Origin of the sequence: Streptomyces kunmingensis, from assembly GCF_039533535.1 — a bacterium.
GTDB classification, from domain to species: domain Bacteria; phylum Actinomycetota; class Actinomycetes; order Streptomycetales; family Streptomycetaceae; genus Streptomyces; species Streptomyces kunmingensis.
Genome location: NZ_BAAATS010000022.1, coordinates 282078 through 338004 on the forward strand (window position 1 = coordinate 282078; position 55927 = coordinate 338004).

The 55927-nt window shown below is 69.6% G+C and carries 52 protein-coding genes and 8 pseudogenes (1 of these 60 running past the window's edge); 31 read left to right on the forward strand and 29 right to left on the reverse strand.

Annotated elements, in window-relative coordinates; genetic code table 11:
* Nucleotides 1-191: pseudogene (locus tag ABD366_RS27425) on the forward strand (transcriptional regulator) (its annotated part extends 155 nt beyond the left edge of the window); the annotation flags it as partial.
* A gap of 229 nt (nt 192-420) precedes the next feature.
* Here ABD366_RS27425 and ABD366_RS27430 read toward each other — a convergent pair.
* A complete protein-coding gene (locus ABD366_RS27430; protein ID WP_324765656.1) occupies nt 421-1158 on the reverse strand; it encodes a formylglycine-generating enzyme family protein in 738 nt (245 codons plus the stop codon).
* Between the two features lie 385 nt (nt 1159-1543).
* On the opposite strand from ABD366_RS27430, the gene ABD366_RS27435 reads away from it, so the two are divergent.
* Entirely contained in the window at nt 1544-1720 is a 177-nt protein-coding gene (locus ABD366_RS27435) for a hypothetical protein (RefSeq protein WP_324765655.1), read from the forward strand.
* A gap of 386 nt (nt 1721-2106) precedes the next feature.
* Here the strand turns inward: ABD366_RS27435 and ABD366_RS27440 are convergent, their stop codons facing one another.
* Together ABD366_RS27440 and ABD366_RS27445 are read right to left on the reverse strand one after the other, a co-directional pair.
* A complete protein-coding gene (locus tag ABD366_RS27440) occupies nt 2107-2829 on the reverse strand; it encodes a hypothetical protein (RefSeq protein WP_324765654.1) in 723 nt (240 codons plus the stop codon).
* Between the two features lie 431 nt (nt 2830-3260).
* Nucleotides 3261-3824 (reverse strand): helix-turn-helix domain-containing protein, encoded by a 564-nt coding sequence (locus tag ABD366_RS27445; protein ID WP_324765653.1) that lies wholly within the window; start codon nt 3822-3824, stop codon nt 3261-3263.
* 36 nt (nt 3825-3860) lie between these two features.
* Here ABD366_RS27445 and ABD366_RS27450 point away from each other — a divergent pair, with 36 nt between their 5' ends.
* From ABD366_RS27450 to ABD366_RS27460, 4 genes are all read left to right on the forward strand, one after another.
* Nucleotides 3861-5123: an alpha/beta hydrolase gene (locus tag ABD366_RS27450; protein ID WP_324765652.1), complete on the forward strand. Its 1263-nt coding sequence runs from the start codon at nt 3861-3863 to the stop codon at nt 5121-5123.
* A 333-nt stretch (nt 5124-5456) separates the two neighbouring features.
* Nucleotides 5457-6065, forward strand: a complete 609-nt coding sequence (locus tag ABD366_RS27455) for a maleylpyruvate isomerase family mycothiol-dependent enzyme (RefSeq protein WP_344442662.1) — start codon at nt 5457-5459, stop codon at nt 6063-6065.
* A gap of 737 nt (nt 6066-6802) precedes the next feature.
* Entirely contained in the window at nt 6803-7165 is a 363-nt protein-coding gene (locus ABD366_RS43520) for an ANTAR domain-containing protein (RefSeq protein WP_411293597.1), read from the forward strand.
* A complete protein-coding gene (locus tag ABD366_RS27460; protein ID WP_324765651.1) occupies nt 7162-7311 on the forward strand; it encodes a hypothetical protein in 150 nt (49 codons plus the stop codon). Before ABD366_RS43520 ends, ABD366_RS27460 begins: the two co-directional genes overlap by 4 nt.
* Nucleotides 7312-7455: 144 nt before the next feature.
* On the opposite strand, the gene ABD366_RS27465 is transcribed toward ABD366_RS27460, so the two are convergent.
* Complete coding sequence (locus ABD366_RS27465) at nt 7456-8190, reverse strand: hypothetical protein (RefSeq protein ID WP_324765650.1); 735 nt, start codon at nt 8188-8190, stop codon at nt 7456-7458.
* 361 nt (nt 8191-8551) lie between these two features.
* The gene (locus ABD366_RS27470) at nt 8552-8731 is read right to left on the reverse strand and encodes a hypothetical protein (protein ID WP_324765649.1); all 180 of its coding nucleotides are present in this window, start codon (nt 8729-8731) and stop codon (nt 8552-8554) included.
* Between the two features lie 562 nt (nt 8732-9293).
* Here ABD366_RS27470 and ABD366_RS27475 point away from each other — a divergent pair.
* Nucleotides 9294-10028: a GAF and ANTAR domain-containing protein gene (locus ABD366_RS27475; protein WP_324765648.1), complete on the forward strand. Its 735-nt coding sequence runs from the start codon at nt 9294-9296 to the stop codon at nt 10026-10028.
* Between the two features lie 49 nt (nt 10029-10077).
* A complete protein-coding gene (locus tag ABD366_RS27480; protein ID WP_324765647.1) occupies nt 10078-10764 on the forward strand; it encodes an ANTAR domain-containing protein in 687 nt (228 codons plus the stop codon).
* A gap of 482 nt (nt 10765-11246) precedes the next feature.
* Here ABD366_RS27480 and ABD366_RS27485 read toward each other — a convergent pair whose 3' ends face one another.
* Nucleotides 11247-11507: a hypothetical protein gene (locus ABD366_RS27485; RefSeq protein WP_324765646.1), complete on the reverse strand. Its 261-nt coding sequence runs from the start codon at nt 11505-11507 to the stop codon at nt 11247-11249.
* A gap of 393 nt (nt 11508-11900) precedes the next feature.
* Nucleotides 11901-12632, reverse strand: coding sequence for a dienelactone hydrolase family protein (locus ABD366_RS27490; protein WP_324765645.1), 732 nt, complete (start codon nt 12630-12632; stop codon nt 11901-11903).
* Between the two features lie 464 nt (nt 12633-13096).
* Between ABD366_RS27490 and ABD366_RS27495 the strand changes: the two genes are divergently transcribed.
* Nucleotides 13097-13387, forward strand: a complete 291-nt coding sequence (locus ABD366_RS27495; protein ID WP_324765644.1) for an ANTAR domain-containing protein — start codon at nt 13097-13099, stop codon at nt 13385-13387.
* A 133-nt stretch (nt 13388-13520) separates the two neighbouring features.
* Here the strand turns inward: ABD366_RS27495 and ABD366_RS27500 are convergent, their stop codons facing one another.
* Entirely contained in the window at nt 13521-13796 is a 276-nt protein-coding gene (locus ABD366_RS27500) for a hypothetical protein (protein WP_324765643.1), read from the reverse strand.
* Between the two features lie 479 nt (nt 13797-14275).
* On the opposite strand from ABD366_RS27500, the gene ABD366_RS27505 reads away from it, so the two are divergent.
* Complete coding sequence (locus tag ABD366_RS27505) at nt 14276-14905, forward strand: LysE family translocator (protein WP_324765642.1); 630 nt, start codon at nt 14276-14278, stop codon at nt 14903-14905.
* Between the two features lie 286 nt (nt 14906-15191).
* Here the strand turns inward: ABD366_RS27505 and ABD366_RS27510 are convergent, their stop codons facing one another.
* Complete coding sequence (locus ABD366_RS27510) at nt 15192-15470, reverse strand: helix-turn-helix domain-containing protein (RefSeq protein ID WP_324765641.1); 279 nt, start codon at nt 15468-15470, stop codon at nt 15192-15194.
* 199 nt (nt 15471-15669) lie between these two features.
* On the opposite strand from ABD366_RS27510, the gene ABD366_RS27515 reads away from it, so the two are divergent.
* Together ABD366_RS27515 and ABD366_RS27520 are read left to right on the forward strand one after the other, a co-directional pair.
* Complete coding sequence (locus ABD366_RS27515) at nt 15670-16011, forward strand: thiamine pyrophosphate-dependent enzyme (protein WP_324765640.1); 342 nt, start codon at nt 15670-15672, stop codon at nt 16009-16011.
* A gap of 32 nt (nt 16012-16043) precedes the next feature.
* Nucleotides 16044-17513: an aminotransferase class V-fold PLP-dependent enzyme gene (locus tag ABD366_RS27520; RefSeq protein WP_324765639.1), complete on the forward strand. Its 1470-nt coding sequence runs from the start codon at nt 16044-16046 to the stop codon at nt 17511-17513.
* Here ABD366_RS27520 and ABD366_RS27525 read toward each other — a convergent pair.
* From ABD366_RS27525 to ABD366_RS27545, 5 genes and pseudogenes are all read right to left on the reverse strand, one after another.
* Nucleotides 17491-18429: an ABC transporter permease gene (locus tag ABD366_RS27525; protein ID WP_344442645.1), complete on the reverse strand. Its 939-nt coding sequence runs from the start codon at nt 18427-18429 to the stop codon at nt 17491-17493. The two genes, ABD366_RS27520 and ABD366_RS27525, sit on opposite strands and share 23 nt — an antisense overlap.
* Before the next feature lie 241 nt (nt 18430-18670).
* A pseudogene (locus ABD366_RS27530) lies at nt 18671-19213 on the reverse strand (ATP-binding cassette domain-containing protein); the annotation flags it as partial.
* Between the two features lie 200 nt (nt 19214-19413).
* Nucleotides 19414-20196: an AraC-like ligand-binding domain-containing protein gene (locus ABD366_RS27535; protein ID WP_324771997.1), complete on the reverse strand. Its 783-nt coding sequence runs from the start codon at nt 20194-20196 to the stop codon at nt 19414-19416.
* A gap of 154 nt (nt 20197-20350) precedes the next feature.
* The gene (locus ABD366_RS27540) at nt 20351-20860 is read right to left on the reverse strand and encodes a hypothetical protein (protein ID WP_324771998.1); all 510 of its coding nucleotides are present in this window, start codon (nt 20858-20860) and stop codon (nt 20351-20353) included.
* A 92-nt stretch (nt 20861-20952) separates the two neighbouring features.
* Nucleotides 20953-21930, reverse strand: a complete 978-nt coding sequence (locus ABD366_RS27545) for an Lrp/AsnC family transcriptional regulator (RefSeq protein WP_324771999.1) — start codon at nt 21928-21930, stop codon at nt 20953-20955.
* Nucleotides 21931-22009: 79 nt separating this feature from the next.
* On the opposite strand from ABD366_RS27545, the pseudogene ABD366_RS27550 reads away from it, so the two are divergent.
* The 4 genes and pseudogenes from ABD366_RS27550 to ABD366_RS27565 all read left to right on the forward strand — a co-directional run.
* Nucleotides 22010-22255 (forward strand): annotated as a pseudogene (locus ABD366_RS27550) (VOC family protein); the annotation flags it as partial.
* Between the two features lie 194 nt (nt 22256-22449).
* On the forward strand, nt 22450-22821 hold the full coding sequence (locus ABD366_RS27555) for an antibiotic biosynthesis monooxygenase family protein (protein WP_324772000.1): 372 nt from the start codon (nt 22450-22452) through the stop codon (nt 22819-22821).
* A gap of 327 nt (nt 22822-23148) precedes the next feature.
* Nucleotides 23149-24351: a S1 family peptidase gene (locus ABD366_RS27560; RefSeq protein ID WP_324772001.1), complete on the forward strand. Its 1203-nt coding sequence runs from the start codon at nt 23149-23151 to the stop codon at nt 24349-24351.
* A gap of 169 nt (nt 24352-24520) precedes the next feature.
* Nucleotides 24521-25537 carry a hypothetical protein gene (locus tag ABD366_RS27565; protein WP_324772002.1) on the forward strand — a complete coding sequence of 339 codons (1017 nt, stop codon included), beginning with the start codon at nt 24521-24523 and terminating at the stop codon, nt 25535-25537.
* A gap of 40 nt (nt 25538-25577) precedes the next feature.
* Here ABD366_RS27565 and ABD366_RS43525 read toward each other — a convergent pair whose 3' ends face one another.
* From ABD366_RS43525 to ABD366_RS27590, 6 genes and pseudogenes are all read right to left on the reverse strand, one after another.
* Complete coding sequence (locus ABD366_RS43525; RefSeq protein WP_411293798.1) at nt 25578-25730, reverse strand: hypothetical protein; 153 nt, start codon at nt 25728-25730, stop codon at nt 25578-25580.
* Complete coding sequence (locus ABD366_RS43530) at nt 25727-26191, reverse strand: alpha/beta hydrolase (protein ID WP_411293799.1); 465 nt, start codon at nt 26189-26191, stop codon at nt 25727-25729. Before ABD366_RS43530 ends, ABD366_RS43525 begins: the two co-directional genes overlap by 4 nt.
* A 125-nt stretch (nt 26192-26316) precedes the next feature.
* Nucleotides 26317-27253, reverse strand: a pseudogene (locus ABD366_RS27575) (DNA polymerase III subunit alpha); the annotation flags it as partial.
* Between the two features lie 30 nt (nt 27254-27283).
* Complete coding sequence (locus ABD366_RS27580; RefSeq protein WP_324772004.1) at nt 27284-28315, reverse strand: hypothetical protein; 1032 nt, start codon at nt 28313-28315, stop codon at nt 27284-27286.
* A gap of 759 nt (nt 28316-29074) precedes the next feature.
* Nucleotides 29075-29932, reverse strand: coding sequence for a hypothetical protein (locus ABD366_RS27585; RefSeq protein WP_324772005.1), 858 nt, complete (start codon nt 29930-29932; stop codon nt 29075-29077).
* Nucleotides 29933-30128: 196 nt separating this feature from the next.
* Nucleotides 30129-30362, reverse strand: a pseudogene (locus ABD366_RS27590) (fic family toxin-antitoxin system, toxin component); the annotation flags it as partial.
* A 416-nt stretch (nt 30363-30778) separates the two neighbouring features.
* On the opposite strand from ABD366_RS27590, the gene ABD366_RS27595 reads away from it, so the two are divergent.
* Nucleotides 30779-32881, forward strand: a complete 2103-nt coding sequence (locus tag ABD366_RS27595) for an ATP-binding protein (RefSeq protein WP_324772006.1) — start codon at nt 30779-30781, stop codon at nt 32879-32881.
* An 845-nt stretch (nt 32882-33726) separates the two neighbouring features.
* Nucleotides 33727-34207 (forward strand): annotated as a pseudogene (locus ABD366_RS27600) (dienelactone hydrolase family protein); the annotation flags it as partial.
* A gap of 220 nt (nt 34208-34427) precedes the next feature.
* On the opposite strand, the gene ABD366_RS27605 reads toward ABD366_RS27600, so the two are convergent.
* The 4 genes from ABD366_RS27605 to ABD366_RS27620 all read right to left on the reverse strand — a co-directional run bounded on the left by ABD366_RS27605 (nt 34428) and on the right by ABD366_RS27620 (nt 37667).
* Entirely contained in the window at nt 34428-35033 is a 606-nt protein-coding gene (locus ABD366_RS27605) for a GNAT family N-acetyltransferase (protein WP_324772007.1), read from the reverse strand.
* Nucleotides 35030-36118 carry a ThiF family adenylyltransferase gene (locus ABD366_RS27610; RefSeq protein ID WP_324772008.1) on the reverse strand — a complete coding sequence of 363 codons (1089 nt, stop codon included), beginning with the start codon at nt 36116-36118 and terminating at the stop codon, nt 35030-35032. The genes ABD366_RS27605 and ABD366_RS27610 overlap by 4 nt, the downstream gene beginning before the upstream one ends.
* A 196-nt stretch (nt 36119-36314) precedes the next feature.
* A complete protein-coding gene (locus tag ABD366_RS27615; protein WP_324772009.1) occupies nt 36315-36833 on the reverse strand; it encodes a proline dehydrogenase in 519 nt (172 codons plus the stop codon).
* 297 nt (nt 36834-37130) lie between these two features.
* The gene (locus ABD366_RS27620; protein ID WP_324772010.1) at nt 37131-37667 is read right to left on the reverse strand and encodes a hypothetical protein; all 537 of its coding nucleotides are present in this window, start codon (nt 37665-37667) and stop codon (nt 37131-37133) included.
* 279 nt (nt 37668-37946) lie between these two features.
* On the opposite strand from ABD366_RS27620, the pseudogene ABD366_RS27625 reads away from it, so the two are divergent.
* The 7 genes and pseudogenes from ABD366_RS27625 to ABD366_RS27650 all read left to right on the forward strand — a co-directional run bounded on the left by ABD366_RS27625 (nt 37947) and on the right by ABD366_RS27650 (nt 42402).
* A pseudogene (locus tag ABD366_RS27625) lies at nt 37947-38347 on the forward strand (TraR/DksA family transcriptional regulator).
* A gap of 415 nt (nt 38348-38762) precedes the next feature.
* Complete coding sequence (locus tag ABD366_RS27630) at nt 38763-38957, forward strand: YlcI/YnfO family protein (RefSeq protein WP_324772011.1); 195 nt, start codon at nt 38763-38765, stop codon at nt 38955-38957.
* Nucleotides 38954-39262, forward strand: coding sequence for a hypothetical protein (locus ABD366_RS27635; RefSeq protein WP_324772012.1), 309 nt, complete (start codon nt 38954-38956; stop codon nt 39260-39262). Before ABD366_RS27630 ends, ABD366_RS27635 begins: the two co-directional genes overlap by 4 nt.
* 1082 nt (nt 39263-40344) lie before the next feature.
* On the forward strand, nt 40345-40773 hold the full coding sequence (locus tag ABD366_RS27640) for an acyl-CoA-like ligand-binding transcription factor (RefSeq protein WP_324772013.1): 429 nt from the start codon (nt 40345-40347) through the stop codon (nt 40771-40773).
* A gap of 117 nt (nt 40774-40890) precedes the next feature.
* Nucleotides 40891-41310 (forward strand): FAD-dependent monooxygenase, encoded by a 420-nt coding sequence (locus tag ABD366_RS43735; protein ID WP_458860722.1) that lies wholly within the window; start codon nt 40891-40893, stop codon nt 41308-41310.
* The gene (locus tag ABD366_RS27645) at nt 41196-42089 is read left to right on the forward strand and encodes an FAD-dependent monooxygenase (RefSeq protein WP_458860723.1); all 894 of its coding nucleotides are present in this window, start codon (nt 41196-41198) and stop codon (nt 42087-42089) included. Before ABD366_RS43735 ends, ABD366_RS27645 begins: the two co-directional genes overlap by 115 nt.
* Entirely contained in the window at nt 42064-42402 is a 339-nt protein-coding gene (locus ABD366_RS27650; RefSeq protein ID WP_324772014.1) for a hypothetical protein, read from the forward strand. Before ABD366_RS27645 ends, ABD366_RS27650 begins: the two co-directional genes overlap by 26 nt.
* Before the next feature lie 148 nt (nt 42403-42550).
* Here ABD366_RS27650 and ABD366_RS27655 read toward each other — a convergent pair whose 3' ends face one another.
* On the reverse strand, nt 42551-43456 hold the full coding sequence (locus ABD366_RS27655) for a helix-turn-helix transcriptional regulator (RefSeq protein ID WP_324772015.1): 906 nt from the start codon (nt 43454-43456) through the stop codon (nt 42551-42553).
* 158 nt (nt 43457-43614) lie between these two features.
* Between ABD366_RS27655 and ABD366_RS27660 the strand changes: the two genes are divergently transcribed.
* The 4 genes and pseudogenes from ABD366_RS27660 to ABD366_RS27670 all read left to right on the forward strand — a co-directional run bounded on the left by ABD366_RS27660 (nt 43615) and on the right by ABD366_RS27670 (nt 45351).
* Complete coding sequence (locus tag ABD366_RS27660) at nt 43615-44397, forward strand: SDR family oxidoreductase (protein WP_324772016.1); 783 nt, start codon at nt 43615-43617, stop codon at nt 44395-44397.
* Between the two features lie 110 nt (nt 44398-44507).
* Nucleotides 44508-44624 (forward strand): annotated as a pseudogene (locus tag ABD366_RS43535) (SDR family NAD(P)-dependent oxidoreductase); the annotation flags it as partial.
* A 94-nt stretch (nt 44625-44718) separates the two neighbouring features.
* On the forward strand, nt 44719-45090 hold the full coding sequence (locus ABD366_RS43540; RefSeq protein ID WP_411293803.1) for a hypothetical protein: 372 nt from the start codon (nt 44719-44721) through the stop codon (nt 45088-45090).
* A 30-nt stretch (nt 45091-45120) separates the two neighbouring features.
* Nucleotides 45121-45351, forward strand: a complete 231-nt coding sequence (locus tag ABD366_RS27670) for a 4-oxalocrotonate tautomerase family protein (protein ID WP_324772017.1) — start codon at nt 45121-45123, stop codon at nt 45349-45351.
* 1085 nt (nt 45352-46436) lie between these two features.
* Here ABD366_RS27670 and ABD366_RS27675 read toward each other — a convergent pair.
* The 3 genes from ABD366_RS27675 to ABD366_RS27685 form a co-directional block, all read right to left on the reverse strand.
* Nucleotides 46437-48770: a beta-L-arabinofuranosidase domain-containing protein gene (locus tag ABD366_RS27675; RefSeq protein WP_324772018.1), complete on the reverse strand. Its 2334-nt coding sequence runs from the start codon at nt 48768-48770 to the stop codon at nt 46437-46439.
* A gap of 80 nt (nt 48771-48850) precedes the next feature.
* A complete protein-coding gene (locus ABD366_RS27680) occupies nt 48851-50491 on the reverse strand; it encodes a glycoside hydrolase family 43 protein (RefSeq protein ID WP_324772020.1) in 1641 nt (546 codons plus the stop codon).
* Nucleotides 50492-50807: 316 nt separating this feature from the next.
* A complete protein-coding gene (locus ABD366_RS27685; protein ID WP_324772041.1) occupies nt 50808-51092 on the reverse strand; it encodes a glycoside hydrolase family 3 N-terminal domain-containing protein in 285 nt (94 codons plus the stop codon).
* A 760-nt stretch (nt 51093-51852) separates the two neighbouring features.
* On the opposite strand from ABD366_RS27685, the gene ABD366_RS27690 reads away from it, so the two are divergent.
* On the forward strand, nt 51853-53526 hold the full coding sequence (locus ABD366_RS27690) for a glycoside hydrolase family 27 protein (RefSeq protein WP_411293800.1): 1674 nt from the start codon (nt 51853-51855) through the stop codon (nt 53524-53526).
* Between the two features lie 354 nt (nt 53527-53880).
* Entirely contained in the window at nt 53881-54492 is a 612-nt protein-coding gene (locus ABD366_RS43545) for a 2-oxoglutarate and iron-dependent oxygenase domain-containing protein (protein ID WP_411293801.1), read from the forward strand.
* Here ABD366_RS43545 and ABD366_RS27700 read toward each other — a convergent pair.
* Nucleotides 54464-55792: an extracellular catalytic domain type 1 short-chain-length polyhydroxyalkanoate depolymerase gene (locus ABD366_RS27700; protein WP_324772021.1), complete on the reverse strand. Its 1329-nt coding sequence runs from the start codon at nt 55790-55792 to the stop codon at nt 54464-54466. The genes ABD366_RS43545 and ABD366_RS27700 overlap by 29 nt on opposite strands.
* Nucleotides 55793-55927: the final 135 nt, after the last annotated feature.

Sequence of the window (55927 nt, forward strand, 5' to 3'; positions counted from 1 at the left end):
GCCTACCTGGCGGTGCGCCGCCAGAACGTCGCCCGGCACCTGAACGTGCGCCGTGGGACCGGATCGTAGGCGCCTGGGCGGCCGGGGACCTGGCGCGCCTGGATGCTGCCTGGAAGGCCGATGTCCTGCCGGATCTCGGATCACAGTGGGGCCAGTACGAGTACGTCGCGAACGTCGGCTTCGCCGCGTGACGGGACGCGTTGGACCGCCGTATCGCGCACCGTCGCACCCGGCAGGGTGCGTGAGGCGGAGAGCCGCAGATTCCGGATGCCCGGCCATGGCCCCGAACCTGGGTGCGAGTGACCCGATCAGTACCCCGGGCGGCGTACACCGGAATGTGTGCATAGGATCAGTACAGCCCGAAGTGCACAGTCTTGAGGAGATGTCGCCCGCCATGTGATGCCGGCACGGTGTCCGGTTCTACGCGGCCGGCGCCGCCAGGCGGAAGCCCACGCCGATCGCTTCAAGATCGGGCTCGTAGGCGCCGTGCCGGCGGGCGCACCGGGCCAGGTCCCGGTCGTGGCGGAACGCGCCGCCTCGGGTGATGTGCCGGTCGAAAGCCCAGTCCTCGGTGCTCGGCACCTCGGCGGGCGCGCCAGGGTAGGGGGCGTAGAGGCTAGAGGTCCACTCGTCGGCGTTACCCGCCATGTCCAGCACCCCGAAAGGGCTGGCGCCCTTGGGGAACGAGCCGACCGGCGTCGTGGTGCCGATACCGAGGTCCACCAGATTGGCCAGGCCGGTGCGGTACTCCTCACCCCAAGGGAACTCGCGGCCGTCGTCGCCCCGCGCGGCCCGCTCCCACTCGTCCTCCGTGGGTAGCCGCACCTCGTGGCCGCCGAGCCGTTCCCCGAGCCACCGGCAGTAGGCCGTTGCCGCCTCCCAGGCGACCCCGATGACCGGGTGGTCCGCCGGCGCCTGTGGGACCGGTCGGCCGGTGGCCGCCGCGAAGCTTGTCCACTGGCCGACCGTGACCGGTGTACGGGCGATCCGGAACGCCTGCACGTGGATCTCCGCACGCGGGGCCTCCTTCATGTACCACTCCACCGGCACCCCGGTGTCCGCATAGTGGCGGGCCACTGCCGCCACCTCGTGGACCGGCGTACCTCGATGCAGCAACCCGGCCGGGACCTCGACCCAGTTCACCTGCTCCACCCGCACGGCTCCTCCTCGGCTCGCAGCGGACAACCCTCATGATCGTCTCGGTGGTCGGGGCGGGCATCGGCCGATGTACCCATCTCTACAGCGACCTTGGAACCAGGCTGTGCTCCGAAATGGCAAGCGGGGCACGTTCGCGTGTACCGGGTGACCATCTTCATGGCCCTGGCAAGCGGATGCTGTTGCTGATTTCGCTTGCCTCAACCTGCGGCTGGGGGCTCGACCGAGGTTGCGAAGGTCGGGAGCATCACATGCAAGCAGTACAACGAGTTGGTGGTCCGGGCTCCTTCAGAAGCTCGTTCTGACATCATGCTGCATGCGGATCGCACACGTAGACGGCCTGTTCAGCTGAAGGACGCTTTCCACCGCCCACTCTCAGGGGACTCTCGTGAAGAAGAGCATCATGACGGCCGGCACGCCCCTCATCAGCGGCACCGTAATTGCCGCCGCCAGTATCACGCAGGGCAACTATGTCGGCGGCGGCTTCGCCCTCGTCACGTGTGCGGTCATCTCGTCGGTCCTGCACTTCAAATCCCGTCGGCGACGTCGCCCAGCCGGAGCGTGAAACGGTGCTGCTGAGGGCCCATGGGTCCGTTTCTCCTGCTCTCCATACCGCTTTCACCGCTTCGCCCAGCGGGCGGCGGGGCGAACGGCGCAGCGGGTGAGGCGCCGTGACATCAGCCGGACTGCGGCCCGGTTGCGCATCGCTTCGGAACTCTCGGGTAGCCGACTGCGCCTGCCTTCGCCGAACTGCCGAGCGGGCCGCAGCCGGCCTCGGTGAACGCCTGAACGAGACCTGCGGGCCACGGCAGAGAACCTGGCGTACCAGTCGTCGAACAACGGACGCGCGAGGGACGGCGTGGCCCTGGCCGAGGCCGCACCGCACGGAGCACGATCCGCAGCGCCCGCAGTCGCCCGCGCCCTCTTCGGACGACGTCGCCGCTTTGTCGGTCAGGGGATGAGGGGCACGGTCTCGGCGCTGTTGGTCGACCAGTTGGTGACGATGGGCTTGTCGACGACTGCGGGCTCGGGCAGCGTCAGCTCGGCGGGGTTGGAGTCGTCCTCGGTAAGAGCGACGATGACGCTCTCGAACTCGGTGCCGCCGTCGGTGCCGGTGGTCTTGGGGCTGATACCGGTATAGGCGACCGTCGAGCCGGAGAGCTTGATGGGGTCCTCACCGCCCTGCCCCACGGGGGACGCCACACCGTCCGCACCCGAACCGAAGGACACACTGGGGGTGTTGACGTCCAGATAGCACGTGATGCCGGACTTGGCCTTCGCCGTGACCAGGTAGTAGCCCCCGGCCTGGGATTCCCAAGTGAGCGTGAAGCTCACATCGTTGGTGCCGCAGGACTGCCCGTAACCGCTCTTGTCGCCGCCACCGTTCGCGGCCTCCTCTGCCGTGCTGCCCTCACCCGAGCCGGCCTTGGCATTACTGGCCTGTGCGCCACCGGAGGCGGAGCCGCCGTCCGCCGTCGAGCCATTGCCTGAGGACGGGGACGGGGACACCGAAGACGTCGAGGACGAGGAGACGCTGGAGGCCTTCGCGCCGCTCGCCGCGTCGGTGTCCGAGCCGGAGCAGGCCGTCAGAGACAGCCCCGCGACCGCCGTCAGAGTTGCGGCGGCGATCCGCAGTTTGCGGCGCCTGGCGATACGAGCAGTGGTGGAGCGCATGGCGGGTCCCCTTGAAGCGGTCGGCGTTGTTGTTTCCCGGTGACGACTACGACTCTGCCCGCAGCCGCTACCGTCTGGTCGCCGAGCGCTAACGCCTCACTAACGCCCCAGAGCTGCGCGGCTGTCGTACACAGCACCAGGGGTACAAAACTCCGCACCATGCCGGGCTGAAACCTGGTCACCCAGCCGCACCACAGCACGCGCCGCAGCCCCGGGCCCTCCCCGGCCCGGTCAGCTTGTTCCTTGTCCTCGGCGGTCACGCACCGCGCCGGGCGCACAGAGCACCGCGTCCGCCAGCACGACCTTTGTCTCGTTCAGCGCACCTTGATCGAGGCACATATTGGTGGCCAGTTCAGATTCCCCGCTCACGGCCAGTCAGCCGGGAGTCATCTGGCCGCGAAAGTCACAACGCGTAGTCGTCAACAAGGTGGCTACCCGGCCTCGGTCGTCGGCTCCCCGGTTTGCCGCGGGGTTTCCACCGGGAAGTGGATCGGACTGAGCAGGTATTGCGCCCGCTCGGGGCCGGGCGAGTTGGACAGCCGCGGCACGATGGCCGCGCGCAGCTCGCCGCTCAGCTCCACGAGTTCCGCTCGGCTGAGCCAGAGGGCGTGTTGCCGGTAGCCCACTTGGTCGGCCACGGGGTCTGCGTCCTCTCGGTCGAGATAGGCGTTGAACTCGGCCAGCAGGGCGGTCATCGCGGTGGCGAACGCCTGCCGGTGGTCCTCGGTGGTGAGCGTGCGGACCGTCTCGGCGCCGATGACGGCCTGGTCCGGGCGCAGTCGGTAGTGCCGTTCCACCGCCCCGCGCACCCTGTGCTCCTCTGCCACCTCGAGGATTCCGCCGCTCACCAGCAGGTTGATGTTCCGGTAGACGGTGGCCTTGGAGGCGTCGGGGATGCGCGCGCACAGCTGGGCGGTGGTCCGGAGTCTGCCGCCGCCCATCGCGTGCACGATCCGCAGGCGGATGGGGTGGGCGAGCAGCTGCAGGGAGTCCATGCCTGAACCTTCTCACGGCTGCTACCTTTCTCAATCATGCGAACGAATGGGGTTGGGGCACTGGAGGTGGCGCGCGGTTTCGCCGCGTTGCTGCGGGCGGAACATTTCGACCGGGCCACGGAACTCTTCGCGGCCCCGCTGCGGGCCGCGGTCTCTGCCGAGGCACTGCAACTGGCCTGGGCGGCAGAGGCAGTTGGCCAGGGCGGGATCCGGGAGATCCAGGAGCCGGAGATCGAGGCCGGCGAAGCCGACCCGGTCCGGGTGCGCATCGCGGTCAGTGGCGCCGACGGAAGCTTCACCGTGGTCACGTCGGTCGGCAGCGACGGCCTGCTGCACGGACTACGCCTCGATCCGTACGGTGACGCCGAGTGGCAGCCACCGTGCTACGCACAGCAGCACCGGTTCAGCGAACGGGAAGTTCTACTCGAAACCGGGCCGCTCGCCGTGCCCGGCACACTCACCCTGCCCGACGGTGATGGACCATGGTCCGCCGTGGTCCTGCTCGCCGGCGGCGGGCCGTTCGACCGGGACGGGGCCAGCGGTCCGAACAAGCCGCTGAAGGACCTCGCTTGGGGGCTCGCCTCCCGCCAGGTGGCCGTACTGCGTTTCGACAAGCCGACTTTCGCCCACCCGGGCCGGCTGCCCTCCGGGTTCACTATGGCCGATGAATACCTGCCGCCCGCCCTCGCTGCCGTCCAACTGCTCCGCCGGCAACCCGAAGTGGACCCGGACCGGATCTACCTGCTCGGCCACAGCATGGGCGGCAAAGCGGCGCCGCGGATCGCAGCCGCCGACCCGTCGATCGCTGGCCTGGTGCTGCTTGCCGCGGACGCGCAGCCGATGCACCGGGCGGCTGTTCGGGTGGCCCGCCACCTCGCGGCCCTCGCCGCCTACCCGGGCGCTGACGAGGCGGTGGCCGCGCTTGCCAGGAAGGCCGAGTTGGTGGCAAGCCCCGAACTCACCTCCGAGACACCGCCGGAGCTCCTGCCCCTGGGGTTCTCCGCCTCCTACTGGCTCGATCTGCGCGCTTATGACCCGGTAGCCACTGCGGCCGCACTGGCCTGTCCGATGCTGATCCTGCAGGGCGGGCGGGATTACCAGGTGACCGTCGCCGACGACCTGGCACTGTGGCAGCGCGCGCTGGAGAACCAGCCCGGCGTGGCGATCCGGATCCACCAGGATGCCAACCATCTCTTCCTGTCCGGCAGCGGCCGCCCCTCCCCGGCCGAGTACGCCAGGCCGGGACACGTCCTCCCGGCGGTGGTGGACGAGATCGCGGCCTGGCTGGCACGACCGTAGGGGAAAACAGGGCCCACCCAGGTTGAAGCCGCCACGCGCCCACAATGGTCACCGTCGGTTACACCGTTACTGGCCGTACGTGGGGAATTCCTGGTGGCCGCTGTCAGGTACATGATGCTCAGGCGAAGGCCACCTCAGCGTCAGGAGAATGCCGAGGTGAGCGGCTTAGTTCGAGACTGTTTCGATACGGGAAGGTCGAACAGACCGCGCTACGCGGGTGAAGTCGATGAGTTTGGGTGGCGATAGGAGTCTGATGCAGGACACCCGATCTCTGGAGGCTGCCGTATGGCTGAACCACACATTTTGTAAACTCGGAAAGCTCTGGAACGGGCGATCCACGTCGAGCGGTTGGCGCTCGCACAAGACCTCGCTGAGCTCAGTGAGGCCCAATGGGCGAAAGCATCACTGTGTGAACGCTGGACCGTGGAGCAGGTCGTAGCCCACCTGACGGCAGGTGCCAGCACGAAGATGTGGCGCTGGCTGCTGAGCATGCTGGCCGCACGGTTCGACCCCGATCTGCACAACGACCGACGGCTCGCAAAGCACCGTGGTGCTACACCTGAAGAGACCTTGCGGCGATTTCGCGCAGTTGTCGCTGGGCCCGCCGGGCCGACAGGACATACTGCGGCCTGGCTGGGGGAGATAGTCGTCCACAGCGAGGACATCCGTCGGCCGTTGGGTCTTGTGCGGACGCCCCCGGTAGCCACCACGACTGCCGTAGCCCGGTTCTTCGCCGGCCGCGATTTCACCGTGGCGAGCAAAACTGCAACCGCGGGCTTGCGGCTCGAGGCCGCAGACGGACCGTTCACCACCGGCTCGGGAGATCTGCTCCGGGGGCCGACCCTCTCGCTGGTGATGGGGATGGCAGGCCGCGCAGTGGCCTGCGAGGACCTTGAAGGGGACGGTGCGGCAGTCCTGCGTGCCCGACTGCGCTCAGGTTGAAGAACAAGCTAAGAACCTGTTCGTGCACCCGCAGGAGCCGGGGCCACCGGTACAAATCTGCGCTCACGCGCCTTTGCTTCCGGCTGAATCGCCGGGAAAAGGGGACGCACGGCCGGTCAGTCTGCTGAGGGAATGTTCGCGTTCGAGTCTGCTGCGGGAATGTTCGCGTCGTAGTACACGTACCACGCCTCATCGTTCGTGCTCTGCGGCCGGGGCGGCCAAGGACAGGGCAACGGCGGCAAGTACCACGAAAGTGGTCGTCTTCATGCGGGATCGATTTGCGCAAGGCGGGTGTTGCGGTGGGGCCGGCACGGAGCGGTCCCGGCTCCTGGAGCGAAACGGTAGGGCTTGGAGTCTTCCGAGACCGGCTGGGGCCGCTTCGGCGACTGTGCGGCTCCAGCCACCGCCTTCCGGGGCGGTTGCCGGGCTGTCTCGGATCGTCGTCAGCACAGTGTGGGGCGCGACGCGCGACGTACGCTCCCCGGCCGATGACTACATCCATGGACGGCGTTGACGGACCGGACGCCACCGCGAGGCGCTTTGGACCCCGCCCGCCCACGGGTTGCCGGCCATGTGCGGGGGAACCGGGCCGGTGGCGGGCTTGCCGGTGTCCCGGCGGGAGGGGGACGGTGGTGGGAAACTGACGCCGATACCCCCCAGGACCCCGGAGGCAAGGGTTGACGTTCGACGTATCGCAGCAGGCCACCACCCCCGAACGGGAGACCACCGCCGCGCGGGTGGAGGCGCTGGAGAGGGAAGCCGTCCAGCTGAGGGAAGCCGTTGCCGCGCATGCTGAGGTCGGGCAGGCGATCGGCATCGTCGTGGCCGCCGCCCACATCCCGCCCGCCCGGGCCTGGACCGTGTTGCGGAAGATCTCCCAGCGCCAACACCAAACTCCGGCGCGTGGCCGGCCTGCTCACCCACTGGGCCTGCACCGGCGAACTTTCCGCTCCGGTGGGCACCGGGTTCTACCGCCGGCTCCGCGCCTGCCGGGCCTGCCCGCCGGCGGAATCGTCCGGTACGCGCGCCCCAGGCGTGCGCTCACGTCATCCTTGAGGCCGGTCGGGTATCCGACCAGTGGCAGAGGGGTGGTGGGGTGAGGCAACAGGCTGACGTGGTCGAGACGCTGACGCGTGCCGAGGCCGCGATGAGCAAGTCCCGTGCGCTGCGGTCACAGGCCCGGCGGCTGGTCGAGGCGAGCCGCGCACTCCTGCGCAGCCGGGAGCAGAAACGGCGAGCCCGGTGAGGGCGGCGGGCCTGGGAGTGACCACGCGGTTCGCGCGGCGGCCTGGGCGATCAGCCGTCGTCCTTCCTGAGGAGCCCTCTGGGTGGCGCTCAGGGCGCCCGGCGCAGTGTGCCGGTGGTCGGTGTCTGCTTGAGGGGTGGGTGGCTATGTGTCGGGGTCGGTGAGTGCGGGGTCCGGTGGCGGGGCGGTGCGCAGGCGTAAGGCGGTGAGGCGGGCGTGTTCGGAGCGGCGGCGCAGGTCGGTGGCGTGTTCGGGCTGTTGGAGGGCCAGGCGGTCGTATTCGTCGGCGAGTGTGTCCTGGGCGGCGGCCAGGGCGGCTGTGACGGTCATGAGTTGTTCGTGCAGGTGCCGCACGCTGGCTTCTGCTGCCTGCCGTGGTGAGGTGCCGTCCTGCTGCCGTGCGCCGGGGGTGGTCATCTGGCGGATGACGGCGAGTTGTTCCCACGCGTCGCGTGTGTCCGCCCGCTGCAGGGCGGCTTCGCTGCGGGCCAGTCGGTCCTGGCTGGCGTGCATCAGTCGGCGGGAGCGCTGGATCGCTTCGTAGGAGCGCTGTCGGTGGCTGGGGACCGTATCGTGCAGCGCGCGGCTGCGGACGTCCAGCCTGCTCTCCCATGCCGCCATCTGTGCCTCGCGTGCATCGTCGGCGACCTCGCGTGCATCCGCGGCGTGTTCGCGCTGGTCGGCGACGTCCTCGCGGGCGTCGGCGAGCAGGTCGCGTTGGTCGGCGGCGTCCTCGCGTGCATCGGCAAGATGCTCGCGTCGCCCGGCGAGCAGGTCGCGTCGGTCGGCCGCGGCCTCGCGCGCATCGGCCTGGCGGATGCGTGGTGTGACAGGAGCTGTGGCTGCGTACGGTTCCGTGTCTGTCCGGTCTGGCTCCATGCTGACAGTCTCCTGCGGAACGGCACGGCGGTCGTGGGCTTGGACCGTCAACAACCCATGTGCAGCGGGGGGCTTCCGTCAGGGCTGGGGTCGGCGTGGCCGCCCGGGGTCTCGGACCGTCTTCGCACTTTCGGGGACCACGGCTTACGGCTGCTGGGGCCGAACGGCTCTATGGCCGGGCGGGGTTGACCGGCGATTGTGTGCATGGGTGAGCCGCTCGGCGGGCGGCGGTGGTCTGCTTCGGCAGTGAGGCGGACCACCGCCGCCTGCGGCGAGCCCCAGGGGCGGGTGCTGGCGCCGGCCCGGGCGGGCAGGGCCGCGCGGATAGGGCACGGCGAGGCGGGAGCCCCGGGCAGGTCTCCTACCCGGCGCGGATGGTCTCGCCGGGCACGGGTTGTGGTGGCTGCGGGGTGCGGCCGCGCGTGGCCCATGCCTGGCTTTCGGTGATCTGTTGTTCGCTTTTTTGGCGCAGTGCTTGCGCGGTGGCGCGGGCCGCGGCGGTGCGCGCACGCAGCTGTACCCAGTCCTGTGCGCTCGCCATACCTGTCACTCCTCCACCCGTGCACCGCTGGACACCTTGTTGAGAGTGGGTGACGGTGTCGTGCGGCCGCAGCACCGGCGGCGAACACGGCGCCATGGTCGCTGTCCGGCAAACGAACTTGCGGCGCTCGACGCCCGCATGCCGGAGCTCGGCCGGCACCGCGGCGTTTTGGCCGATCAGCTCGGTCTGCGCGGGAGTGTGCGTGATGGTGATGTCCAGCCTGCCGGTGTGACCGTTACGGGAAGGAAAAGAGCGCTCATCGGCGCTGGGCCGATGGCGGGAGGACAGTGCCTCATCTGCTGTGTTGGCGGTGTTCCCGGCGGGTGGCCGCGATCCCGGGGGCGGCTGTGACCGCCGGCGGCTGGCGGCTGTGGCCGTGCCGGGGACCGGTCGTGTCGTGGCAGGGTCCCGCGGCCTGCTGGGGGAGTAGCGTGGGCCTACGGCGTGAACCTGTCTTGCTCCGGCGCGTGTTGAGCCAGGCTGGACCGTTCGGCCGCATTCCGCCCTGACCCTGCGCTATGAGCAACGACGCAGAGATCTGCTCTGGGGCAGGGGACAGGCCATGACGGTCACCACGCGTGAACTGGACATGTCCAGGGCGGTACTTGATCTGGTGAGCCGTCCTGCGGATCTGGATGTGCTGGAACTGCTGTACGACCTGACCGCGTATGCGGCCGCGTTCCTGCCGGTGCGGGCGGGGATCACGGTGCTGGACGACGGCGGGGATGTCGCCTATCTGACCGCCTCGGACGAGCTCTGCCGCCGCTTCGAGCAGGACCAGCTCGATCTGGACGAGGGGCCGTGTCTGGACAGCGCCCGCACCCATGAACCGCTGCCGGTAGCGTTGCTGGACAGCGAGCAGGCCACGGCCCGCTGGCCGCGTTTCGCGCCCCGCGCGGTGGCCGCCTCCATCACCGCGGTGGCCGCGATTCCCCTGCACACCCCCGACCTGATGCTGGGCGCCCTCAACCTGATCAGCACGGGCCCGCCGCTGCCCTCAGGGCGCGACCTGCACCTGGTCCAGGTCCTGGCCGATGCCGCCGCCCTCGCGCTCACCCACCGCCGCGACATCGTGGGCCGGGAGGAGACGATCCGTCAGTTGCAGACCGCCCTGGACAGCCGGATCGTCATCGAACAGGCCAAGGGCGTCCTCGCCGCCCGCCTGCAGGTGACCATGGACGCATCGTTCACCCTGCTGCGCGGCCACGCCCGCGCCACCCAGCAACCCTTGACCGTGCTGGCCACCCGGATCGCCCACCGCGACATCCCGGACGCCCTGCTCGAGAAGACCCGCTGATGTGGCCGGCCGCACCCGCCCGCCGCCCCCCACCCTGGGGGGCCGGGCCGTGGACGCACGTGACCTTCCCGCGCTGCTGACCGGGATGCGCCGGGCCGCCCGTACCGGGCAGGACCTGTCCGCGTTCTCCGCCCGCACGCTGGCCCACCACACCCAGGCGGACTGCCTGACCCTCACCCTCATCTCCGCCCAGGGCGCCCTCGAGGTGCTGTGGGCCGACCCCGCCGACCACGTCGGCCTGCCGCTGGAGGATCTGCAGTACACCCTCGGCGAAGGCCCCACCGTGGACGCCGCCCACACCCACCACCTCATCACCGTCCCCGACCTGCACACCGCCACCCGCTGGCCCGCCCTGGCCGACGCCGCCCCCGCCGCCCGCGCCATCGCCGCACTCCCGGTACGCCTGGGCGTCATCGTCCCCGCCGTACTGACCGCCTGCCGCACCACACCCACCCCCTTCACCCCCGACCAGCTCACCACCCTCACCACCGTCACCCACGCCCTGATCCACCCCCTCCTGCACACCACCATCCACCCCACCGACACCGGCCCCGGCACCCCGGACCTGCTGCGCGCCGAGGTCCACCAGGCCGCCGGCATCACTGCCGCCGACCTCGACATCCCCATCGAACAGGCCTTGCTGCGGCTACGCTCCCACGCCTTTGCAGGCGGCCGCCCACTGCGCGAGATCGCGCACGACGTGGTCACCGGCCGCCTCCACCTCGACCCCACCTGACCACCCCTGGACGCGGACGGACGAGGGGCTTTCCGGCGACGCCATCAAGCATCAGAGGACCGCCACACAAAGCCCCGCCCCAAAAAGGGCCCCGGCACGCCCGCCAGCGGGGGCGTGCCCTGGGGGCGTGCACGGGCGCCCTCTGCTTCCACTCGGGACTATCGGCCTGGCCGTTGCGGGAGTAGCGTCGGTGGCAGTCCGTGAATATGCCTCGCCGTCAGCGCGGCGGGCGACTGTATCGGCACTCTCTCGGGCCCGTGGACGGGTCCCCACGCCAGCGGCTGCTTCAGCGGGACACTGCTCCCGCCTCATAAGCACCGCACGTCTGCGTGGACGAGGCTTCCCCCAAGCGGATTCGTTGCCCGTTGGCGATTGCGGTGCACGGCCCCTTGCGGCCCGTTGGTGATCGCGGTGCACGGCCTTTTGCGGGGAATCCTGTGATGCGTGACTACTTCGTCGATGACCGCCTACTGATCACCCCCCTACGCCACGAGGAGGGGGTACGACCGTGTGGCGACGTCGTCGGCACGCACCAAGTCCCCCTCGTCACAGCAGTTGCCGAATGCGCACAGCGGGCCGATGAGATCACGGTCGATCTCACCCGCGTCGACCACCTCTCCAACAGCGGTCTGGCGGCCTTGGTCGGCTTCGCCCGCACCCTGCGCCCCCCGCAGTACCTGCGCGTAACAGCCGGCCACGAACTCCGCCTGGCCCAGCGGCTCACCGAGCGCGGCTGGGACCAAATCGACACCCTGCGCCTGCACGGCGCACAGGGGCCAGCCCTGGGCCGCGGGAGACGCCCGCTGACACCGCGGGCTGTACTGCCAGGTCCTGCCAACCGCGAGGGCGGATCAGCGGGCCATGGCCGGCACAGCGGGCTTGCAGGCTTGCAGACGGAAGTCCGGAGCAGGGGCATGGTGGTGAAAAACGGACGCCGATGCCCCGAGACCTCGAGGTGCTGCGGGAGATCTCCCAGCGCACCAACACCAAGCTGCGCCGCGTGATTGGCCTGCTCACCCACGGGGCCACACCGGCGAACTCTCCACCCCGCTGCGCACCGAGCGTGTCCGTGAACGCGCCGAGGCGAAGGGGAACTTGCCCGGCGCGCCACGGGCCGCGGACCACGGCAGTGGGTATCAGCGGAGGTGCCGGGAGAAGAACCTCAGCGTGCTGTCCAGCTCGAATGCCGGGATCTCCCCGTGCTTGCCGGGGTTGGCATGCAGCGTCTTCTCGGTCGAGGCCAAGGCGTCGAACAGCGCCATGCTCTGCACTCGTGGCACCCGCTCGTCGTCCCACTGCACCAAGAACTCCACCGGGACGGTGATCGCCGCGGCAGCCTCGGCCGAGGCCAGGGCCCCGCCCAAGCCCAGTACCGCCGCCCGGACTCGGGGTTCGGCAGCGACGAACGGAACGCCGAGTCCGCACCCCAGCGAGACCCCCCAGTAGCCCACTGGCCCGACGCCGACGTGGTCTAGCTGCTGGACCGCGTCCAGGGTCGCCTGCCATTCCGGCACCGTCTGGCGGGCCACGAGCGCCTGGAAACCCGCGATCAGCACAGCCAGCTCTTCACCGGCCTCGATGCGAGCCTGGTTCTCGGTCGCTACCCGGTCGTATTCCTCGACCTTCGGCCGGTCGCCATGGGCGGGCACGTCGAGTGCCACGACCGCGAAACCGAGTTCTGTCACGAAGCGGCGTGCACGGGCCAGGATGTCGGGGGCCTTCTTGTGCTGTCCGCCACCGTGCCCCATCAGGACGAGCGGACGGGCGCCGACAGCAGCTTCCGGCGTCCACAGCACGCCAGGAATCTCATGGAGGGTAAAGAGCTGTTCGCGGACGCCGACGGACGACGTCTCAGAGAGGAAGCGCATAGCGTTTCGAGCCTTTCGGGATGCCTTTGCGGGCGCTCCCTAGGCCATGCAGGGGAGGGAGGCCCGGCCGCCTGTGAAAGCGTTGATGGGTCTCACCTCCTTGGTACGCAGCAGTGCACGGCGGCAGGAACGTATCACGAGGTACTTCCCCCGGGGCCCGGGTGGGGAGGCCGGCGGGGCGAACCTTGCCTGGTGCGGCACAAGCCGGCCTCGACCCGCCGCCGGGCCTGCGCCCGATGAAGCCGGACCGCTGGGCAGAGATCGGTGGCGAGCGAGGCGTTCCTCTGCTCGCCGGAGCATGAAACGCTAGGAGCAGTCTGGACTGTCCACCGGAGGGTGAGGTTGTGCCGGTGCTTGGGGCTGTACCGAGTGGGCCCGTCTGGTGGGACGAGCGCACTCTGGCGCGTATGGAGCAGTCCTGCAGGGCTGTCGCTCTGCGTCGATGGGCTGCGCGCAGGCGGGCCGTGGCTGTCGAGATGCGGCTGCAGGCGATCTCGATGCGGGTGAGCACCCGGGGCATGCGTGCGGGAGCGCCCGCGATCGCACCGTATGTTTCCGCCAGTGCCGGGACGGCGGTGGAGCGGTCGGTGCTGTCGGCTGTGCTGACCGAGCAGGCCAAGGGCGTCCTCGCGGCCCGCTTCAGTTGCACCCCCGAGCAGGCCCTGTTTCTCCTGCACGAGCACTGCCGCAGGACAAACGTGCCCGTGACGGTCCTGGCCCACCACGTCGCGCTGCACCACGACCTCAGCTCCTGAGGCCGGGCTTCGCATACAGGCACCCACGACCTCAGCTCCTGAGGCCGGGCTTCGCATACAGGCACGTATGCAGACGGGCGCACCGCCTGCCTGTGGCGGCCCGGTGCGGATGACCGGCGCCCCGGCAGGGTGTTCAGGAACGGGTTTGTGAGATGGAGGCGGCCGACGCGTGAGCGGTTACCTGGTGACAGACGGTGACGAGCTGCTCCACCTGGCCATCGGTCAGTCCTGCGTGCAGCGAGAGGCGGACGAGGGAGCGCTTGCGTGGGGTGGCCGGTGAGCAGAACACGGAACCGAACACGCCGCCCTCCTCCAGCGCGTCGCGCAGGCGCATCGTCGCCCTCTCCGGGCCGCCGGTCAGGGCGGCACCAGTCAGGGCCGCCACTGCGAGGGCGGTGCGGACACGCATGGATCCCCCATGGGTGAGGGGTGATCTGACGCTGAAGACCTCCCCTGCCACCCGGGCCGGCCATCCGGACTCGGCGGTAGATCACTCGAACGGTTGGGCGATTGCAACAGATCCAGGCAGGCGTGAACTTCCCGGCCAGAGGGGCGCAGCGGCCGCCCCTTTCAAGGTGGGGGTCCTGGCCGCGGCGTCACAGTGCCACACGGCGTCCCGGGGCCCGCCCTCCGGGCCGCCGGCCGCTCCGCGCTCGGCAGGGCCGCCTCCGGCGCCCTGAGCCCCGCCACGCTCAGGTGTCTACGAGGCGTTCGGGTTCGAGATCGTGAACGTGAGGGGGATGCGGGCGGGGCGGCCGGCCGCCCCGCGCTCCGGTAGGGCCGCCTCCGGCATCCTGAAGCCTCACCGCCGTGCTGCTCAATTTGGGCCGGCCGCTTTGGGGTACTCCAGTCATCCTGACGTGTCCGAGACGAAGGAGTTCGCCCGCGATGACGAACCTGCTCGGCTTCCTCGGTGTGGTGATGCTGGCCTACCTCGTACCAGGGCCGGACTTCCTGGTGATCGTCCGGGCGGGAGCCCGGGACACGGCCCTCGGCCGCGCGGCGGCCTGGGGCGCGCAGAGCGGGCTCTGCGTCCACATGTGCGCCGCGGCGCTCGGCCTGTCGGTGATCGCCGCCCGCTCGGCGTACGCGTTCACCGTCATCAAACTGGCAGGCGCCGCCTACCTGGTGTTCCTCGGAGTCCGCGCGCTGCTCGCCGCCCGCTCCGGTGCGGCCCCGCCGCACCGCGCCCCCGCCGCTGACCGCGAGCCCCCGGGGACCTTCCGCTCCAGTTTCACGGAGGGTTTCCTCACCAATGTGCTCAACCCGAAGGCCGCGCTCTTCTTCCTGAGCGTCCTGCCCCAGTTCGTGACCAGTGGCGACGGGCCCGCCACGGGCCAGATCTTCTTGCTCGGAGCCGTCGACATCGCTGTGGGACTGGCCTACTGGTTCGCGCTGGTGGCGTTCGCCGCGCGGCTGCGGCCGCTCCTGACCGACATCGCGAAGCGCCGGATCTGGGACCGGATCAGCGGGACCCTGCTCGTCGGGATCGGTGTGGGGATCGCCGCCACAGACTGAGGGCGCGCACGCGGAGAACGCCTACCTGGCATGCACCGGAGTGGCGCTTCGGTGGAGTCGCCCGTGAAAGGGCGCTCCAAGAACTCGGGGAAGAACTCGAAGAGTTGCAGTCTGACGATTGATTCGGAAATGCGGAGTACGCCTTCAGGGAAGCTCTGGATGTGCTGACTGGTCGATCGGTGGTGTGGGCGTGGTCGTCGATGCCCGTGACCAGTTTGCATTCGCGTCCGTCGGCCAGGAACACCCCCGAGACGATGTCCATCTGCCATGACTGCATCGGAGCGTCTCATTGCCAGCGGCGGTACTTCCGCTTGTGCTGCTGGTCCTGGTGGCTTACCAGACCGTTGCGGACAAGGATCCGGTGAACGGTCGCGCGGGACGAAAGCGGTTGCACGTTGCGCTGGCCGAGCTCGTGCACCAGGGGCCGGGCTCCCCACCGCGGGTGCTGCTGCCGCAGTTCGCAGATCAAGGATTCTAGATCCGCAGGCAACCGGCTCGGACTGGATCGAGGGCGTCGCGACCGCTTCCGCAACCCCTCGACACCTTGGTCCCTTCCGCCATGCATGGGCCGTCTGCCGCGACACCCCGGCGCGTAAAGCCACCTCGACCGCAGGCGCCCCGTCGAGCACTCCAGTACGGCGCGAGGTGCTGCGCCTCAAGTCTGATCGACCACCAGGAGAGAGAGTCCTGGTCCGCGGGCAGCCGTCGAGCCGGCCGCCGCAGCGGCCACGCCGGCGCGGGCGGTCGAACGGGCCCGGCGTCCGGTGTTCGTCGAACTCGACGCGGTGCGCCGACTCGCGCTCCCGAAGGTCGTCACCGTCTGCAACGACGATGCGTACGGGGCGGAGGTGCACCACGTCGGCCCCGACGGGCGCGCCCTGGTCACCGTCGAGTTCGTGCTCACGGACATCGCCGCCGTGGGCCGCGGCTACGGGTTCGAAGAGGTGCCCGTGCGGCGCGGCGAGGACCCGAAGGCCGTCGGGCACTGGGTCGAGAGACCGCGGACCGCGCCCTTGCCCATCGCCGCCAAGGCGCCCGCGAACACGGCTCCTGGTGGCTGGAGGAGGCGTTGCGTGGGCACTGAACCCAGTAAGGGCGCCGACTGACGGTGCCTGCGGGACGACACAGGGGGGCAGGGATGTACGAGCGGGGCGGGACCGGCGACCAGGCATGTACGGACGCGGTGCGCGGTGAGGCGTACTTCGCGCGGATCCGCGCCGACGAGTACGGATATCTGGACGAACCCGCGCCGGGGGACCGGGCGAGCGCGGCACGGGGCACAGCGCACATATACCTCGACCATACGGGCTCCGGCCTGCCCGCCCGCCGCCAACTGCGCCTGCACGCGGCGCGGATGACCGGCGCGGCGTGGGGCAATCCGCACACCGACAGCCCCGCGTCCGCGCCGTCGACGGCCCTGGTGGAGGAGGCCCGTCGGCGGATCCTGGCGTACGCGGGCGCGGATCCCGCCGATTACACCGTGGTGTTCACGGCGAACGCCACGACGGCCTGCCGCCTGGTGGGGGAGGCCTATCCGTTCCGTAGGCGCCACGGCGACCTGCTCCTCACCCTGGACAACCACAACTCGGTCAACGGCTTACGGGAGTTCGCCCGCGCCCGCCACGGGCGCACCACCTACGTGCCGCTGTCCGGGCCGGACCTGCGCCTGGACGAGGAGCGGCTCGCCGCCGCACTGGCCGAGCGGCGGCGCGGCCTCTTCGCCTTCCCCGCGCAGAGCAACTTCTCCGGCGTACGCCATCCCCTGGAGTGGATCGGACGGGCGCAGGAGCAGGGCTGGCAGGTGCTCCTCGACGCCGCGGCCTACGCCCCCACGAGCCGTCTCGAACTCTCCCGTTTCCGGCCGGAGTTCACCGTGCTGAGCTGGTACAAGGTGTTCGGCTACCCGACCGGCGTCGGCTGCCTGATCGCACGGCACGACGCGCTGGCCGCGCTGCGCAGACCCTGGTTCTCCGGCGGCACCATCCAGGTCGTCAGCGCCCACGCCCAGTGGCACCGGATGGCCGAAGGACCGGCCGCCTTCGAGGACGGAACCGTCAACTTCCACGCCATCCCGGAGATCATCACCGGCCTCGACTGGATCGAGGAGGTGGGCGTCGACGCCATCCGGGCCCACGTCGAGCGGCTCACCGCACGACTGCTCGCCCGGCTCACGGAGCTGCGGCACGACACCGGGCAGCCGCTTGTGCGCCTCTACGGCCCGGACACCACCCATCGGCGCGGCGGCACCGTCGCCCTGAACGTGCTGGACGAGGCGGGCCGCCTCGTCGACGAACGCCTGATCGCCCGGGACAGCGCGGCGGCCGGCATCTCCCTGCGCGCCGGCTGCTTCTGCAACCCGGGCGCGGGCGAGGCGGCCTTCGCCATCGGCGCCGCGCAACTGGCTCGCACCGGACGCCACCACCATGGCCTGGACACGATCGACGCGTACCTGGACCACCTGGGCCTGCCCACCGGCGGCGCGGTCCGCGTGTCCCTCGGCCTCTCCTCGACCGCGGGCGACGTGGACGCCTTCGTCGACTTCCTGCGGACGGCCTACCGCAACCGGACGCCCGACGCGCAGGGCCTCACCGCCCGGCTGACCTGCTGACGCGGCGCGGACGCGGCAGGGCCGGGCAGCGCCGGTGCAGGACCAACGCGGCGGCCGCGAGGAAGAACAGCGTGAAGGCGGCGAGGAACAGCCAGCGCGTCCAGGCCGGATGACCGAAGCTGTCGCCGTACGAGGAGAGCAGCCCGGCACCGAGCGGCGAGGTGCCGCCCGCCCACAGCCCCGGCAGGTCCGCGCCCGCGCCCAACGCCTCGAACGCCCAGCGGTTCGACATCACCACGCTGATCCACTGCCCGGCCGCCGCCATCATCGGTACGGGGACGAACGCACCGGTGAACAGCACCTGAGGGAAGCACAGCATGGGCAGCATGAGAGCGGCCCGGCTCGGGTCTGCGACCGCGGCGGAGGTGAACAAGCCGAGCGCGAGACCGGCCGTCGACGCGAGGGCGCCGGAGACGAACAGCGAACCGTAGACGTCCCAGCCCGCGTCCGGGAGCCGGTCGAGGGCGCGCAGCACGAGCAGCAGCAGGGCGTCGGCGACGGCCAGGACGGGCAGCAGCAGGGCAACCTTGGACGCGAGGTAGGGGGCCAGGCGCAGCACGGTGCGGCGTTCGCGGCGCACCACCGGCAATTCGGCGCAGATCTGCAGCAGACCGTAGGCGAGGCCGAAGAAGAACGCGCCGAACGCGATCCAGAACAGCACCATCGCGGCCGCCGCCGGGCTGGGGTGCGCCGCGTCGAAGACACCGGGACGGAACAGCAGCGCGAACATCGCCACGATCATCAGCGGGGAGCCCACGACGATGGCCGCGGACAGCCGGTCGTGGAACAGGATCTCGGCGGATCGGCGCGTCAGCAGCCACCACTGGCCCCAGGCCCCAGGCCGCGGGCCGGTCGGGCGGCGGGCCGGGCAACGCGGACGCGGCGGCGGACGCGGCGGCGGCCGGGGCCGCGGCACGTGGCCGTGGCAACTCGGGGGACGGGGATGGGGCGGCAGTACTCCCAGCCGCGACGGCCCCGTACACCTCCTCGAAGGTGCCCACCCCGTACCGCGACATGACGTCTTCCGGCGCCCCGACCGCCGCGAGCGCACCGGACGGCGTCAGGAACACCACCTCGTCGCAGCGCGCCAGATCGGCGGGCGCGTGCGTGGTCATAACGACGGTCACCCCGGACGCCGCGAGCGTGGCCAGCGTCTCCATCAGCCCCGCAGCGGTGGCCGGATCGAGCCCGGAGGTCGGCTCGTCGAGGAAGAGCACCCGCGGCCGGACCAGCAGCTCCACCGCGATGCTCGCTCGCTTGCGCTCACCACCGCTGAGGGTGCCTACCGCCTGGTCGCCGCGGACCGCGAGCCCGAGACCGTCCAACACCTGCTCCACCGCGTCGGTCCCGGCCCCGCGCAGGCGCGCCGAGTAGCCGAGCGCGCGGCGCAGCGGCAGCCCGCGGTGCACGATGTCGTCCTGCGGCACGAAACCCGACGCCACCTGCGCCTCGCCCGGATCGGCGCCGTCGTGCAGCACCTTCCCGCGCCCCGGCCGGCGTACCGCGGCGAGGGTCTCCAGAAGCAGCGTCTTGCCGGCCCCGCTGCCGCCCGCCACGGCCACCAATCGCCCCGGCGCCACGGTGAGATCGATCCCGCGCAGCACCTCGCGCCCGCCCCGCACGGCGACCCCCACGCCGATCGCCTCGAGTCGCGCACCGGGTGCTGCCGGCCGCGTCCGTGTCGTCCCCGTGTCCGTCATACGCCCCCCACCTGCCCGCAGCTGTGCGGCGCACCGTCTCGGGCGCCGAGTGATCGCTCGCCGTATCGTGCCCGCACGGATCCGCTCGTACTCCGCCGTGCTGTAGACGAAGAGTTCTCCACCACCGGGCGGAAGCTCACTGCGCCTACAAGAACTCCTACTGCCCTCTCCGACAACACCTCGGAGAGGGCAGTAGGAGTTCAAAGTCCGGATCGGCCAGATGCTGCCGAATGTATGGCGTGACCCGCAAGCTGAGCGTCGCCTTCAACGGCCCCGTGCGCAGGCTGGAGTCGCCGTGCTGGGTCGTCAGGACGGCGCGCAGAAGTTCGACGCTGGGTTGCACGACGCTGTCGCCGTGCGCTCCTTGCTGCAATCGGTCGCTGACGGGCAGTTGGGAGAAGTAGGTGAACGCGAGACACAAGAGGGTTATCGGATCCCAGGGTGACCGTGCTGGTGTCCCATAGCAACGCGTCGGGGAGCGCGAGTATCGCGCGTGGAAAGCGCAGGAAGCATTGGTCGACCCCCTCGTCGAAGAGCAGCGTGTAGGGAGAGATCGACTCGTAGACGGCCAGCTCTCCCGGCTTCAGCACGCACTCGCGGCGGAGGCCCGCGCCGAACAGAACCTGAGAGGCCCGACGGCACCGAGCCCTATGCGGACGGAGATGTCCTAGGCCGGGGGCGGTGGTCGATGTCGACCGCCAACAGGGAGTCCCACGCCGCGTTCCGGACCACTTCCTCCCGGTCCCGTGGCGGTACGAACGCGGTGCCAAGGACCGGGCTCGTGGCATTCCTTCGTCTGCCGCCATCGGTGTCCTTCCTGCCCTCAGTCTGACGGAGATCCCTCTGGCCGGGCAATGGATTCGATGAGCACAGCAGGGCCATCTCGCCTGCCACGGCGCCGAGTTGCGGCTGTGCACAGCTGACCAGGTTCCTGCGCGGACAGCCAAGTCCAAGGCCCACGACGGCCCTAAAGGCAACGGCATTGCCTTTAGGCCGTGACCGGGGTGTCTACAGCTGACCGGACAGGTGAGCGCGCTCGTCGTCGGACAGACGCGGCGCGCAGGCCGGCGCTGCGGCGGCGGGGTCCTGAGGTCAGGCCGACATCGAGATCGTGCTCGGCTCGATGTGATCCGCGGGTCAGTGCTGGTCGTCGTGCCGGGGTCGTCTGCTCAGGAACTGGTTGGCGGCTTCGACTGCTTCCCGGTTGAGCTGTTCACGCGAGACGCCCCAGCTCTCTTCCCAGCCGTCCAGATTGATCGCGCAGATGACGAGAGGTTCCAGGTCCTGTGGATCTCCGAGGTCGTACGCGATGTCTGCCCAGATGAGGTGTGTTCCGGTGGCCGGGTCGAGGGACCCGTCCGCGACCTGGCCGGCGACCCAGTAGGCCATCGCCCACTTCGCGGCCCGGGGGTCGGTCGGCGGGTGAAAGGCCAGCCCCAGCTCCTCCAGCACCTGGTCGAAGAGTTCGGGTGCTTCGGGCTCCTCGTTGCGAAGGAGTCCCGCCAGCATGGCGAGTGAAGGGCTCTCAACGCCGGCGATCAGAGCATCCAGCCCGATCTGAATGAGGCGGTCGGATCCGACGCGCCTGCCGAATGCCCTCTCGCGAGCAAGGTGGCTGAGCTGCTTGAGTGCTTCGTCGTGTGTCATCTGGGCCTTCTTCATAGGTGCGTTGGGACGGCGGCTTGCTGACACCGATGGGCCGTCGCCCTTGACGGCCTGAACGAAGCCGCGGGCAACTGCTACACGAGCCGGCTGTCGGCTACTCGCGTGGCTGCCTGCTTGAGTCGGGTGAGCACCGGTACGACCTCGGCGTGCGTCACCCCGGGCAGGCTCCCGAGCTGTTCGGTCACGTAGCTGAAGAGTTCGGTGCTGTCGTGGCAGGTGACTGCGGCGACGATGTTCGCGGAGCCGGTGACCGCGGCGACCCAGCTGGTCTGGCGGTGGGCGGAGAGCGCCTCGCAGACGGTGACGATGAGACCGGGTGCGACTTGCACGAGCAGCGTGGCCGACGTGCGGTAGCCGAACGCTTCCAGCATCACGTCCACGTCCACGGTGACCGCGCCGCTGTCCAGGAGTGCCTGGAGACGGCTTCTGACCCGGGACAGCGGCCAGTCGAGGGCGCGGGACAGGGCGGAGGCGGTGGCTCGGCCGTCGTGGCGCAGTTCCTCCAGGAGTACGCGGTCCTCGGGGGGCACCGGACTGTGCGTCGCCTTACGCCGGTTGGGATCGCGCCCCTCGAGAAGATGTCGCTCCGCGTCCCGGCTCAGCGGCTCCTCGAATCCGGACCATTCGGCAGGGCCGCCGGAGTACGAGTGCAGTACCAGGTGTGTGGTGAAGGAGAGTACTTCCGCGGTGTGCGAGATCTGCGGCAGTACCCCTATGCCGCAGGTGGCGTCGGCGGGCAGGGTGGTGGTGCACATCAGCTCCGCACCGCCGGAGTGCAGCGCGACCCAGGAGACGTCGTCGCGCGCGGCGAGTACGGCACCCAGGTGTGCGGCGGCATCAGGGCGGCATTGCAGCCGCAGCAGCCAGAGCCGGTGCCGCGCGGAGGCGGCGGCCTCACTGACCAGGACCCGGAGTACTCCCGCCTCCCGCATCGCGCGGTAGCGGCGGGTCGCGGTCTGTTCCGACACCCCCACCACCTCGGCGATCCGGCGCATCGGAGCCCGCCCGTCGAGCATCAGGCACTGGAGGATTTGTTGCTCCACGAGATCCATGTTGGAAGTTTAGTCGCTGCGAGGCGAACGACATGAAAGTTGTAAGTGGGTATCGGCTGATCGCTGTAAGTTTTCAGTGTTCGATGCGATCTTCGCCCGGGTGCGCGAGCGTGGCCTGGAGTACTGGGGCGACCCCCGGCATCAGGAGCCGGGCATCATCAACCACCTCGATGACGGCCGCGGCGTGTACTTCAATGACCCCAGCGGTCATGAACTGGAGATCATCACGCGCCCCTACGGCAGTGGCGGGCTCGACGCCGAACACGTCAACCCACTGCTCAGCGAGGAACTCAGGACGAGCGGGAAGCTGCCGAACTTGTCATGACCCAGGCGTTGACCGGCCGTCCCCTCGTCCAGGTCCTGAGAATGCCGAAGAGCACCTGTTCCTGAAGTGGCACGGCAAGCCGGTGATCTCGGTCAGTACTCACCCCGGCCCTGGACGCCCTGCATCGGGCTACGCAACCCGAGCGGGCCGGCACACACACCTGATCGTCCCGCCCGCTCTCGAAAGGAGCCGTCATGTCCGAGTTCCGAGAACTCGATGCCCATGTCACGCTCGCTGACCAGCTCGACGAGGAAGGCGGACCGGTCCTCCTCGTCAACGTCCTGCGGGTCGCCCCCGCAGACGTCGACCAGTTGCTGCTGGCCTGGTCCACCGACGCGGCCGCGCTGAAGAACCAACCGGGCTTCATCTCCACCCAGCTGTACCGCGGCATCGCCGGCAGCAGCACGTTCCTCAACCACGCCGTGTGGGAGTCGACCGAGCACTACCGCACAGCCCGGCTGGACGACAGCGTGCGCGCGACCGCCCGTCACCTGTACCCGGCGAGTCTCGTCGCCACCCCACACCTGTTCCGAGCGCAAGCCGTGCCGGGGATCTGCGTCGCCTGACGAGCGCATCGAGGGCTGAACGGGCCGTATTCAGCGCGGGGGAGCGAGCGCGTTCTCCAGAGCGGCCCGCGCGTCGCGCAGGGCCGGCCAGGCCATTTCGTAAGCGCCCTCCGAGGGTGTTCGGTGTGGGCGGCCTGCTGCGAATGCTGCGAACCTCACGACGGAAACAGTTAAGCGCGGTTCTGTTAATCATTGCCGTGTTCGCCGACCTTGTCATGGCCGCGCCCGCTGGGGAGTATCCACTTCGGATGCGGCCCGGTTTTTCTCTGCCGCGATCCGGAGTCCCCCACACGCCGCTCTATGCGGCTGTCCGGAAATGGAGACAAGGTGTTTCGTCTACGCACGATCATGGCGTCCGGCGCCGCGACTGCGGCTCTCGTCATGGCCGGAGGTGTCCTCCCGGCGCACGCTGCCCCTGCGGTGGGCCCGTCCGCCCCAGGCGGTCACTACCAGCAGCAGATGGTGCAGGCCCTCGCCGACTCACTCGGCATCAGCGATGCCGCTGCGGTCCAGCGGCTGGACTCGCAGGCCGCCCAGCAGAAGACACTGAGGAAGCTGCGGCTCTCGGGTGTCGATCCGCGCGGAGCCTTCTTCGACGGCAAGGGCAAGCTCATGGTGAACGTCGCCGACGCCCGCGCAGCGCGTCACGTCGAAGGTGCCGGACTCACGGCACGCATAACCCAGCACACCGCCGAAGAGCTGGACGGCATCAAGCAGGAGTTGGACGAAGCGGCCGCGCACAGACTGCCCATCGGCGTGCAGAGCTGGGGGGTTGACCCGGCCTCCGACAAGGTCGTCGTCCAGGTGCGCGACAGATCGACGGCTGCCGGTCAGGCGTTTCTTGAAAAAGCAGCGTCCTACGGCTCGGCGGTCGCCGTGCGGAGCAACGACAGCAGGGCGGTCACGACCGCCGGCACCATCTACCCCGGGAGCCGGATGGATTACGGCAACCACTACTGCTCGGTCGGCTTCGGCGCTCGCAATCCCTCCGGCAACCAGGTATTGGTCACCGCAGGCCATTGCGTGGAGAACCTGCCGGATCTCTATGCCAACGGCAGTCACTTCGCCAAGGGCACCACGTCCCGCTTCGCACACGGCCGGAACAGCGTCGACATGGGCCTCGCCTCGGTCGACTCCGGCACCACCATCGCCCCCCAGATCGGCACCTGGAACAACGGCGGCAACATCGCCGTGAAGGGCAGTCAGCGGGCCGCGGTCGGCTCGGACGTCTGCAAGTCCGGTGCCACCTCGCACTGGACCTGCGGCTCCATCCAGTCCTACAACTACTCGGTCACCTACAGCGACCCGGGCCAGCCGGACACCCTCGTGACCAACCTGGGCCTGAGCAACACCTGCGACCTCGGCGGAGACAGCGGCGGCGCCTGGGTCTCCGGCAACCAGGGCCAGGGCCTTACCTCCGGCGGCCGCACCGACAACTCGTGCAACGGCGTCTACGGTCAGGGCACCTCCTACTTCCAGCCCCTGGACGATGCGCTGCAGCACTACGGGCTGCGCCTCAACACAGCCTGACCGGAGCGATCACACACCTCGGCGCGATGATCACCCCACACAGTCGCGCCGGGCCGGTGGAGAGCCAACCCGGTAGCATCCAGCCGGTGATCCACCGCGGCGGGACCGCCGCTCCGACACATGCGGCGGTCCCGCCGATCTCCTTTCGCCCCGCTGACCGGGAGTAGCGATGAACCAGCCAGGTCAAAGGCCGGAGGCGGGCCGCCCCGACGGCACGGACGAGCACGGCACTGCGGGCGGGGTCACATTCGGTGCGGCGTTCCAGCAGGCACTCAAGGCCAGCGGTCTGTCACTCCAGCGCCTGCACCACCACCTCGCCCAACGCGGCGTCTCGATCAGCCCGGTCACGCTGAGCCATTGGCAGCGAGGACGGAGCCAGCCTGAGCGACAGGAGTCGCTCCGGGCAGTGGCCGAAGTCGAGAACATCCTCCGTATTCCGCGGGGAACGCTGCAGAGCCTGCTGAGTCATCGTCGCCCCCGTGGCAGGGCCGTGGCCAAAGGACAGGAGATGTCCGAGGCGCTGTCGCGTGTCGTCACTCCTGGCGCTCCGCTGGAAAGAGCTCTCGGTCCTGATGCCTACCGGTTCAATGAAAACCTCGTCACCCTGTCGGTGCAGGAAAAGCTGTACATCGACGAGTACGGATGCATCGCGCGGTACACCGTCAGCCACGTTGTTCGCGCCACGCGCGACGGAGTACGGCACCTGACCGCTCACCACAACCTGGACGATCCCGATACCCCGTCAGTACAAGTGACTGTTGAGTGCGGGCGCCTGGAGGCACTGCACTTCCGCCAGGAACTGCGATCCGCGGTCTTCGACATCGGATTCGGGCGCGCCCTCGGGCAAGGCGACACCGCGATCGTCGAGTACACACTCGACGTCGGCCCTCGGTGGAAGCCCTCGAACCATCACGAGCGCACCCTGCCCATCCCGGTACGGCAGTACCTCTTGCACATCTTCTTCCACGCCAGGCACGTTCCCTCTGCCGTGTACGGCTATTACCGGCCCAGTTCGGAAGCGCCGCGAGAGGACGTCCGACTCCTCTCTCTTGACGCGTCGCACAGCGTTCACCTGCTGCCCGCCAAGTGCGGTGCCGGCATCTACGGAATCTCCTGGGAGAGGTACTCAGCTGCCGGGAAGCCGCCGAAGCTTCCTGACCGAGCCGCCGCTCAACGCAGCGAGTGAGCCCCTCGGGCAGGTGATGGTGTCTTGTCGGTGAAGCGGTTCATGCCGGTGTTCCCGTCAGGGTGTGCGTGATGTGGTCGCTGAGGATGGGCAGCCAGTCGGGCTGCGCGTTGCCGAGGAGGTGATCACCGTGCGGGACGGACAGGTAGGTGCCGAGCGGGGCCGGACGGGCCAGGGCCTCCCCGTTCGTCACGCCGGGGATGACGTCCTGGTCAGCGTCGAAGACATGCAGCGGGGCCGCGATACGGGGCGCCAGGGCGGTGAGGTCCACCTGGCGCACGAACTCCTGGGCGGCGTCGGCGCCTCCCGCGCGGACGGCCATGTTGTCCCGTACAGGCGCGGGCAGTTCCCCCCGGTCGAGACGGAAAGGACCGCTGACGGTGGCGACGGCCGCACGCGCGGCTCGAACGTCGCGGCCCGGGCCGCGAGATAGCCGCCCAGACTCAGGCCCACAAGCCCGATGCGTGCGACACCGAGCGCATCGATGCCCCGGCCCACGACCCGCTCGTAGTCCGGCACGAAGGTCGTGGACGCCGCGAGCACGCCCTGCCCGGGGCCGCCCATCGCGAACACCGCAAGACCTCTGGCCAGTAGCGCGGACACCAGATCGAGGAACTCCTCCTTGGCCGAGTCCAGACCCGGGACGACGACCACGATCCCCTGCGCGTCGGCGGGGCCACGCAACCAGCCGGCGAATCCCTCATTCCACCCCTGAACGTCAACCGATTTGAAGGGAAGCAACAGGTCAACAGGCGCCCGATTCGCGCAACTTGTAAGGCGGCCGCCGGCTTGAACCAGGTTCCGCCGTGGGAGAGGCGGCCGGGGTTGGCCAGGGCGCGACGGGCGACGGGCGACGGGTGTCGTGGAGGATCGGCTCGAGGTCGGGGTGTGGGTAGTACGGGGCAGCGCCGTGGCGGGCGGCGATGAACCTGGCGGGCATGCCGCCCCGCACCGGCCCGGGCCTGAACCGGGAGATGTCGGCGATGACGTCCTGCATGTGCCGCGGCTGCAGCCGGCCCACCAGGTCCATCTGGCCCGGCGATTCGATTTGGAAGCAGCCGATCGTGTCGCTCTGGCGGATCATCTGGAACGTCGCCTCGTCCGGAGATCGACGTGGTCGGGGTTGTCGAGGTCGAGGTCGCGGTGGCGGCCGGTGATGCGGCGGATCTCGGCGACCGCGTGCGCCATCGCGGACTGGATTCGCACCCCCAGTACATCCAGCTTGAGCAGGCCCAGGTCCTCGACGTCCTCCGTGTCTGCCTGCAGCATCGGATCGGCGCCGCCCGGGGTGGGCTGCACCGGCAGGCGGTCCGGCAGCGTGGCGTCGGACAGGATCACGCCGCCCTGGTGCATGGCATAGCCGTGCACCAGGGCGTCCAGGCCCTCGGCGAGTTCGAACAGCGGCCCGTACTCCTGCGCCCGGGCGGCGAGTTTGCGCAGCTCGGGCAGTTCGGCGAGCGCGGAGCGGATGGCACCGGCGCGGATGTGCGGAAAACTCTTGGCGATCTCATCAACGGCTCCCGGGGCAATGCCCAGGGCGAGCCCGGTGTCGCGCAGCGCGTGCCGGGCCCGGTAGGTCTCCGGCATCCCGGTGACCGTGACCCGCGCACGCCCGAACCGCTCGAAGATCCGGTCGTAGAGCTTCAGCCGGGGTGCCGACTCCACATCCAGATCAATGTCCGGCAGCGACGTCCGCCGCTCGGACATGAACCGTTCTTTACCGACCGGTGAGGTCACCGGGACGGGCTACGTCATCAACTCGGTGTGCGGATGCTCGGGCTCCGCCGGGCAGATGAACAGGTGCTGCCGGTAGCCGCTGCCTATCTGGACACCGGCCGCGTTGTAGCCGCGGTGGCCGGGGTACGGTCCAGCACCTGGATGGGGGTGCGGAGACCAGCTGTTCCCGGCGTCGTCCCCTTCCTCGAACGTGGCGACGGTCATCAGGACCTCCATGCCGGTGCCGCACTCGGAGCAGGGCTGCGGGCTGGGGTCGGTGGAGTTCCAGGCGGGCCAGCCGCCGACCTTCCAGCCGGGCGCGTTGGACAGCACACAGTCGTAATAGGTGTCCGGGTCCATGTCTTCCTCTGCTGCCTGCGGCACACTCCACTGTTTGAGCTGCTCCCGCAGTTCTTCGGTCAGCTCCAGATGGTCGGGGTACTCGGTGATCTGCTCCGGTTCGAGCACGCACGGTTCCGGTAGATAGCCGTCGAACTGCACTGCGGGCGGCTCGGGGGGCGTGTCGAGAATGTCGGTGACGGCGGCTGCCGAACGCCAGAAGAGCAGGGTCCTGGGCATGATCGGATGATCGAAGGGGCACCACAGAACCTGCAGCAGGTCCTTGCCCTCCGGCGGGCTCAGATCGGGCACATCCCGTACGTACAACTGCGCGACGGGCAGCATCGCTATGGGGCCGTCGTACGCCTGGACCGCCAGCCTCACCGGATACGTCCGAGGGGGTCGGATCCGCTCGAGAGTCTCCCGTTCCTCCGGAGTCAGGTCCCGGCCGTGCGAGGCGGCGAAGATCCGTCGTTCCAGCCGCAGATCCGCCGGGGACTGGGCTGGGTTGATGCCATCCACCACATGCGGTTCCTCGCAGTACGGCCACGGCTCCTCAGCGGGCCACAGCAGCGGCCCGCCGATCGAGCTGTCGTGCCACGACGGCGCCCCAGGGCGGGGGTGCAGGCGGGTCGCCGTGCGGGCCAGCGGCGCCAGTTGGGGAAAGACCGCGGCAACGTCGATCGGCCGTGGCGGAGTGACAGGAGTGACATTCATGGTCATGGCCGCAATCTTGCCAATCGCCTCTGACAACGGCCCTCGTGGCCGCCCCACGAAGAGTTCCGGCACGGGCGTCACCCGGGAGAGCGCCACCGCCGGCCCGTTGCCGGCCGATGGCCCGCGAGCAGGTCCACGATCGCCGCGTGGATGTCCGTCCACGCGCGCGGTTCGTCGCCACCTACCACCTGGGCAGGGACGACCTTGACGCGTCCATTCCGTCCGGGCCGCCGCCGGTCGGGAGATGGTTCATCACGATCTCCACCGGCAGGCCGTGGCCGATCCCCCTGCAGTTGAGCATCTCGGCGATGGTGAGGTACGCAGACGGCCCTGGTGCCGCCCCACGGGGGGCGGCATCAGGGCCGATCTATGGATGCCCGTAGCGCTGAAGTGCTGGTCAGGGGTGGCGAAGCGGCGAGCCGGGCTGTTCGCGTGAGGCGGGGACTTCGGGGCGTACGACACGAGGCCGGGCACCAGCCTGCCGGTGGGCTGGGTGACGACGATGGCCCGGCCGTCGTCCGGGCGGGTGGCGGGTGGCGAGCGCCTCGTACGGACCGTCCGGCACCGCCTGCCGGTATGGCACCGTGGCCGGCCGTCGGGTGAGTCCGGCGATCAGCCAGACGAGCCGGGCCTTGGCGTCCCACCCGTACGAACCGGCCGAGTCCGCGCGGGAGGCGGGGTATTCGACACCAGCACGCTTGTATGAGCCAGGATTCACACCCAACGCCGATCGGCTCTTTCCAACCGATGATCGAAAGGACGTTCCTACTGCTTCGGGCGGGGTCTGGCACCTGTGCGGATAGCGTCAACGGCGCCGCTTTGCACCCTCAGGTACTTATTGGATCGACGAAACTTTGCCTGCGGTACGCGCCGTACCCTGCCGTCGAGCCACCCGCGGACTTGCTCCGAGAAGAACGGCGCAGCCCCAAGAAGATCGCGCCACGCCTCATCGAGCTCCCCGTGCAAGGCATAGGGAGGACCGACTGACTCCAGTGCGCGGTTGACTTCCTCACTGGTCACGGCGTCTCCCGGTGTGCCATCCGAGTCCGCTGTTACTCGGCTGGCGTAGGCATCCACTGCCCTGTTGACGGCATACCAGTCCACCGCCAGCCCAGGGCGCAGAGCATCTTGCAGCCGGCCATGGGCCGTCTTCGACAGGTCATACTCGTCGTGCAGCGAGCCGTCGGGATTCCCTCGGCGTTCGTCCTGGTCGACGAGTTCGGACAGATGCTCGCAGGCTCTGCAGGCGCGGTCCAGCAGGTCGTACCAGATGTTGAGGCCCCTGATACCGTCGGCGACGCCGCGAGCAGCCTCACTCATCGTGTGCGCCGCTCCCTCGAGCGCAACAAGAGCGCCAGGCCCGGCCAGGTAGAGCCGACGCCAGGCCTTCGCACGTGTGTCTTCACGTTCGTCGATATCGCGTACCCGGGTCCGGGGCTCGCTGAAGTACATCACGGCGTCGTAGAACTGAGTCACGGCCTCGAACTGCCATTCCACAGTCTTCGATCGCCAGGTGATGCGGGCAGAACGCAGCGCGGCACGCCAGGCCACGAGGCCGGCGACCCCAGCCGCAGTCAGCGTGCCCATCGCCGTGGCAAAGGGGACCAACTCTCCTGGGTTCATACACCGCATGATGCGCCGAACAACGGTTGCACGGCGGGTACTTGAGAACCTTCTGAGGTGGCCTGTCCATACCTGTGAGGGCCATGGCGGCTGGCCCGTGTAGCACCCTGGCGGCCCCCTCGCCGCCGACCAAGCCCGGGCGCTGCAGTTTCGCCGCTGGGGTACACGGGACGATGCCGAACAACTCAACCGGTCTTCAGCTGACGGTCCACTCGCGCAGTTGGCGCGCGATCGCGGCGACGCCTTGCGCGCCGGAGGCGGCTTTGCACACTAGCTCGGCGGCCGCCTTGATGGGGTAGTCCAGGCGTCGCTCGCGCAGCATCAGGTAGGCCTCCGTGGCGTGCCAGGCGAACGCCGTGTTGGAGTGCTCCAGGCACAGCAGCCGCACCAGAGTGTGCAAAGGCGCCGCCGCTTTCAGGTTCAGCGTCCCGGCCCTCCGGGTCGGCCATCACGATGTGGCGCTCGTCGAACTCTCTGAGAACGTTCCCGCCCGCCGTCACCAAGCGCTCGGCCTCCGCCTTGATCCGTGCCCAACGCTCATCGCAACGGCCATGCCGTCCCGTACAGCCGGGTCTGCAGCGCAGCCGGTTGCGTGTCGCGCACCTCGTGTGACGCTCGGGATCGCGCACGGAAAGGGCAGCGGACCGGCCTTCGCGATCTTTTGTGGCCCGCCACGGTCGGCTGTGCGACGCATACGGACAGTTCGTTGCGATCCGTCCTGCGGCGTGGCGCGCTGGTGCAGGCTGCCGTCCGCGGTACACGCAGCGGGTCGTGGAGCCGGGCCGGGGGAGGGCAGTCGTGGTGGCGGGGACAGGACGGCACAAGGAGCCGCACGAGGAACGACGGGTGGGAAACCTGACCGTGCCGCGGACGGGGACGGTCGGCCGCCAGGCGGAGGTGGCGGAGATCGAGCGGATGTTCGTCGGCCCCGCACTGCAGGAACCGACGCGGCTGGTGACCTTGACCGGGGTCGGCGGTGTGGGCAAGACCCGGGTGGCGCTGAACGCCGCCGCCGCGCTGCAGCCCCGCTTCCGCGACGGAGCGTGGCTGGTGGAACTCTCGCCGCTGCGCGAGCAGGGCGACCTGCTCGCGCACGTCATCGCGGAGGCGCTGCCGCTCGCCGATCAGACCACCCGCCCGATGACCGAGGTGCTGGCGGAGTATCTGGCCGACCGGGAGCTGCTGCTGGTCCTGGACACCTGCGAGCACCTGACCGAGGACTGCGCACTCCTCGCCGAGGCCCTGCTGCGGGCCGCGCCGGGGCTGCGGATCCTGGCCACCAGCCGCCGCGCCCTGAACGCGGCGGACGAATGCGTCCTTGCGATCGAGCCACTGCCCGTGCCCGAGGCCGACGACGCGCGGGGCGGCGCGGCGGATGCGGTGGTCCTGCTGACCCTGCGCGCCGCCGAGGCGGTGCCCGGTTTCACGGTCACCGACGCCGAACGCGCGGAGCTGGTGCGGCTGCGCCGACGCCTGGACGGGCTGCCGCTGGCGATCGAGCTGGCCGCGGCCCGGCTGCGCGACCTTCCGCTACGGGAGCTGACCGCCCGCCTGGAGGACCGTTTCGCCGTCCTGGGCGACACCGATCGCATCGTCGCCGACGCGGATCCGCCCTGGCATCAGGCGCTGCGCACGGCCATCGGCTGGAGCCACCAGCTGTGCACCCCCGCCGAACGGCTCCTGTGGGCCCGCCTCTCGGTCTTCGCGAACAGCTTCGACGTCGATGCGGCCCAGCGGGTCTGCGCCGACGACCATCTGCCCGCCCACGAGATCCCTGCCGTCCTGGCCAGGCTGACGGAAAAATCGATCCTGACCTGGCAGCCCATCGGGGGCGGCGAGCGCTACCGGATGCTGGACACCGTCCGCGAGTACGGGGCCCACTGGCTGCGCGGCCTGGGCGAGGACGACACGCTGCACCGCCGCCACCGCGACCACTACCTGGACCTGGCCCACCGGGGCGACGCCGCCTGGATCGGGCCCGACCAGTTCGCCTGGTACGACCACATGACCGCCGAGCACGACAACCTCCGCGCCGCCCTTGACCACTGCCTGGCCGAACCCGAGGGCCACATCGCGCTGGAGATGGCCGCGGCGCTGTGGTTCTTCTGGTTCGAGTGCGGGTTCCTGAAGGAGGGCCGGTACTACCTGGACGAGGCCTTGGCCGCCGACACCGCCCCCTCCCCGGCCCGGGTGAAGGCCCTGTACGCCTGCGGTCCGCTGCTGATCTACCAAGGCGATCTGCCCGCCCTTCAGGAACGGGCCGCCGAATGCACCGCCCTGGCCGCACACTTCGGCGACACGGAGCGGAGCTACGCCGCCGCCACCGAGCAGGTGAAGTCGGTACTGGCCGGCGACCTCGAGCAGGCGGTGTCCCAGGGCGAGGCCCTGCTCGCCACTGACTGGCGCGAGAAACCCCTCACCTGGATTCCCCTGTCGGCCCTGGTCCTCATCACCCACATGCTCCTGGCCGCAGGCCGCTTGGAGAAAGCCTTCGCCTGGCTGGACGAGCTGAGCGCCACCTGCGACCGCAGCGGCGAGTGCTCCATGCGCGCCTGGGGCGACTTCAACCGCGCCGAAGCCTGGCTGGCCCAGGGCCTGTTCGAGGAGGCCGCCTGCTGCGCCCGGGCCGCGCTGCTGGTCAAACACCGGCTGCGCGACGGCGTGGGCACCGGCCTGGCCCTGGAAGCGCTGGCCCGCGCTGCCACCGCCACAGACCACCACGGGGACGCCGCGTGGCTGCTCGGCCTGGCCGCGCAACTGTGGGAGACACTCGGCCGGCCAGAGCCGGGCTCACCCGCGGTCGCGGTTGCCCGCCAGATCTGCGCACGCCAGACCCGCGAAGCCCTCGGCGACGACGCCTACCACCGCGCCTTCGACGCCGGCTGTGCCATCGACCTGGACACCGGCATCGCCCAGGCCCTCAGCCCCGCCTCCACGCCACCCTCCTGACTGCCCGGCGCCCCGACAGGTCCGCCCTGCCCGTCGAGCCGTCAGGAACGGCAAAGGGGGGCCCGGCTGCTCTTGCGACCTTCGTCCGGGCACCCGGCCGCGTGGCGGCCTTCTCGTCGAACGAAGCGTCCTCGCCGCTCACCTGCGTAAGCGAAATGAGCCGGCCGTCACGCAGCCGAGCCTGCGGGGGGAATGACGGTGCACGGTGGACCGGCACACTCGACCGGCAGGACAATACGGCTGTACCTATGACGGGCAGGCCTGGAACCGCCCGCGCACCGCAGCCGGTGGGCGGCCGTGCCAGGCCGGAGTGGTTGCGGACATACGGAGAAACGGGCCGCCGGACAACTCCAGCCCCGCCCGGCCCACATGTCACCTCCGGCGGGAACGGCTCGAACCCGACAAAGAAGAGACCGGCGATGCAGACGCTCGACCTCGACAGCGATGATCTGGGCGAACAGGAACGCATGCGGCACGACGCGCAGAGGATGTATCGGCACGCACAGGCCGCAGTCGGGCTGTCCGCGGTCATGTACACGGCGGTCAGAACCGCGTACCTCAGTGCCGGCTCGGACGCCGTGCTCACACCAGCCACAGTGAGATCGGCCCAAAGATCGACGCCATGGCACGATGACCGCCGTGTCAGGTCAGGTCTGGGTGTCACTCATATCGTTGGGCGGCGTAGTCCTCGGCGACTCGTTGTCCTACCTCGTCCAGCACAGAACTCAACTCTCAGCGGAACGCGCAGAACAGCATGGCAGCAGGTGGCCTTGCCGAAGGCCCGGCGCGGGGAACGGCCAGCCCTGCTGGAGCGGTTCATCGAGGTGGCGGCCGAGGCGGAGCGCTCCGCCGAGCAGCCCGGCGCCGCCTTGCGCCAGGCTCTGGCGGCCGGGGAGCCGGTCAGCGACGAGATCATCGACAACCTCATTCTCCCCCTGGTCGACGAGGCGGCCCCGGAATGGCAGACCGCCCTGGGACGCCCTGCTGGTCCTGCCCGAACTGCGTGGCCCCGTCGGCTACTCGGGAGGCGTGATCTCCATCGGGGTCCGGCTCGCGGTGCGTGAGCCGCGCGTCGCGGCGGCCAACCTGTTCGCCGGCAGTTCCATCCCGCGCGCCATGTTCGAGGAGGCCCGGCGGGTCACCATCCCGCTGCACATCCTGCTGCAGTGGGACGATGCAGGCAACGACCGGCAGACCGCCCTGGACCTGTTCGACGCCTTCGCCTCCACGGAGAAGACACTGCACGCCAACACGGGCGGACACACCGGCGTTCCGCAGTTCGCCGGCGACGCGGCGGCCCAGTTCTTCACCCGCCACCAGAAGTAACGCCGGCCCGCCACGGTCCGGGCAGACCGCCGGGCCGCTGCCCGTGCGAGCAGGCCCGGCGCCCTGCCGGCCGCAACACCGCGGGACCCTGCCAGTACGGCAGGGTCCCGCGCTGCGTGCCCCTCGGCGCACCGTCTGCGTGCGCGACATCGGCCGACGACACCGGCACGTGCCGGCGAGCTTCACCTCGGGCGGTGAGCCGCATCTCTCGATAGGGGGTTCAGGTGAGGAGCGGGGCGTCGCCGCCGTTCAGGATGGTCTGCTCGGCTGCGGTGGCGGTCGGGATCCATTGGTGGGCGAGGGCCGCGTAGGTGGTGACGTCGTGCCAGGCGCCGCGGGTGTGGAACAGCTCGCGCAGGGTGGCTTCCGGGCGCAATCCCGCGGCGAGCATCACGGGGCGCATCCGGGTGTGGTCGGCGCGGTGGCCGGCCCAGATGCGGTGCAGGTTGAGGGTGCCGAAGGCGTGGGCCATGAGCAGTCGGCCCGCCTCGTGGCCGTGGCCGCGTACCGGGGCGTCGGGCAGCAGGACGAGGCTGGTGAGCATGGCGTTGCGGCCGTAGTCCTCGATGAGCAGGCCCATCGTGCCGACCATCGTCTCCTCGCCCGGGGCGCACACGGCGAGGGTGTGCTTGCGGCGCGGGTGGGTGAACGGTTGGGCCAGGCACTGGGCGAAGGCGTCCTGGGCCTCGCGGTCGGTCATGCGGTCGATGCCGAGGTAGCGGGTGAGGACGCGGTGGGTGTGGATGCGTTCGAAGGCGGTGAGGTCGCCGGCGCGCAGCTCGCGCAGCCAGAGGTGTTCGCCGTGCAGTTCGGGCAGGTGGGTCACGGCGCGGCTCTGACACTTTCGCGGACGACGTTGGTGTGGGGGCTGATCAGGGCTTCGAGGTCGACGTAGTAGCGGCCGGAGCCCACCGGTTCGCCGAGCAGGATGCGGCGGGCGGTGTCGGTGACGAGGGCGCCGCCGAGCTGGACGCCGCTGGCGAGCTGCGGCCAGCTGGACAGGGTGGAGCCGATGCGGCCGAGCGCGTCGCTCATCGCGGGGCTCAGCCGGTCTGTGTCGCAGACTTGGAGCAGAAACGCGAGGGTGCCGGCCGGATCGAGGGCGCGCACGTCTTGTGCGGTGATGTCACCGGCCCGCCCGTGAAAGAGCGGGCGGGCGGGCTCCTGATCGAAGCGTTCGACGTCCAGCATCCCGCGGTCGTTCATGTCCATCAGGACGGGAACGCGGCGGCCGCGGGCGTGCTCACGGGCGGCGACCTTCACCCAGGTCGTGTCGCACTCCTCGATCAGCAGGTCCAGCGGCCGGCCGGCTGCGCCGAAGAACGCCTCCAGGTTGTCCTCGGTGATGCCCTCCTGCCACAACTCGATGTCGAGGTAGGGGTCGGTTTCGTACATCTGGCGGGCGCACAGAACGGTCTTGGCCAACCCCAGGTCGTGCACGCCGGCCCGCAGCCGGTTGAGGTTGCTCAGCCCCAACTGGTCGAAGTCCGCCAGGCGAAACGATCCGCCTACTCCTTCCATGGCACAGGTGAGCGCCGCGCTGTTGCCCACGGACAGGCCGATCACGCCGATCCGGCAGCCCCGCAGACGCCGCTGCTGCACAGCGGTGATCTTGTCCCGGTTGCGGTCGGCGCGCAGGCGGCGGAACTCCGCCTCCGGCAGCACATGGACCAGCCGTCCCGACCACGGATACCAGACCCAGGTGCCGTAGCGGTGCCGGTCGGTCCCGGCGCACAGCTCCTTGACGGCGGCATGAAGTCGGGCGCCGCTCAGCGCCCGTTCAGGGTGCAGGCAGCGCGCGAGTTCGGTGAGCTGGTCGTCGATGCGGTCGTGCGTCTGGCGCACCGCGCCCGAGGCGACAAGGGATTCGAAACGCCCCCGGTCGTCGGCCTGGGCCAAGCGCAGCAGCACCGGCCGGAACGTATCCGCGGGCGCTGAAGTATCCGTAATGATCACAAAGCGGGAAAGTAGCAGCGGCATGATCGAGAACAACTTGTGTCCGGCCAGCGGTCGGGGGGCGAACGAATGACCGGTTTCTCTGCCGTGCCAGCTGCTCTGGACGGCTGAGAACTGCGCTGTCGCTCGAGCTCCCAGCGTGCTGGCCGGATCAGGTGCTGTTGCCGACGATGTTCCGGGCGGCGAGGCGGAAGTCCTTGACCGCCTGGTAGAGGGCCTGCTCACGCTGGGCGGCCAGGAGGGAGGCGGCTGCTGTGCGGGTGCTGTTGCCGGCGCGCGCATCGTCGACCATCTGCCGTACGGTCTGCGAGAGGTCCCTCGAGGTGTGGGTGACGCGCTCGATGACGGCCGAGAGCGAGGCCGGTCCTTCTAGGATGACCACCTCGGTGGCGCGGTGTACCTCGCGGGCCAGCGCGATGAAGGCGGCGATCTTCTCGTCGACCTCGGTCAGGTCGACGGGGTCTCGGCGCAGCACCTCACGGGCAGCGTCCAGGGCGATGTCGCGGTCATGGAGCGCGCTGAGGTAGTGGGCGTAGGCGTCGCGACGGTGCTGACGGCGCCAGTGCTCGTGCTGCGAGCGTGCCTGTGCTCTGCCGGTCACCATTGCCGCGCCCAGGGTGGCGGCCGAACCGACGGCGGTGCCGATCAGTGCGGCGATCCCTGCGTCCATGCGGCAAGTCTGCCGCAGACCAGAAGAGCGGCGTGCGGGCGGGCAGCCGCGATACAGCAGCTGCCCTCGACTGTCCCTGGCGAACGCGCCTGACCTGCCTGGTACCAAGTCGCGCGTTGCTCAAAGACTGCAATCCGGCCCACTGCAACACGAAGTGGATCAGAGCCCGAGAATGGACAGCAAGATGTGCACCGCTTCGGGAGGCAGCAGACGCACCGAAGGATTCGAACGGCGCGTGAGTCGAACGCGGTCCTGGACGACTGTGACGAACCCAGCTCGCGATCGTGCCGGTGTGGCTCAGGAAGGGTGAGTCGGCGGGAGCTGCCATCGGCCCGAGTGGCCGGGCGGCAGTTCCATGTCGCGACGGATCGCCGAGTAGTACATCTCCCGAGCCCTTCGCTGCTTCTCGAGCTGCGCCGACCACGTGTCAGCGGTACAGCCAGGAGCACGCACAAGGCCTTCTACCTCCATCACCGTGAGCGCCCATCCGTGCGCAGCCTCCACGACCTGCGGAGAGCCGAGCATCAGCAGTCCTTCTCCGGCTGCGGACCGGGCGTCCGCGGCGTCGATGAGGAGGGGAGTCGCCTCAGCGGGCGCCAGGGGGTGCGGATGACTGTCGTGGCCGAGATGTGCTGCGACGCGGCGATGAAGAGTGACGGTCCTCTTGAGCGTCAGCGCGTAGTCGGTGTAGGCCGCGAGCTGCCGCTCCTGCCATCGGGCTGCGTGTTCTCGACGGAACCTCGCCCGATCGCCACGCATGACCACGACGTACGAGCCGAAGGCCCCGATCAGTACCCCCAGCAGGGCGGGAAGTTGCTTTATGAAGTCGGACACCGCCGCATGCTAGTGCTCCCAAGATCCCCAGGTGGCAGCCATCCCGACTCTTGCTCCGCGCCAGGCGTATGCGAAGGGTGGACATGCGGGGGTGCTCCCTGCACCGGCCACGCAATCTGCCGATATGGCCGCGTGCACGGCCGGCGCGAGGCAGACAGGCGGACCGAGACTAACTGCGGCACACCCGACCAGCACTGGCGCCCAGCGAAGCTGGTGTCGCGGACGGTGGCAGCAGATGACCAGGGGAATCAGGGGCCGAGTCTCGGCGTTATGGCACGCATGGGTGATATATCCCGGGACGGCCATGAAGGCAGTCCGCCCTCGTCCGCAGCCGCCCGTGCACGTCTTGACGCGGACCGCGCTGGCACGCTGGCGCGCTGGGCCGCGACTTCGACGCGATCGTTGCTGCGAACGCCTTGGTCGCGGTCGACGACGAGCACGACCCCGAAGGAGCCAGCACCGCCTTCGAGCGGGCACACGTGGCCGCCCTGCTCGCCCGGGCGAGCGAGCACCTGGAAGAACTCGACCGGGCACTGGAACGGCTCGAGCGGGGCGAGTACGGACAGTGCGCAGATTGCGGCGAGACCATTGCTCCGGAGCGCCTGGAGATCCGTCCTGCGACGACCACTTGCATCCGATGCGCCCGGTCCGACCCGCGTCGGCCGCCGCGCCCGGCCTGACGCCCGCGCCCGGCCTCCATAAGATCGTCCTCCACCCCTGCATGCGCGCCGACTCCAACGCTCCGGCCGGCGACCCAGAGGTCGGCTTCCAGGTCGGCCGCGGCCACGGCAACGCCCTCATCACCATCCCCGGTAACTTGTGAACCATCCCCACCGGTTGAGGGGCTTCGCGAACTCCGACGCTCCTCGGGCGGGCAGACATGAAGCCGGGACCACCGCGGCTGCCAGCAGCGTGCGTCCCCGAAGCAGCACATCGAACCCGCCCCATCGCCCGCTGAGGCTCTCGTTCACCGCGTCCTGACGTGGTCCACCATGTCCTTGCAGCGTCTCCTCGCTCAGCGCCTCAGGCTGCGGAGACAGGACGGAAAAGTGCCACCGGATGACGCCACCACATTCCGATCTCTGTCGTGATGGCATGTCGACAACCACGACGCTGCGTGTCCCCGAGGGCCTGGCTCACTCGATCCGGCAGACCGCCAAGGCAGCCGGGCTGAGCGTGAACGCGTACGTGGTCCGCGCCGCGCGCCGGGCCGCCACCCTGGACGCCGCCCGTCAGCTCGCAGACCTCGGCCTTGGCCAGAACCTGGCGGGCGAGGGCGACACCCTGTGACCCGTGAGTTCAAGCGCGGTCAGGTGTGGACCCTGCCGGATGGCCATGACGTCCTGCTGGTCTTCCTGTCCGGTCTCGACGAGGCATACGGCGCCGTCCTCGCCCTCGTCCTGCACCCACCCGGCCCCAACCCGGACACCGCGATGTCCGTTGTCACCAACGCCCCCGTCGCCTGCACCGCGGTAGCGGTGAACCTGCAACAACTGCGAGCGACACGCTTCGCCGAGGCATCCTTGCGCGGCACCGTCGCGTCCGAGGTCATGAGCCGGGTCGACCAGGCACTGCGCGTCGTCCTGGACCTGTAATTGCTCCTGGCCGGGTGTACAGCAGCAGGTGTTGCCCTGGTGGATGCCCGCACACCCACCGTCTGCCCGACGTTCTGACCATGCCGCCGGCCGCCGTGGCCCGTGTCCTGCTCGGCGCTTTCGCCGGCTGCCTCCTCGCCGCCGTTCACGGCCTGCTGCTCGTCGCCCGCATATCAGGTCGGCGACGAGTTCGACGGTCCGCTTCGACACAGGGAGCCGAACCTGGTAGACGGCATCGCGAGTGCCTTCGGCTGGGCGGTGAGTCCTCACCCGCGAACCAACTCCGTTCGGGGACACTGGCGTTACGACGGGAACCGGGCCTGTCCTTTGCCTTCCTCGCCGTTCAGCGCGGTAGGTAGCGCTCCGATCCAGTCCGCTTCAGTCAGCCTCGGCCGGCGAGTTTGCGCAGCTGGCCCACGGACCGGTTCGACCTTGCCCGGCGTGAGTTCCCGGCCCAGTACCATCGCGACGTCCCTAGCATCACCGGCCTGTCCGCCCCGGCCGCGATCTCCATGATCCGCTGGTACTCCGAGGCCAGGGCCCCCAGCCCGCCCCCTCGACACGGTCCGGCACCAACCGCATCCCGCCCGCGCCCGGCCCTGCGGCGACGCGCTCCGGCTCCGCGATGCCCGACGACCGGCCTCCGTCGGCGTTCGCCTCGGCCACTGACCGAACACCACCTCGGCGGCCTCAAGCCGGGCAAGATCCGTCTCGATACCGGCCAGCTCCTTACGCAGCAGCTCTGCGCGTTCCGCGAGCCGGAGTCGCCGCTCGATCGTCCACGTCAGCACGTCCGCCATGCGTATCCCTCCCGTCACGGAAGCTGCGAGGCGCCAGACCCCACCTGCCCGGGAACGCCGGAAACCGGCCATGGCAGACGATCACCTGCTAAAGATCACCTCCGAGGCCAGTACGAGTACCCCAGCCTTGACCCACGCCACCACCCTGACCTGCAAGTTCGCGATGGAACTGCCTCATCGTGGCGGCAACTGCCTCATCCAGTCAGAGTCGGCAGATTCCTGCCCAGAAATTGCGCGGCGCGAATAATTGCGTACCGCGCAGGTTCTGCTGGCGTGAATGGCATGAGTGGTCTTCGGGAACGGAAGAAGGAAGCCACGCGCGCAGCGGGACCGCCCGGCGAGCCCTTGTGGGAGGCAATCACTCGGGCGGCGCTACGGCAGCTGGAGCCTGGCCCTGAGGTGGAGCACATGCCACCCCAGGAGCCCGACGAGTGGGCGGCCGGCCTGCGGGTGATGTTGGCCGAACCCACGCTGGAGGCCGAGATGCTGCGTGCGAGCAAGATTGCGGAGAAGGAGCTTGCCGCAGCGATCGCTGACCGCACGGGCACGGATTCCGGATCCGATCTCTACCCTCGCCTGGTGGCCGCGAGCGTGATGGCCGCGAACAATGTCGCCCTCGAGCTGTTCGTGCAAGGCAGCACGGGCGAGCCGATGGAGGTCCTGCTGCCCCGAGCTCTGCGCATGGTGGCCACCGGACTTCCCACCCCGTAGGCCCTCCTCTCCATCCTGAGCAGGGGCTGCTGCTTGCAGCCTCTACCCCGTCATGCCCTGGAAAGGAGAGTTGTCGTGCTCGATGTAGTCATTGTCGGTGGCGGCCCGAACGGGTTGATGCTCGCCTGCGAGCTGGCACTGGCCGGGGTGCGTCCGGTTGTGCTGGAGCGTCTCGCCGGCCCGAAGACCGAGCCCCGGGCGAACGGTCTGGTCGGGCAGGTGGTGCGCATGCTCGACCGACGTGGCCTCTACTCACGCATCAGCGGATCCAGCGAGCCGCCCCGACCCGCGACCCGCTACATGTTCGGCGCATTCACGCTGGACCTCACAGGACTCGACGACAACCCCGTGAGCCTGCTCCCGGCGCCGTCCCAAGCCCGGACGGCAGCCTGCACGTTCCCGGCTACGGGAGCTTGCCACCCCTGCTGTACGTGCGCACGGCGCGCGGCACGATCGCGTGGGGCCTGCTGCCTGGCCGAGTGCCAGTCCTCAACACCACCGAAACCGGCAGGCCGGACGAGCACACCACCCCGATGACCTTCGAAGAGATGATGGCGAGCGCCGAACGCGTGCTGGGTGTGCCCGTCCCGCTGGGTCCGCCGCAGGGAGAGGGACCGCACCTGCTTCGACGACTTGTCGGCGGAAACACCCGACTGGCAGACCGCTACCGGGACGGGCGGGTACTGCTGCTGGGCGACGCTGCCCACGTGCACTCGGCGATCGGCGGCCCGGGACTCAACCTCGGCCTTCAGGACGCGGTCAACCTCGGTTGGAAGCTGGCCGCCACAGTGCGAGGGTGGGCCCCCGAGGGTCTGCTCGACACCTACGACGAGGAACGCCGACCTGTCGCAGAACACGTCGTGGCCTCGACCTGGTCCCAGTCGGCGTTGATGCGCCCCGGACCGGAAGTCAGTGCCCTGCGGACCGTCTTTGGCGACCTGCTCGCCTCACCTGGCGGCACCGAACGCAGCGCCCACCTTCTTGCTGGGACCACCGAGGACTTCGCGCCCGACCTCGTGGTCCACACCGGTGCAGGCACCCATCGGCTGGCCGACTTGACCACCACCGCCCGGCCCTTGCTGCTGGACCTGTGGGGCGACTTCGCCGAGGCCGCGAAGCCCTGGCACGACCGGGTCGATGTCATAAGCGGCAGGGCAGAGAGCGCGAGCGTGACCGGCCTGCTGCTGCGCCCCGACTCCCACATAGCGTGGACCGGACACGAGCCGACAGACGTCACCGGTCTGCGAGCCGCACTGCACCAGTGGTTCGGCACGCCGCTGAGCGGCGCCCGTGAGCCGGAGCAGGTCAGCGGTTGACCTGGGCCATCGGCTCGCGGTTCGCAGCGCGGGCGGCTTCAAGGGCCTCGTCCCGTTCGGCGAGTTCGCCGCGCAGATCGAGAGTCTGCTGCTCCGACTCGGTGGTCCGGTGTCACGCCGTCTGGCGATGGTCCTTCGCGAACGACGTAACGAATACTCGGCCTTCGACGTCTGCCTCGCCGACGTCCGCCTCGATGGGCAACGCGAACTTCACACCCTGGCCCGCGGAATGCGCCGCGACCGCGCAGCCATCCTCGTAGCCCTCACCACCACCCACACCTCGGGAGCGGTCGAGGTCAACGTCACGGTCTAGAGACGAGCGGGTCGCAGGGCTGCTCCCCTCAGGGCGATGCTGGGTCATCGTGAGCCCGGGCCAGAAGAACGTATCTCTGTGAGGGGAGGGGCTGCCATGCCTTGCTGGGCCTTGCTGGGAAGGCGTCCTCTCCCCTCTGCGGCGGGGGTCAGCGCTGCGATCCGAATTCCGCCGCAGACGACCTCTCCGGTGCCATGCCCTCCGTGACGCTCAGCTCCTGGGTTCCTACGACAGACAGCAGTTCCAACTGCTCGGCTCCCGGGCTGCCGGGCGGGGCGGTGAACCACAGCAGGCGTTGCTGTCCGTCCTCGCTGAGGAGGTTGTAGCAGTCGAGTTCGATCACGCCGAGCATGGGGTGGACGATCCTTTTGCGGTCCATGCGGCGCACCGCGACGTCGTGGGTGTCCCAGAGGGCTGCGAACTCCTGGCTGCGGCGGCGTAGCGCGGCGACCATCTTCGTGGCCTCCGCGTCCCGGCCGCGCCGGGCGGCCGCTGCTTGGAGGTCCGCCACGAACACCCGGGAGTGGCGTGGGTGGTCCTCGGGCGGGTAGATCTCGCGTGCCTGCGGGTCGGTGAACCAGCGGTACACGAAGCTCGCCGCCGGGCCGCGGTGCGCCGGGGACTTGCCGAGCAGGGCCAGGGCCAGGTTGTTCTCCACCAGGGTTTCGTGCAGGTCGGTGATGACGCGCGCGGGGGTGTTGGACAGCCGGTCCAGGAGTCCGAGAAGCGCGGGCTGCACGTGTGCCGATGATCCGTGTTCTGACGGGGGTACCGGCCGTTCGGCCAGGTGGAACAGGTGGTCGCGCTCGTCGCCGTTCAGGCGCAGGGCTCGGGCGAGGGCGGCCAGGGTCTGGGTTGAGGGCTGCACGCCGTTCTTTGCGCTGCCGCGTTCCAGCTCGGTGTAGTAGTCGGCTGACAGCCCGGCCAGCTGCGCGACTTCCTCGCGGCGCAGCCCGGGGACGCGCCGGCGCGGGCCTTGGGGGAGACCGACCTCGGCGGGGCGGATGCGGTCGCGGCGTGTCCTGAGGAAGGCGCCGAGTTCTGGAAGGTTCACCCCTCCATGGTCGCTTGTACGCCAGAGCGCAGCCAGGGGGTGGCATCCCCTGGGTAGACGCAGCCCTGGCTAGGGATGACAGACCGGCCGATCGTGGAGGACGCAGCAGGGCAACGGCAAGGCCGCGGCCCGATCCATATCCACCACAGGAGTCAGCGATGCCCACCCCCACTGCCCTCGACGGGACCGCTGCCTCGGCCCAGCCCTCCGCCTCACCCCGTGTCGCGATCGTCACCGGCGGCTCGCGCGGCATCGGCCGCCAGACCGTAAGCCGGCTGGCCGCCGACGGGTACGCCGTGGTGGTCGGCTACGCCGGCCACCAGGACGAGGCCGAAGCAGCCGTTAAGGAGGCCGTCGCCGGTGGGGTCCGGGCGATCGCGGTACGTGCCGACGTCGCCGACGAACACGCGGTCGCGGCCCTGTTCGACACGGCCGAAGCAGAGTTCGGCGGGGTCGACGTCGTCGTCCACGCGGCCGGGCGGATGCACCTGGCACCGATCGCCGAGCTGGACCTGGCCGTCCTGGACGACCTGCACCGCACCAACATCCGCGGCACGTTCGTCGTCGTACAGCAGGCAGCCCGTCGGGTGCGCCCCGGCGGCGCGATCGTGACGTTCTCCACGTCCGTGGTGGGGCTGGCCTTCCCGGGCTACGGCGCATACGCCGCCGGTAAGGGCGCGGTCGAGGCTCTGACGCTGATCCTGGCCCGGGAGCTGCGGGGCCGGGACGTCACCGCCAACGCCGTCGCGCCCGGCCCCACGGCCACCGACCTCTTCCTGGACGGCAAGGACACGGAGACCATCGCCCGCCTGGCCGCCCAGCCCCCGCTGGAGCGCCTCGGTACCCCGGCCGACATCGCTGAGGTCGTCACGTTCCTGGCCTCCCCGGCCGGCCGCTGGATCAACGGACAGGTCATCCGCGCCAACGGCGGAATCATCTGAACCGCCCGCGGTCGCTCCATCCATCAACGAAAGGCCCGATCGTGAAAAACGACGACAGCGGGAAGGCCATCCTGTTCACCGGGGCCTCCAGCGGTATCGGGGCGCTCTCCGTGCGTGCTCTGGCCCTCGCCGGTCACACCGTGTACGCGGGCATCCGCCGGATCGCGACCCGCAACGCGACCGCGGTGGCCGACCTGACGCGCTACGGCACCGACCACCAGGTCGACGTGCACGCCGTCGAGCTGGACGTCACCTCCCAGGACTCCGCCGACGCCGCAGTCGACCGGGATCTTCGCCGAGCGTGGCCGGCTGGACGTGGTCGTGCACAACGCCGGGCCGATGGTCCTGGGCGCCGCCGAGGCGTTCACCACCGGCACCCACCACTTCGCCAACGCGGGCGCCCCCGCCGACACCGACCGTGCGGAACTCTACGACCAGCGTCACCGGCCCCTGATGGGCGATCTGGGCAAGCGCCTGGCCGCGCTCGTCCCTTCGGACGCCGATGTGGCCGAGGTCGCTGAAGCCGTCGCGCGTCTGGTCGCGATGGAGCAAGGCACCCGGCCTCTGCGCACCCACATAGACCCCAGCCGGGACGGCAGCGAAGTCGTCTCCGCGGTCGCCGACCGCGTCCGTGCCGACTTCTTCCGCCGCATCGGACTGGCCAGCCTGCTCACCGCAGGCAGCTCCCTGTAACGCCCCCCTGAAGAAAAGGAACAACCAGCCATGCCTTTCGCGAACTTCAAGGTCCCCGAGAAGACCCTCACCCCGAAGCAGAAGGAGGAGATCGTCACCCGCACCACCGAGCTGTATGTCGAGATCTACGGCGAGCGCGCCCGCAACACCACCATGGTGCTGGTCGAAGAGGTCGCCGACGGCGGCTGGGGCATCTCCGGCAACGTGCTGACCCTCGCCATGCTCGGCGAGGCGACACCGACCGACACCAGCGACGCCTAACCGCACCGGTCGTCATTCAGCCAAGACAGCACCTCGAAACCGAGGGCCCCCGGGTCGAGCGTCTGCCCACACGGCCTCGTTCATCCGGGGGTCGATGAGATCAGCGAAGCCCTTCATCGCTTCCCCTTACTCGATCGACCGGCGCTGTCCACCGGGGCACGGCAGCGGTCACCCCTCAGATCGAGCCGCTTGCTGCGGCACCGACCTCGCCCTGCACTGGCAGGGCCCGCTCATGACCGGCGTCTGAATGGAACTGTGCCCGGTCTGCGACGCCCAGCGCCCTGCCGCGCGTTCATCCAGTGCCAGCGCCACCGCGCGGGACGACTAGGTACGCGTTCGGTGACACCGCCTGCGTCACAGGAGCGGTCAGCACCACCCGCATCTGGGTCAACGTCAATGGTCACTACCCGGAAACCGGTTGCACCGCGCCTCCTCCGGCGCACTGAACCGCACGGCAGCAACGTATGACCCTGCACTGTCCACCCGGCGCCTCGCACTCCGGGGCGCCGTGCATCTCGGCAAGAAGAGCTGTTCCTCCAACGCCGTCGTCGGCCCGCTCAGTCGGGGGCGATGAATCTGCGCTGTCTCTGGCGGCTTCCTCGGCCGCGAGGGCACGGTGTTTGATTTGCCCGCAGGTGCAGGACGGTGCGGTGGTGGAGTTTCGGAGCCAGGTGTGTTGCAGGACGGCGACGGGACTGGCGACCGCACCGGGTGGCCCGCAGTGATCAGAGGTCGCCGTACGCAATATCGAAGTATCGAAGTAGGTGCAGTTCCGCAGTACCAGCAGTGCAGTGTGCGGTACCTCGGTGAAGGCGTCGGCTGCGGGCGCACGCACCGGGAGGTCCGGCAGTGGGGTTCCAAGCCAGAGCAGATGCAGGATGCGCGACGGGGCTGGCTCCCGGAGGGTGGTGCACGGCAGACCACCAGCAGTACGCGGTAGCAGTGACGACGACTACCCCGCCTACCCCATGGGCGCGTCGCCGACATGCTCCACACCACCCATGGCTTCCTGCGCGCCTTCGGCGAATCGACATGGCGGGCGACGGCCCCTGACCGTCCGCGCGAAGGGCCCCTCCGGGGGCCCTTCAGCGCTGGTCGGGCACGACGCGCCAGCGGTTGTCCGCCGTGCCGTCGTCGGCGTCCTGGACCGCGAACGCGCCCACCGCCGTGGAGTTGCCCGCGATGGCGAGGAGCTTCCCGCTGTGTTCGTTGCGGATCTTGTACGTACCGTCGTGCTGGTCGAGCAGGGTCCAACGGTGGTCCGCGGTTCCGTTGTCTGCCCATTGGAGAACGGTCGCGTTGTCGGTCGTGGCCATGCTCAGGACGCCGAGGACCTTGCCGCTGTGGGCGTTGCGGAAGCGGACGGCGGCGCCGTCGCCGATCATCTCCCAGTCGTGGTCGGCGGTGCCGCTGTCCGTCCACTGGAGGGCTCGCCCGCCGTCGGCCGTGGACATGTCCTGGATGCCGAGGACGAGGCCGCTGCCCACGTTGACGAGGTGCACGGTGGGCGAGGAGGGGGCGGTGCCGGTGTTCCAGTAGACGGTGTAGTTGTGGCCGTGTGCGTCGTGGAACGGGCCGAGGGTGACGGGCGCGCCGTTCGCGGTGGCGGTGAAGGTGAGCTTGTCCGTGCCGGTTCGTCTGATCGTTGACGGGTCGAGGGAGGGCAGGGCGCTGAGTGCGGTGTCGCCGTAGTCGCCGGACAGGACGACCGGGCCGTAGGTGATGGCGGCCACGTCGGGGTTGTCGTTGGCCGGTCGCATGACGACCCGCATGGGCAGGCGCACGGTCACCGTGTCTCCGGCGGTCCAGGAGCGGGTGAGGGCGGCGTAGTTGCCCGGAGTGGTGGCGAAAGTCTGCGGAGTGCCGTTGACGCTGACGGTGGCTCCCGTGGTCCAGCCCGGTATGCGGATCCGCATGGTCCAGGTGCCCTGGGCGTTGCCGGTGACGCGCAGCGTGGTGGTGTCGCTCGCCGGGAAGGACGTGGTCTGGGTGACGGTGATGCCGCGCCGGCCCCATGTCAGGACGGAGGGGACGAACAGGTTCACGGTCAGGGTGTCGCCGCCGTCGTGGAAGTAGACGGAGTCCATCAGCCGGGTGTGCGCCTCCAGGCCGGTGCCCTGGCAGCACCAGAAGGTGGTGTAGTCGGTGCTCCAGGTGCCGCCGCCCCACGCCGGGCCCACACCCCGTCGGCCGCCGGGGTTGAGCGGGGTGAAGTAGGTGACGTGGCCGTGCGGGTCGGCCGGGTTCTGCTGGCCGGTCATCTGGTTGAGCCACGCCTGTTCGTAGTAGTCGAAGAGCGCGGTCCGGTCCGGTTCGAGGGCGTACAGCTCCCGGGTGAGGGTGAGCATGTTGTGGGTGTTGCAGCTCTCACACGTGTCCCGGTCGAGGTAGGAGGCGATGGCGTTGGGCGCGCGGAAGTGTTCGGCCTGGCTGTTGCCGCCGATGGCATACGTGTGGGTATTGACGCAGATGTTCCAGGCGTTGGTGGCGATGCTGCGGTACGGCGCGGTACCGGTGGCCTTGTAGGCGCGGGCGGCGCCGATCCACTTGGGCACCTGGGTGTTGGCGTGCAGACCGGCCAGCCGGTCTTGGCCTGCCGCCAGCGGGTCGAATACCGCGGTGTGGTCGAAGCGCCGGGCGACGGTGAGCCAGCGCACGTCGCCGGTCTGCTGGTAGAGGTCGGTCAGTACGGCGTTCATGCCGCCGAACTCGGTGCCCAGCATGGCCTGCGTCTGCGCCGTGCTCAGCCGGCCGGTGCGTGTGTCGACCCAGCCCGCGAGGGCCAGCAACACGTCTCGTGCCTGGGTGTTGCCCATGTACCGCCACACGTCCAGCAACCCGGCGAGGGTCTTGTGGATCGTGTAGTACGGGACGTTGCCGTTGTTCAGGGTGCGTTGTTCCAGCGCGGTGAAGTCGGCTTCGGGGTAGCCGGACAGATAGCCGGCGGTGAAGCCGACGGCACGGTTGTTGGCCTGACATTTCGCCAGCTCTGCCACCATGTACGCGGCCTTGTCCCGGCAGACGGTGTCCCCGGACACGGCGTACAGCTGCGCCCAAGCGGTGAGGAAGTGCCCCTGGACGTGGCTGCGGAAGGGGAAGTCGGGGGCGTCCCAGCCGCCGTTCGCGGCGGCGCCGCCCGTGGGCAGACCGTGGTTGGCGCGGAAGACGTACAGCAGCCGGTTCACGTCGACGAACCGCAGATAGGCGGCCGTACGCTGCTGATTGTCCAGCCACCGGCTCGCGGTGAGCCGGACCTCGCCCAGCGCGAAGGCCTGGGCCAGGACCCCGGTGTCGGCGCGGGCGGGCGGAACGACCGCCGCCCGCGCGGTCGCACCACCGAGGAGGGGAGGGGCGGTCGAGGCCACGGCCGTGGCACCGGCGATCGCAAGGAGGCGGCGTCTGGTGAGCGAGGACGACATCGCGTGCCCTTTCGGGGACGGGGAGGGGTGAACTGCGGGCGGACCGACCGGACTCTGTTCGTTCGTGTGGCGGCCTGTGCTCAGGGTGCGGTCACTTCGAAACGTGTGAACCGGACGGAGCCGCCGAGCGATGCGGTGGCGAAGTTGAAGAGGGCATAGCGGTAGCCCATGAAGAACTGCCAGGCGTTGTTCAGGGTGAACGCGGGCCCGAAGGAGGTGAAGCGGGTGCCGTCGGTGCTGTAGGAGAACGTGGCGGTCCGGCCGGCTCCGGGGGTGATGTCGGCCTTCGCCCGCAGCCAGACGCGGTTGCCCGGGATCGTGGCGCTGGCCCGGACGGTGCCGGTGCCGGTGGTGTTCCAGTTGGCGTCCATGGTGAGGCCGTCGACCATGACCACGCTGGTGCCGCCGCTGTCCCGGATGAGGCCGACGCAGGCGGAGGAGTCACGCAGGAGGGCGAGCCCCGCCCGGTCCCCGATCCGCATCCCCGAGAAGTCCAGAAGGGCCGTCGCGGTGGAGGTGGGCCCGGGTATGCGGTGGGTGAGGGTGTTGCGGGCCCAGTACAGGTCGCTGGTGACGGTCGCCGTGCCGAGGGTGAGCCCGTTGCCCACTGACCATTTGGTGTCGTCCGGGTTGTGGTTCCACTCCCACTTGGGGGCCAGGGACGTCCCCGTGAAGGTGTCCACGCCTGTCATCGGCTCCACGGCGCGGGGTGGCGTCGGCACGGCGGGCAGCGGATACGTGGTGCCCCAGGCGTTGTTGACGAGTTGCACGGCCGGCCAGCCGTCGGCGGTCCAGGTGACCGGGGCGAGCACCGGGATGCGGCCGCCGGGGTATGCGTCGACGAACGCCATGTAGTACCAGGCCCCGTACTGGGTCTGCACGAGTCCGCCCTGGTGGGGGACGCCGCCGCCGGGTACGGGTCCGCGCAGGTCGAGCAGGACCTGCCGCAGCGTGTAGGGGCCGAAAGGCCCGCTCGTCGACTTCAGAACGTACTGGCCGTTGGCCGGGCGGGTGAGGAAGATGTAGTAGTTCCCGTTGATCTTGTAGAACCGGGAGCCTTCCAGGGTGCCCACGCTCGACGGCGTGCTGAACACCTGCTCGGTACGCACCTGTGTGCGGCCGTCCGCGGAGAGCTGCGCCACGTGGATCGCGGAGTTGCCGTACGCCACGTACAGGGTGTCGTCGGTGTCGACGAGCAACCCGGCGTCGTAGTAAGCGGTGTTGAGGGTGGCCTGACGGCTCCACGGGCCTTCGACGGCGGTCGCCGTGTACAGGTAGGACTTCGCGAAGTCGATCTGGCCCAGCCAGTAGAACGTCCTGTTGGACGGCCGGTAGGCCAGCGACGATGCCCAGATGCCACGGACATAGCCGCGTGCGCCGTCGAGGTCGTACTTCGCGCCGAAGTCGAGGCGCGGGACCGAGTGTCCGGCGAACTCCCAGTGCACCAGGTCGTACGAGCGCAGAATCGGCGCGCCGGGCGAGTAGTGCATGGTCGAGGCCGACAAGTAGTACGCGTCTCCCACGCGGATGATGTCGATGTCCGCGAAGTCCTGCCAGAGCACCGGGTTGTTGAAGGTCGTGGCCGAACCGGCCAAGGACGCCTGAGATGCGGCACCGGACGCCCGTCCGGCCGCCACGGCGGGCAGGGCACCTTCCGCCAGCAGGCCCGCGCTCGCGGCGAGCACCGCACGACGCTTCAACTCATGACGAGTCCATGACATAAGCGCTTGCTCCTTTGGGGGAGGATCCGGCAGGAGAGGAGCGGTGTGTGGACCACCGGTTGTTCGGTGTTTCGAACATGTAACGACTGCTCGGACGCCAGGATGACGGGTGCCTGCCCAGTCACGTCAACCCCTGTGCGTCGAAGCGCGTCGACTCGTACGCAGAAGACACTGGTCCGCTGCGACAGCGCGGCGGACAGGAGAATGGCCGCCACACGCGCTTCCCGCCGGGCTCGATCAGGTCGTTGCCCGCATACATGGTGTTGGTCGCGCCGTGCGCGCCATCCCAGTCGCTCATGACGGTGCACTGGAAGCCCTATTCGGCGCGCAGCAGGTCGGTAAGGAGGTCGTAGTTGGCGGACGCGTAGGTGTTGTTGATCTTGTTGTAGGAGCTCATCACGGCCATCGGCTGAGCGGCCTCCGCCGCGATCTCGAAGCCCTCGATCTCGATCTCGCGCATCGCCCGCTCGCCAACCACGTCGTTGCCGCCGCTGCGGCTGGTCTCCTGGTTGTTCCCCGCGAGGTGTTTGATCGTGACACCGGCGCCGGGATTGCTCTGCACCCCCTCGGTGGTGGCGGCAGCGGTGAGGCCGGAGAGCAGCGGGTCCTCGCGCGTTCGAAGTGCTGCGGGAGGTGTCGATGCGTACGAACATCAAGCTGCGGCAGGTGCCATCCTGACCGTTCGGTGGGGCCGGAGCGGTGTCCTGCCCGCCAAGGTACGCACCGAGCTGCACTGGCAGCTATGTCGGTTGGCCGTACGTTGGCCGGACAGACGCGCACAGTGGTGGCAGCCTGATGGCATCCGCCGGCCGCAGCGGCCCCGGGGGCCCGCGCGCAGCGACGTTCGTCTGCTGTGTGTGAGACGCACTCTGGACGGACGCGAGGCAGCGCGGGTTCTGCCTCGTAGGACGGTCGGCACCCAGAGGGCCGGTGCTGGAGCCGCGTAGTCGGTGATACGGCTCGAGCCGTCATCGCGGTGTCGGGGTAGTGGCCGGCTGGGTTCAGGACGGATGGCGAGGACGGCACCGTAGGCCTCGCCCAGGGGCGGGTCTTCGGGCGAGGACACGCCCTTGCGATGCCCATGGAGATGCACCGTGAGTTCGTGAGGAGGAACCCTCCAGGCTCCCGCTGAGGTCCGGGCCGTCGCGGCGGAACAGGCAGCGGGGCCGTCCTGCCTGCTGCTCGTCGTCCACCTCCTGGCGCTCGGTACGTTCCTGATGGGCACGACCGATCGGGCGTGGGCCGAAGATGCGGATCGAGGCGCGCAGCCCCTTGACACATGCGTGCCACGAGAGTCTGATGTGGCTGCTTTCGTTCGTCCTTGTTGATTTGTGCGCCACATTCCTCGCTAGGAGCCGCACATGCATAGCGAACAGCACAGTTTCAGACAACGTTTGGCGGCTTCGGTCGCCTCGCTCACCTTGGCCGCCGGTGGTCTGACCGGCGCCGCCGCAGTGACCGCAGGAATCGCGGCCAGCACGCAGGTCGCGGCCGTAGCCGCCGCACCGGAGGCTGCCGCGCTGGAGAACGGCCTTGCCCGGACCCCGCAGATGGGCTTCAACAACTGGAACACCACGGGATGCGGAGCGCAGTTCAACGAGGCGATGGTCAAAGGCGTCGCCGACACCTTCGTCGAGAAAGGTCTCAAGGACGCCGGCTACACCTATGTGAATCTTGACGACTGCTGGGCCCTGCCCCAACGGAACGCCGCCGGCAACCTGGTCCCCGACCCCGTGCGCTTCCCGAACGGCATCAAGGCCGTCGCGGACTATGTGCACTCCAAGGGCCTGAAGTTCGGTCTGTACTCCAGCGCGGGCACCAAGACCTGTGCCAACGAGGGGTTCCCCGGCGGACTCGGGTACGAGACCAAGGACGCCAACCAGTGGGCCTCCTGGGGCGTCGACTACCTGAAGTACGACAACTGCAACAACACCGGCGCCGACGCACAGACCCGCTACAAGACGATGGGCGATGCGCTCAAGGCCACCGGTCGGCCGATTCTCTACAGCATCTGCGAATGGGGCTCCAACTCGCCGTGGAACTGGGCGCCACCCGTAGGCAACAGCTGGCGCACCACCGGCGACATCAATGACACCTGGTCCACGATGATCGGGATCGCGCACAAGAACCAGCCCCTGGCGCAGTACGCCAAACCCGGCGCCTGGAACGACCCGGACATGCTGGAAGTCGGCAACGGCGGGATGACCGACACCGAGTACCGCACCCACTTCAGCCTGTGGGCACAGATGGCCGCGCCCCTGCTCATCGGCAGCGACATCCGCACCGCGAGCGCACAGACGCTGACCATCCTGGAGAACCGCGACGTCATCGCCGTCGACCAGGATCCCCTGGGCAAGCAGGGCACCGTTGTCTCCTCCTCCGGCGGACTCGTAGTGATGACCAAGCAGCTGGCCAACGGCGACCGTTCGGTCACCCTCACCAACGAGACCAGCTCCACTGCCACCGTCAGCACCACGGCCTCAGCGGCCGGACTGCCCGGCGCTGCCTCGTACAAGCTCTCCAACCTGTGGTCCAAAGCGGTCACGTCGACGAGCGGCACCATCAGCGCGTCGGTGCCCGCCCACGGCACGGTGATGTACCGCGTCTCGGTCGGAACCGGCAGCAGCATCGGTACGACCCACCCGCTGATCAGCGCCTCCTCCCAGCGCTGCCTTGACGCGGAAGGAGCCAGGACGACCCCCGGCACCAAAATCGAGATCTGGGACTGCAACGGCGGCGCCAACCAGGCCGCCGCACTCACCTCCGCCGGCGAACTGCGCCTCTACAACGGCACACAGTGCGTCGAGGTCCACGAGAACGCGACCACGCCAGGCTCCGTGGTGCAACTGTGGACCTGCAACGGCGGAACCAACCAGCAATGGAAACTGAACCCCGACGGAACCATCACCGGCGTCCAGTCGGGCTTGTGCCTCGACGTCACCGGCGGCGACAAGCCCGCCGGGAACGTCAACGGCACCGCACTGGAGTTGTGGACCTGCAACGGTGGCGCCAACCAGCAGTGGATCCTGGGGTGAGCCGTCGTCTCCCTACCGCGCAACAGGGCTTCGCTCCGGAGAGGTTCCGGAACGTGTCCGGTGATGACGCGAAGACCCGCGGCCGGCGTGGGCGGGGCCACGCCGTTACGCCCCCGTCATCCCTCGCAGCCGTCACGTAACACAGGCCAGCAAAACTTTGCGGCATCGCGCAGCGCCCCGGGTCCGGCCCGGGGCGCTGCCAGCTCACGACGCGTCGGCAGCAGGGTCGGCGCGCGCGTGCCCGATTCGCCGCGCGCGGACAGGTGGAAGTGATGGGGGCGGTGACCTCACTTCGTTCACCCGGCGTGTTCCTCGTTCCCTTCCGTGGTCGCGCCCTCACCAGGGAGAACCACGTTGACCACGCGCCAGAACACGCGCCTGAACATGCCGCACACCCCGCACGCCGAGGCGGAACTCGACCGAGAGCGGCGGATGGGCGCCGCCGCGGGCACCGCTACGGCCGTACGCGAGATCAAGGTCGTGGACCTGACCGACTTCGACGCCCGCCGCGCGCAGATCACCGAGGAGCTGTGGCAGGCAACCACGGAGACCGGCTTCTTCCAGCTGTCCGGACACGGCCTGACGAGGGCCGAGACCGACGCGGCCTTCGCAGCGTCCGAGGCGTTCTTCGGCCTGCCCGAACGCCTCAAGGCCCGTCATGCGCTGAAGAAGGGGCTCAACGCGGGCTGGGAGTACCGCAGTCAGGTACGGCCCGTCCGGCTGCTGGTCGGCTCGTCGTACGGGCCGAGTCCGAGTCGGCGGGTTGCCGCCCCGCAGCTCGCGGGAGGCGGCGGGGCGAACGCGGGGGCCGGAGAGGCATCCTCCGGCCCCCGCGCGGGCACCTCGCCGATCGGCTCTGCCGGCCTGGTCGAGGCCGGCCGAGCCGGTCAGGTCGTACGGAGCAGTCGGCCGGACGGGCTGTGGGCCGTCCGTTCTCTCAGGCGGTCGTGCAGACGCCGCCGTTGAGCGTGAAGGCACTCGGCGCCCCGCTGTTGCCGCCGTGCGTCGCCTGGTAGCCGACCGTCACGGTGGCGTTCGGCGCGATCGTGCCGTTGTACGAGACGTTGGTCGCCGTCACCGCCCCGGAGGACGGGGCATACGTGGCGCCCCAACCGTTGGTGATGTTCTGGCCGCCCGGCAGGGTGAAGCCGAGCTTCCAGCCGTTGATCGCGGTGGTGCCGGTGTTGGTGATGGCCACGGAGGCGGTCAGGCCGGTGTTCCAGGCGGAGGTGCTCGCGGTCGCCTTGCAGCCGGACGGCTGGGGCTCGGGGCCCGGACCGGGGCTTTGGCCGTCCAGGCCGAAGAAGGTGAGCACGCGGGCGCCCATGCCGTAGGCGTACACGTTGTGCCCGACGCCCTGGAGGCTGATGGCCTCGACCGGCGCGCGGTCACCGGTGGCGCCGTAGCGGGTGCGAGTCCAGCCGCCGGCGGGGCTGTCGGTGGACGCCGGGGTCTGGCTCACGCCCAGGACGTTCGTCCACTGCTTGATCTCCTCACCGAAGTTCGGGTAGCGCAGTGTGTCGTCCTGGTTGCCGTGCCAGAGCTGCATGCGGGGGCGCGGGCCGGTGTAGCCGGGGTAGGCGCTCCGGACCAGATCGCCCCACTGTTGCGGAGTGCGGATCACGGTGCCGTTGGCGCAGGCGCTGTTCCACTCGGAGCCGTCGGTGGTGGCGAAGCAGCCGAACGGAACCCCGGCGAAGGCGGCGCCGGCGGCGAAGACGTCCGGGTAGACGCCCAGCAGCACGTTGGTCATCATCGCGCCGGAGGAGATGCCGGTGGCGAAGACGCGCTGAGGATCGGCGTGGTAGGTGCCGAGCACCCAGTCGACCATCGACTTGATGCCGACCGGGTCGCTGCCGCCGCCTCGCCGCAGGGCCTGCGGCGAGGAGACGTCGAAACACTTGCTGGACCGGGTGACGGACGGATAGACGACGATGAAGCCGTAGCGGTCGGCGAGCGAGGCGTACTCGGTGCCGTTGTACATCGCCGGCCCGGAGCCGGTGCAGTAGTGGACGGCGACCAGGACCGCCGGGTTGGCGGCGACCTTCTCGGGGACGTACAGGTACATCTCGAGATTGCTGGGGTTGCTGCCGAAGTTCGTGACCTCGGCGAGGGTCGCGTAGGGCACGTCGGCGGTGTCGGTGCGGGCGGAGGCCGGGGGCGCGCCGAGGAGCAGCGCGGCGAGCAGTGGCACCAGCGCTCCGTAGAGCGCGACGAGCGTCCTTCTCAGGGGTCTCCTCGCGGTGTTGCCTGCGGTGACGGACACGGGGTCGTCCCTTCCTGTCGTGGCTGGAGGCATCGCTGGGAGCACCGGCGTGACGGCAGGCACGCGGCCGCCATGGAAGCGCTCCCACACCCTCACACGCATGCCACACGCAAGCTGTTCACCGCTGCGGCAGCG

Coding starts and splice junctions, on each gene's coding strand:
- ABD366_RS27440 (WP_324765654.1), bottom strand. CDS start 2,829: ATGCGCTCCACCACTGCTCGTATCGCCAGGCGCCGCAAACTGCGGATC.
- ABD366_RS27445 (WP_324765653.1), bottom strand. CDS start 3,824: ATGGACTCCCTGCAGCTGCTCGCCCACCCCATCCGCCTGCGGATCGTG.
- ABD366_RS27450 (WP_324765652.1), top strand. CDS start 3,861: ATGCGAACGAATGGGGTTGGGGCACTGGAGGTGGCGCGCGGTTTCGCC.
- ABD366_RS27465 (WP_324765650.1), bottom strand. CDS start 8,190: ATGGAGCCAGACCGGACAGACACGGAACCGTACGCAGCCACAGCTCCT.
- ABD366_RS27470 (WP_324765649.1), bottom strand. CDS start 8,731: ATGGCGAGCGCACAGGACTGGGTACAGCTGCGTGCGCGCACCGCCGCG.
- ABD366_RS27475 (WP_324765648.1), top strand. CDS start 9,294: ATGACGGTCACCACGCGTGAACTGGACATGTCCAGGGCGGTACTTGAT.
- ABD366_RS27490 (WP_324765645.1), bottom strand. CDS start 12,632: ATGCGCTTCCTCTCTGAGACGTCGTCCGTCGGCGTCCGCGAACAGCTC.
- ABD366_RS27500 (WP_324765643.1), bottom strand. CDS start 13,796: ATGCGTGTCCGCACCGCCCTCGCAGTGGCGGCCCTGACTGGTGCCGCC.
- ABD366_RS27505 (WP_324765642.1), top strand. CDS start 14,276: ATGACGAACCTGCTCGGCTTCCTCGGTGTGGTGATGCTGGCCTACCTC.
- ABD366_RS27510 (WP_324765641.1), bottom strand. CDS start 15,470: ATGCATGGCGGAAGGGACCAAGGTGTCGAGGGGTTGCGGAAGCGGTCG.
- ABD366_RS27520 (WP_324765639.1), top strand. CDS start 16,044: ATGTACGAGCGGGGCGGGACCGGCGACCAGGCATGTACGGACGCGGTG.
- ABD366_RS27535 (WP_324771997.1), bottom strand. CDS start 20,196: ATGCCGTTGCCTTTAGGGCCGTCGTGGGCCTTGGACTTGGCTGTCCGC.
- ABD366_RS27540 (WP_324771998.1), bottom strand. CDS start 20,860: ATGACACACGACGAAGCACTCAAGCAGCTCAGCCACCTTGCTCGCGAG.
- ABD366_RS27545 (WP_324771999.1), bottom strand. CDS start 21,930: ATGGATCTCGTGGAGCAACAAATCCTCCAGTGCCTGATGCTCGACGGG.
- ABD366_RS27555 (WP_324772000.1), top strand. CDS start 22,450: ATGTCCGAGTTCCGAGAACTCGATGCCCATGTCACGCTCGCTGACCAG.
- ABD366_RS27565 (WP_324772002.1), top strand. CDS start 24,521: ATGAACCAGCCAGGTCAAAGGCCGGAGGCGGGCCGCCCCGACGGCACG.
- ABD366_RS27580 (WP_324772004.1), bottom strand. CDS start 28,315: ATGACCATGAATGTCACTCCTGTCACTCCGCCACGGCCGATCGACGTT.
- ABD366_RS27585 (WP_324772005.1), bottom strand. CDS start 29,932: ATGAACCCAGGAGAGTTGGTCCCCTTTGCCACGGCGATGGGCACGCTG.
- ABD366_RS27615 (WP_324772009.1), bottom strand. CDS start 36,833: ATGGACGCAGGGATCGCCGCACTGATCGGCACCGCCGTCGGTTCGGCC.
- ABD366_RS27630 (WP_324772011.1), top strand. CDS start 38,763: ATGTCGACAACCACGACGCTGCGTGTCCCCGAGGGCCTGGCTCACTCG.
- ABD366_RS27640 (WP_324772013.1), top strand. CDS start 40,345: ATGAGTGGTCTTCGGGAACGGAAGAAGGAAGCCACGCGCGCAGCGGGA.
- ABD366_RS43735 (WP_458860722.1), top strand. CDS start 40,891: ATGCTCGCCTGCGAGCTGGCACTGGCCGGGGTGCGTCCGGTTGTGCTG.
- ABD366_RS27660 (WP_324772016.1), top strand. CDS start 43,615: ATGCCCACCCCCACTGCCCTCGACGGGACCGCTGCCTCGGCCCAGCCC.
- ABD366_RS27670 (WP_324772017.1), top strand. CDS start 45,121: ATGCCTTTCGCGAACTTCAAGGTCCCCGAGAAGACCCTCACCCCGAAG.
- ABD366_RS27675 (WP_324772018.1), bottom strand. CDS start 48,770: ATGTCGTCCTCGCTCACCAGACGCCGCCTCCTTGCGATCGCCGGTGCC.
- ABD366_RS27680 (WP_324772020.1), bottom strand. CDS start 50,491: ATGTCATGGACTCGTCATGAGTTGAAGCGTCGTGCGGTGCTCGCCGCG.
- ABD366_RS27690 (WP_411293800.1), top strand. CDS start 51,853: ATGCATAGCGAACAGCACAGTTTCAGACAACGTTTGGCGGCTTCGGTC.